The sequence below is a fragment of the Oscillatoria sp. CS-180 genome (genome assembly GCF_028330965.1).
Classification (GTDB): domain Bacteria; phylum Cyanobacteriota; class Cyanobacteriia; order Phormidesmidales; family Phormidesmidaceae; genus Halomicronema.
The window spans coordinates 57,672-115,342 of sequence record NZ_JAQMUB010000045.1 but is presented as its reverse complement, the minus strand read 5'-3'; the positions used below and the strand labels follow the sequence as shown (position 1 = coordinate 115,342).

Sequence of the window (57,671 nt, the reverse complement as noted above, 5' to 3'; positions counted from 1 at the left end):
AGTCTTGAGCGTTAGAGGCTTCATCCAAAGTGTCTGCTCCTTGTAGTCGTTGCCAAGCCATCTTGGCACCTAGCAGCAGTAATCCGACGGCTGCCATGCCAAACACACCAGTACCCAAGGCAACGATTCCTAGGACAAGAGTTCGGACAGCGGCGGAAAGATTGATGACTGTGATGTTGTCCGATGTGACCGGTTTATTCGCAAACGAAGTGGCGATCGCGCTCAGCATTTTAGCGAAGAGAATAGCGATCGTACCGGCAATCAATGATCCTGTGAATGCTCTCAAAATTCGCTGAGTTGAAAGCGGCTCTGCCTCAGCTTTAGTATCCGGTGACGACGAAGGTGTGCTCATGGCAATTCTGATTTGAGATGGTCCCTATCCTGCCACAAAATACGGGTGGGCCTCTAGAGTATGTCCTCAATTCGATACAGAAGGCCGACAGGGTTTTGCTGCTGTAAATTTAGGGCTTAATCGTATTTCTGACGCGCTGTTCTAGCATTTGGATGACGATAGCGTCTAGTAAGCGCAACCTGTAGGCTGAGGATCGGCTGTTGCCAGATCGCTAGCAAATTCCTCCGGCAGCATAACTTCGCTAAATCCGTCGTTTGCACTGCCCTGCATGGCTTGAGTTCCATAGCCGTGAGGGTCCATGTGAGCGCGAACAATCACAACTTGATCCGGTTGAACATTAACAGGGCCACCAGTGCGCCGAAACGGCTGCTCGTCGACATGGCTGTGGACGAGGATACGGCGATAAACTAATTCGCCGTCTTGGGTCACTACTTCCCACCAGTTAGCATATTGGTCACAACCTGTATCTGGGCTTTCAATGGTGACTGCGAAGGTGTAACCATTCACATTTTGACTAGCAATCTCTACAGCCGTTACGTCTGCAAATAGATCTGTAACCGCTGAAGCAGCGTCAGCCACCTCTGGATCAGAAGTGGCTGTATCGTCAGACAGTACGTCATTCTGAGAAGATGGGGCTTGAGCTGTGCATCCCGCTAAAGCAAGCCCCAATATCACAAGAAGAATGCGACAGCTGGCAAGTGTTTTTATTCTATGGTTGAAAATCACGCCTCATGCCGTCCGGAAAACTTCGGAAGCTAGCACCATCCTAGCTTTAGATTTCCGTGTCATACCTGGTTTCGCTGACCTATAGACCGCTTATTTTCTTAGAGTATGTCGTGAATACACCCAACCAAGACATTCCAAACAGAAAGAATTTGTTACATTTGTTCACATTGCTAGAATGTTAAGTCGCGGAAGTGAGTTGCTGTGAAAGTATTTGCCGCCTTTAGTCCAACACTGCGTTGGAATTTAGCCATTTTGTTTGCTGCCGGGTTGTGCTTCTGGGCCGGGTTGGCGGGGTTGCTGCCGACATTGCCGCTGTTTATCGAGACTTTGGGAGCAACTGGTTCGCAAATTGGAGTCGTGATGGCCTCGTTTGCTTTTGGTCTACTCATTGCTCGTCCATCCTTAGCAAGGTTAGCCGATGAGCAGGGGCGCAAGCGGGTGCTGCTCATCGGCATCATTGCTGTCGCGATCGCCCCCTTCCTGTATCTCACAGCCATTATTCTGCCACCCATAACTTGGCAACTCAGCCTAGGTGAACGAACCCTTACCATTAACGGCATCTTGGCACTACTCATGGCGTTTCGTGCTTTTCACGGTCTCAGCATCGCTGCCTTTGTAGTGGCCTACAGCGCTCTTGTCATTGATATTTCTCCGCCAGCCAACCGAGGGGAACTCATTGGCTACATGAGTTTGGTGAATCCCATCGGCATGGCGATGGGTCCTGCTTTGGGTGGTTTTTTGCTGGAGTGGAAGGGCTTTTCTGTGGCTTTTCTAGCAATGGGCATTCTGGGACTTCTAGGTATCATCTGCGTCACCCAAGTCAAAGAGACTTACGCACCTGCCGCTAAGAAAACGCTTACAAATGCCCCTCGTCCGCTTTTTTGGAGTCTATTGTGGACGCCGCGAGTGCGGACACCTGCCATCATTCTGCTGCTGGTTGGGCTCGCTTTTGGTACCCTCAGCACCTTTGTACCGCTGTTCATCAAAGAGACAGGGTTGGCGTTGAATGTTGGCCTGATTTATACGGCTTCTGCAACTGCTAGCTTCGCTAGTCGCCTGCTGGTTGGGCGTGCCTCTGATCGATATGGTAGAGGTCGCTTCATCACGGTCAGTCTGCTGCTCTATACCCTAGCAATGCTGGCTTTTTGGCAGGCAAAAACGCCGACGATGTTCCTCTTGTCGGGTCTGATTCAAGGTGGGGCTGCGGGCACTTTAATTCCCATGATTGCGGCTTTGATGGGCGATCGCGCAGCCCCTGACGAGCGCGGCAAAATCTTTGGTTTGGTCATGGTGGGCTTCGATGTCGGCATTGCCCTAGCAGGCCCACTATTCGGCACCTTCGCCGACTGGGCTAGCTATCGCGACTGCTTTGGTTTAGCAGGGTTGATGACGTTCATAGGCTTCTTGGTCTTTATCACGGCATCTAGCAAAGACCTTGTGAATTCGTTGCAGTTCTCATTAGGGCAAGGTCGAGATGCCTACGCCACTAATCTGCCGCCAGCAAAATGAAGTTCGCGTTTTAGACAGTACCGCAAGTTCTCTGAAGCCAGGCCTCAGACACTAGAACAGAGTGCCTAACTGGGTCACCAGTAATCAGCCTCAATCAAAGCGTTGGTCAAGAATCAAACGGGCGAGGAGGGATTCGAACCCCCGACACCGTGGTCCGTAGCCACGTGCTCTAGTCCACTGAGCTACACGCCCTTACAGGAGTTAAATAGTAACACAGTCTTTGCCGCAAAAGTAGAGTTTGCTATGACATCGCCAGAAATTTCTGAGTCCCGCCTGAGCCATTTAGATGCTGCAGGCCAAGCCAACATGGTGGACGTTTCCCATAAGGCTGTAACGACACGGGAGGCGATCGCGGAAGGAAGCCTCAAAATGGCCGCATCAACGCTGGAGCAAATTGAGCAGGGCAATAGTCCCAAGGGTGATGTCTTAGGGACAGCACGAATTGCGGGGATTATGGCTGCCAAGCAAACCTCAGCGCTGATTCCCCTGTGTCATCCTCTGCCTTTGAGCAAGGTCAAAGTGTCCATAGAACCTGACAGGGCACTGCCAGGATATCGGATTCAAGCCACGGTGAAGACGAAAGCTGAGACCGGCGTAGAGATGGAGGCGCTGACGGCTGTGTCAGTTGCGGCTCTAACACTTTATGACATGGCAAAAGCGCTAGAAAAGTCAATGGAAATTCAGTCCATCCGACTTTTACAAAAGACGGGAGGAAAATCGGGAGACTATCAGGCTTCCCCTTAGAATGAAGGTGTGAACTGTTTGGATATGTTTTTATGCCACCGCGTTGGCCCCGCAAGCCTGATCGCCGCGACCCCGCTTTTCGTAAACTGGATGACCGCATGACCTTCGCCGTCCATGTTGCACTCTTTGCAGCAGTGAATTCGGGCTTATGGTTTGCTCACCAAATCAACGTTGAATGGGTACCTTGGGTCAGCAAGGTTACGCTGGTTTGGCTAGTGGGGCTGGTGGCTCATGCGGCTTACATTTTTGCGATCGCTGACTATTCCAACTCTTACGTTATCGAGCCAGACGATGCCCCTGAAGGTGGAGGTTAAAGCACCCAGGTCGGCATATGATGGCGACGTTTGTTGTTAGGGCACTTGCAGGAGAAAACCCGATGTCTTATTCTGCTTCCGCTGAAACCATCGAAACTTTGGCTGCCAACATCGGCGAGGTCGTCTATATGGACGTCGCCAAATGGCACTTGTATCTCAATGACGCCAAGTTACACACGTTGGTTGCTCAGCGGCTGTATCCGATGGTGGAAGACGATCGCATCTCAGAATCTGAAATCGCTAAGGTTTTGCAAGATATTCCCATTCCCTTAGGGGCAGGCCGCAAACAGTTGCCTTTAATGGATCTTATCCCTGCGTCTTGCATGGGTGACTTGGTGCGGGTGCTAGAAGATTTTAAGGATAAAATTTAGGCGATCGCTTAAAAGCGGCGCAGTCCTTCCTGCGTAGATAACTCCAACCTTACTCAGGTTGATTAAGTACAGTTCAAAGGGAGAGGGAGTCGGTAACAGTGAACGGAGTGTACTTGCTTCACTGGCACACCGCTATAGTTCTGTCTCTATCCTTCTAGATTTACTCAATGTACGCCATTGTCTCTCGCCAAAAGACTCACCTGCCCGCTGGCACCGTCATGAGAATGCCGGGAACATGGGCTGACTACTGTGCTCTACGAGAGAGTCGAGGCGATGATTCCATTCCTCGTCTCAAATATCGTAACGGCGAGATTCTGCTGATGAGTCCTTTGCCACGTCACGGACGTGAAGCTAGCGTCATATCAGATATTGTCAAAATTCTCCTCGACAAAGACGCTCGCAACCATGAATCATTCACACCAATCACAATTGACATTCCTGAAGAAGGAGGAATTGAGCCGGATTACTGCTTCTATATTGACAACTGGCAATCTGCTGTCGGTAAAAGCCGTATTGACTGGCAAGTCGATCCACCGCCAGACTTAGCGATAGAAATAGACGTTGCGACTTACACTTCAGCCGAAGACTATAGTCCCTATCGAGTTCCTGAGGTCTGGTTGTTCAAGAGGGACGTCCTTAAGATTTATCGTCTGGAAGATAGCGGATATTCTCAACAGTCCAACAGCTTGTTCTTCCCAGACGTTGATTTACCAACGCTTGTGAAACGAGTCATGCAGCAGGCGCTGGAGCAAGGCACTGGAGCTGCTTTGCGATCGCTACGGCAAAACATCGAGGCGAAAGGGTGAAGGCAGACGGCAAAGATTGACTGTTTGCACAACACGTTTTCTTGTCTGAATCTTTGCTGTAGCCCTTGGGTTATCTCATCCTCACTTTCAGCGATCGCAGTCGGTTAATTGCAGCGGCTAATTCTAGGGGACGAAAAACGACGAGATCGCCGCTAAGACGATCATTTAGACAATCTAGTCCCTTTGCTGCAATATCCTCAGCGATCGCGACCAGAACATCTGCCAGCGATTGGGTGCCATCAAAATACACCTGCTGAGCATAAACGATCGCTTCAGCAATCGCGTTCACTTGTCCAGATTCCACAAGTTGCTCCACGGCAGACAGATCAATTACGTCATTCCCAAAACGAATTTCATCGGTTGCCCTCACCTTTAGGCTCACATCTCGCTTGCCCCTACGAGGATTAATGCTCTCTGGTAGGACAATTCGAGGAGAGATACTGCCGAACGTTTCTCCTCCTTCTGCCTGGCGGTCAGTGCGATCAGCTTCAGCAATCTGTTTGGCTTGGGTTGTCACATCTACAGGGCAATAGCTGTCTAACGCAATGACGGTATCAGCAACATCGAAGTAGTCACCGCTGCCGCCCATGACGAGAATAGTGGAGATATCGTAGTCATCGTAAAGCTGCCGGACTTTGTCCACAAAGGGTGTGATGGGTTCTCGGTCTTTGGCAATCAAGGCTTGCATGCGGTGATCACGAATCATGAAGTTGGTCGCCGAGGTATCTTCGTCGATGAGTAACGCTGTGGCTCCGGCTGCGATCGCTTCAATGATGCTAGCCGCTTGAGAGGTGCTGCCGCTGGCGTCGCCAGTTGAGAAATGCTGAGTCGTTTTGCCCTGAGGGAGATGATTGATGAAAGGAGAAATATCCACGCCCGCAACACTGCGTCCGTCCTCTGCCCGAACTTTAACCGCTGCGGTGTGGGTAACAACCTGCTCACGACCGTCCCCTGGAATATGGGTGTAGACTCCAGTCTCAATCGCCTTCAGCAGCGTAGACTTTCCGTGATAACCGCCACCCACGATCAGCGTGATGCCTCTGGGGATACCCATTCCTGTCACAACGTTTCCATTCGGCAAGGTAAAGCTGACTCGAAGGGAGTCGGGCGATTTGAAGGGGATAGTTCCATCTTTCAGCGGACGCTCATCAACACCACTTTTTCGCGGTAAGACAGACCCATCAGCTACAAAAGCAACGAGATTGCGGGCATTCAACTGCTGCCTCAGCCAGTTAGCATTTTCAGCACAGTTACAGTGCGCGTCGATGTCATTGGGATCAAGATGCTGATAAAGCAAAGTATCCGTTACCAGAGCTGGGATATCATCACACAGCAGAGCGGCGGCTTGTAAGCCAGCAATACGACGACCGAAGGCAGGTAGGCCAACTACAAAACGAATTTCAACTGCGCTTTCAGACACAGAAGCAGCGGTTCGCGACAAAATGGCTTGCGAAGGTCGAGTGATAGCGATCAGACCGCTTTTTCCCGATCCACGGTGAGTCGAGACAGCCTGAGTCCATCGATCAACCTGACGTATTAGATAGTCTTCTAATGCAATCCGACAATTTGACGTGTCATACAAATTCAAGGGAAATTGAGCCACCGACTGAGGAACAACCACCCGGAGGCGGCTCGGTGCAGCAAACGGATCCCCCTGAACGTAATCGATGTGAAGGGTGAATTGGGAAAATGCATACTGGCCTTTTAAAGATTTGTAGGCTTTGTATCCTTGGCCGTCTAGAGACTTAATGCGATCGCGAAACGCTTCCTGTGGCATGGCTTCAAATAGCTTTCCCGACAATACTCCAATAGGCTGATCTGAATCACACCTGTGCTAGATGACTATCACCAGGGGATCAGACGAAGATCATCCTACAAATATTGAGCCATCACTGGAATTTGATCGCTTCTCATTGATAGTAATAGTGCCCCTAAAAACGTTGAATGATGATCCACGCATTGCCAATTTCCTCCAGCACTTGTCCTTCCTCTTTCTGGTCTACCCTCAAGCGGATTGTTCATCGAAATGCAGAAATTGGACTTTTGAGTATTGGCCTTTTAGTGGGAATACTTCCCTTTGCTTCTGCAACTGCCACTGCTTCTACCCACAATGTTAGTGATTTCAACCTTGCTGATGGGGTTTATGTCTTCGGGGAGAGTGCAGAGCCTGAACAAATTGGGACAACCTATATGGTCATGGAAGTTCAGAATGGGGATGTTGTTGGCGGATTTTACCAACCTTTTTCTTCGTTCGATTGTTTTCAGGGGGCTGTTGCTGGTAATGAACTAGCGCTAACGGTAGCCGACAGCTACGACCAAGCAACTCATCCTTACTCTCTTGCTTTGGAGAGCCGCAGTCAAGTTGCAGCTCAAGGGGGCGCTGTGGATGCCCTTGCACCAGCTGGATTCCAGCTGCTGTCAGAGCTAACTGATACAGATAGAGAGGTCTTAAACACTTGTCAGACTGTGTTTTAACGTCTCACCATCAACTCTGATTAAGGTGTTTTCTAAGTGCGTGTAAAGCGATCGCTGCCGGCGATCGCTTTTCTTTTTGTAGCGAAGTTCTAAAACCCGCTCATCATAGCCGTCGTTCGTTTCGTGAGGACAAGACAGCGATCTATCTGCATATGCGCACCTCGACAATCATCCCCTTCTTGAACAAAGTTCAAAAGCTGAAGAAACCGTTTCACCCCATTTTGCTTCTGTAGATATCAGGGTTGTTTTGTCTTGCAGCCAGACAGCATAGAAACTTTACGAGATCTTAACATTGGTCAATGAGTCGGTTAGAACGTGCTTAATCTCGTCGCTAAACGTAATTTGCTACTACAAAAGGAAATGCAGCGTCCTTTTTTATGTAAAAAAAGTGCCTATACCGTATCAAACCTTGTTAAATTATGTAAAGCAGGTTCTCAGGTTAGGCTCTGTCCAGAGAGTATTCGCTGAAGTTTTATTCTCGTTATGCTCTTTGTCCTACCTGAATTGTGGGTGGCTTCCGAAATTTTATTCGGCTCTCCCTACTGCCAGTTGGTAAAGATTCTTTGTACAGTTTCTTTACAGAGTTGAAATAGCCTGAGCCAAGGTCTATTCATCAATCTCTTCTTACTCAGGGCGACTTTACAGGGAGTTTGCTCCCTTGCACACAAAACCAACAATGGGGCTATGTTTGAGCACTTCACCAACACTGCAATTGCCGTCATTATGAAGGCCCAAGAAGAGGCCCGTCGTTTACAACACAATTTCGTCGGCACTGAGCAACTGCTCCTTGGCCTCCTTCGAGAAAATTCCAGCTTGGCTTCTTCTGTGCTGACAGAATTTGGGGTCAACCTTACAGATGCTCGTAGCGAAGTGGAGGCCATTATTGGTCGCGGCAGCGGCAACCCACCTTCAGAGGTTCCCTTCACTCCAAAAGTTAAGCAAGTTTTCGAGAGTGCTTTTCAAGAAGCTCGAAAGCTTGATGCGTCCTACATTGAGCCTGAACACCTTCTGCTGAGTCTGACTCAGAGTCGAGAGAGCGTGGCTTATCGGGTGATGGAGAATCTTGGGGTTTCTCCAAGTAAGGTGCGGACTCGCTTGATTAAAGAGTTGGGTGAAGCGGCTGCAATTCCTGTTGGAGGACGACCCGAGAGACGCGGGAGCGATCGCCGCCGTAAGAGCAGCGTACTCAGCGAGTTCAGCACCGATCTCACGGCAAAAGCCGCTGAGGGTCTTCTCGATCCAATTATTGGCCGCAGCCTGGAAATTGAGCGGGTGGTTCAAATTCTGGGACGCCGCACCAAGAACAATCCAGTGCTCGTAGGTGAGCCGGGTGTTGGTAAAACGGCGATCGCTGAGGGGCTGGCACAGCGAATTGTTAACCAGGACGTCCCACCAACGCTGATGGACAAGAAAGTTTATGCCATCGATATGGGACTGCTAGTATCGGGTACCCGTTTCCGAGGTGACTTTGAAGAGCGTTTGACTCAGCTCTTAGATGAAGTCCGCAACGATAAAAACATTGTGCTTGTTATCGACGAGATTCATACGCTGGTTGGCGCAGGATCTCTAGAGGGCGGCATGGATGCTGCCAACATGCTGAAGCCAGCTCTTGCAAGAGGCGAACTGCAATGCATCGGCGCGACAACACTAGACGAATATCGGAAATATATTGAGCGCGATGCGGCTCTGGAACGTCGCTTCCAGCCAGTCACCGTGAGTCCGCCTTCGGTTGAAGACACTATCGAAATTTTGCAAGGCATTCGGAGCCGCTATGAGCAGTTTCACCAGGTCTTGCTGTCGGATGATGCTCTGAAAGCTGCTGCTGAGTTGTCTGATCGTTACATCAACGATCGCTTCTTGCCAGATAAGGCGATCGACCTAATCGACGAAGCTGGCTCTCGTATTAAGCTACGGTTTCAAACCAATTATCCTTCCCAAGAAATTAAGCAAGAGCTGAGGCAGATCAATCGAGACCTAGAGACTTCTGTCAAATCTCAAGAGTTTACTCAGGCGCTGGAATTGAGAAACCGTAAGCGAGAGCTGCTTCGAGAAATTCAGGGGCCTCAGCCAGAGGCAGCTGAGTTGCCACCAATGGTCCAGCCTGTGGTTAGCGAAGACGACATTGCCGAAATCGTAGCGTCTTGGACCGGCGTTCCTGTTACCCGCATGACTGAGTCGGAAGCAGTTCAGCTCATGCATCTTGAGGACTCTCTGCACGAGCGAGTGATTGGTCAGCATGAAGCTGTTTCCGCCGTTGCTAGGGCTATTCGCCGTTCCCGTGTCAAGTTGGCTAGCCCAGACCGCCCCATTGCCAGCCTCATCTTCTCGGGTCCAACAGGGGTCGGGAAGACTGAGTTGACGAAGGCGCTTGCCGGTGCCCTATTCGGCTCTGAAGAATCGATGATTCGGCTTGATATGTCTGAATTCATGGAGAGCTATACCGTCTCCAAACTGATTGGTTCTCCTCCTGGATTCGTGGGCTACGACGAAGGAGGACAGCTAACGGAGGCTGTTCGCCGTAATCCTTACTCTGTTATCCTGCTGGACGAAATTGAGAAGGCACACCCCGATGTCTTCAACATGCTGCTCCAAATTCTGGATGATGGCCGTTTAACGGACTCCAAAGGTCGAGTTGTGAGTTTCAAGAACACGCTCATTGTCATGACTTCAAATATTGGCTCTCGCGTCATTGAGAAGGGCGGCAGTGGTATGGGCTTTGATACTGCGAATACTGATGAAGCTACAACTCGGTACAACAACATTCGTGCTCTTGTTCAGGAAGAAATGAAGCAATACTTCCGTCCTGAACTGCTCAACCGTTTAGATGAAATCATTGTCTTCCGTCAGTTGACCAAGGGTGAAGTTCAGGAGATCGCCGAGCTGATGATGCGTGGGGTCAATAATCGCTTGACCGAACGGCAAATTCAGGTCTCCCTCTCTGATGACTTCAAAGATAAGCTCATTGAAGAAGGGTACGACCAACGTTACGGTGCTCGTCCTATGCGACGGGCGATCGCTCGCCTTGTTGAAGACAACCTAGCGGAAGCGATTCTAGTAGGGGCTTTACAAGATGGTGAAACCGCTGAGCTGGATATTGACGAAAACGGTGAAGTTCAGGTGCATCGCCAACAAGAACCTGCACTGGCTGGCGTTAACCGATAGCTGACTCGAAGGCAAGACAGCCTGTTCTAAATCGCATATAACCTGGTAAACCCATTTGATGTTCTTGGATGACATCAAATGGGTTTTGCTATTGCTATTACTCTCTTCTGCCCTTGTCTGTCTTACTTCTTCCGACCAAGCTTGTTACAGAACGTAATTCAGCTATGAAGATTTACTGTCCCTTTCGGCTTAGACTTGATACATTCTGACGCAATCACATTCTTCGACCCAACTCCGTAGATCTTGAATCTATAGAACCAAAGGGTAGTCAAAACTGTCGCGTGCGGCAGAACAGCCCATCAATCCGCCCAGTGCATTTGTCGAGCTATGTTTCCGATTCATCGTCCTCGCCGTCTGCGTAGCCATCCTCAACTTCGACGGATGGTTCGAGAAACCGTTGTTTCTACCAATGACCTGATCTATCCCCTGTTTGCAGTACCTGGAGAAGGTGTTGCTCAGGAAGTGACGTCAATGCCAGGGGTCTATCAGCTTTCAGTAGACAAAATTGTCGAAGAAGCCAAAGAGGTTTACGACCTTGGCATTCCTGCCATCATTCTGTTCGGTATTCCCGACACCAAGGACGTGGAAGCAACTGGAGCTTGGCACGATTGCGGCATTGTCCAAAAAGCTACGACCGCTGTTAAGGAAGCGATACCCGATCTCGTCGTTGTGGTCGATACTTGCCTGTGTGAGTATACGAGCCATGGACACTGCGGCTATTTGGAAGTTGGAGATTTGACCGGACGGGTCTTGAACGATCCGACTCTGGAATTACTCAAGAAAACGGCGGTTTCTCAAGCGCAGGCTGGAGCTGATGTGATTGCTCCTTCGGGCATGATGGACGGTTTTGTCACGGCGATTCGTGAAGGACTGGACGCCGCTGACTTTACTGACATTCCGATTCTTTCCTACGCGGCAAAATATGCGTCTGCATACTATGGGCCTTTTCGAGATGCAGCTGATTCTGCACCGCAGTTTGGCGATCGCCGGACGTATCAAATGGATCCCTCCAACAGTCGCGAAGCCCTGAAAGAAATTGATTTGGACATTGCTGAAGGGGCCGACATGTTGATGGTCAAACCTGCTTTGGCCTACATGGATATTATTTGTCGAGTCAAAGAAGCGACGAATTTACCCGTGGCGGCCTACAACGTCTCTGGCGAGTATTCTATGGTGAAAGCTGCTGCGCTAAACGGTTGGATTGATGAGCAGCGAGTTGTCTTAGAAACAATGACCAGCTTTAAACGATCAGGGGCTGATCTGATTTTGACCTATCACGCTAAGGATGTTGCCCGCTGGCTTGAAAAGGTCAATGCTATTTTCTAGATCCCTACGTTTTGCGATAGAACGCCTGTAAACGTTCGTCATATCGCTCGGCGAACTTAGGTGAGGGCATGAACCAGTGGGCAGAAGTCTAAAGCTGGGAACCAGAATCCAGGCTAATGGTGGCTTTGGGTTCATCTAAGAATCGTGCGAGGGGCCAAATTTAGCGATCGCCATGTTTCAACAAGCCTTAGAGTATTTCCTGGCAAATATCGATAAGTTCGTAGCTGCTTTGCAACAGCATCTACTATTGGTTGTTGTGCCGCTGCTGATTGGTGTTTTTGTGGGGCTGCCCTTAGGATTATGGAGCGCTCGGTCAAAGGCAGTCTCTACGGTCGTTATCAACGGATTCAATGCGTTGAGAGTGATTCCCAGCCTAGCGGTCCTATTTTTGGCAATTCCCGTTTTAGGACTGAGCTTTGCTTCAGCCGCGATCGCCCTAACACTTTTGGCCATGCCACCTATCCTTATCAGTACTGATGTCGCTTTCCGCAATATCAATCCGGCTATTCGAGAAGCGGCAATTGGGATGGGAATGTCTGCTCAACAGGTCCTACGTCAGGTAGAAATCCCCTTGGCACTCCCCGTCATCGTTGCGGGCATTAAAACGGCTACTGTCGAAGTCATTGCCAGCGCAACGCTAGCGGCATTTGTGGGTGCCGGGGGATTAGGCGATTTCATTGTGTTAGGGTTTGCGGCCTACGACACGGCTATCTTGCTGGTTGGTGCCGTCCCCGTTGCACTGCTGGCGTTGTTGGCAGAAATTGGTCTGAGCTGGCTTCAGCGATCGCTACAACCTCCTGCTCTGGTCAAATAAGTAGGATAGGCACGTACCTAATCCTTGCTCTGCCCTCTCTATATGATGGATATAGTGCAGCTCAGCGACGGCGCTTTTTCTCATGGTCCAAGCCCAGCCTTACCTTAAAACCTTCGAAGACTTTCTGGCCTATACCGAGGCAGCAGATGCTTACTATGAATTGACGAATGGGGATCTCATTGAAATGCCTCCAGAATCCTATGAGAATATTCGTCGAGCGCTGAACCTATACGAGATTTTCAAAGTTTTAATAGATGCACAACAGATTTGTCCACAAGGGTTAGCGCTTGCAATGCCGGGCCAACCTAAAAACCGTTATCCTGGCTTAACCGTGCTTCGGCCTGAACATCCTGAGCAAATGCAAGTTTTAGGCCAGGCTGCTATCACATTAGACATGGAACCACCCCTGTTAGTTGTGGAGGTTGTGAGTCCAGGACCTGAAAATCGCCGCCGCGATTACGTTGACAAGCGCAACCAGTACGAGTGGCGAGGCGTCCCAGAATATTGGATTTTGGACCCGGTTGTAGAACAGGTCACGGTGCTAGTGCTGACAGAGGATGGCTACGCTGAAACGGTTTTCTCTGGAGAAGAAATGGTTAAATCTCCAACTTTTGTAAGCTGGTCATTGACTGCTGCGGCAATGCTAGCGACCTGATCGCCTGAGCTACGCGATCGCATCCTGACGACTACCTTATCTCTCTCCTGTCACTTTCAGCAGAGGAAAAATGGCCCCCTCATTGACTCGGGCTACATTGGCTACAGCATAGGTATTTCGAGAACGTAATTCAAAGTTTCAAAGTTATAGCGGCATACATTGGAGTCAAGCACACCCCATTCCGTACTCCCTTTGAATTGCACTTAAACAACATAAATAGGGTTGGAAATTTACTGCTCTTGAAGATGGACGAACCGCTCTAGATCTGAAAAAGTGGTGGCGTGAGTAACAATGGGGGTTTCGTATCCCTTCATGTTGACCGTATAGCGGTGAAACAGAGAATCTGTTTCTTGCATCTTTGTCAAGTATTCGTAGGTTGTCTCGCCCACTGCAACATCAAGCCCTAGCTGCTTCGTTGAGGATTCGAATCGAAACGCAGAATTGACAGTATCACCGATCGCAGTGTAGTCGGGGCGATCGCCCGTTCCCGTATTGCCGACCATAGCATATCCCGTGTTGAGACCCGCCCCAATGCGTAACGGGAACGGTAAGGGGAATTGTTTGTGGAGCTGAGCAGTCATTTTGGCTAGGGCATCGATCGCCTGCATAATGTTCAGCATTTCACCAGGAGCGACCTCATCAGCGCCGTGAATCCAAACGGCCATGACCGCATCGCCGATGTATTTATCAACCCAGCTGCCATAGCGATCGATGATTTCTCCTGCACAGCGAAACCAGGTCCCAATGGATTCTGATAGTACTTTCTCGTCAATCTGACGGGTCATCACTGTAAAGTCGCGAATATCAACCACCATGACAGAGATTAGACGACGCAGGTGGAGGGTCGCTGTTGCCGTCAGTTCCGTCCTCGGTTTTTGATGTTCAGAGCCTGATGCGCGAGATTTGGTTGGACAATAGAACTGCAGCTCAGTTTGACCGAAGGTGAGTTGATCGCTATCTCTCAGAATGACGGGGACACTGACGCGGCGACCATTAACAAAAGAACCATTGCGGCTACCCAAATCAATCAGATAAAACTCCCCTGTTTCCATCACCTGAATCATGGCATGGTTGCGAGAAATCCACCGATCAGGCAGTACTAAATTATTGTCATCGCTGCGTCCAACAGTCCAACAGTTGCTGCCGACAAGAGACAACTGACGATTGCCAGATTCTGTATTTAAGACGACGTAAGGTCCCGACTGCTGAATCACGGAATCTTGAACTGTAAAAATCAAAACGGTAGCCGCCCTTATAGAAGCTATTTATAGAGCTTATAGGAAATCCAGAAGAACAGCGTGTAGATAAGAACAAAAAACAAGTTGATATGTGAGCGATCGCGCGTTTAAATCACAATCCCTGAGGCCATTATGGCAGACTAATGGCTGCTCAGCTAACCCTAAGCCTTGAACAGAATCTTAGTTACAGCTTTAGCCATCCAAGCTTGTGTATCCACTAGCATCCGAGTGCTTAGCCCATAGCTAGAGCAGTATGCGCTTGCATCAAGCACACTCCATTCCTTATTCCCTGCTCCCTTAAGATACTGAGATGTACTTTATCAAGCTGCATAGGACTATCAATGGCTCACTGTCTTGTCCCAACGGAACACGACGGCTACATATCATTGGTAGGTCTACGCACACAGAGCGCTTGTGAGAAACAGCAAATCCACGACGAGTGTGCTCAGAACCGCTCCGCTGAATGCCCACCAGCAAAGCTGTTTGGATCGTAACGGCACAATTCCAATAATTAGCAATATTGTACAGATGAGTAGTCCCCGACCGAAGTCGGTCGGGTTTTGCAGAGTTTTAGCCGCTCGTTTCAACACAGTAGGGACCCATTCAGGATCAACGTTCATGACCTGTCGCCACATAGGCAACAAATCAGTCCAATAGACGTAGAGATCCGTGATGGCCGTACCCAGAAGGGAACCCAGGAAGAAGTAGCTACCAATACGTCCTTTTCCTTGGCAAAGCAATATCAGTGCAATCGGCAACCCCAAAGCTTCAATCGGCAGATGGAGAAAAGGCTCTGAGCGCAACCAGCCCCAGTATAGAGAACCTGCCAGCCATGTCCATGTAAAACCGATCAGCAGATCGCCCCAAAGTTGGGTTGAAGCGCGGGAAGAGAGGCTAATTCCAGCTAGTAGCCAAGTTCCTGTCAAAGTCAGGCTTAGCCACGGCAGCGATCGCACTAAGGGAGCTTGAAAAAACACGGGTACAACTACCAAAAAAACCGCAGCCCAAAACATCTGCGTCTTCTGAGTCAAGACAGGGGAAGACGGAGAGAAAACCGCCAAGATATCGATACGCCTGCGCGATAATTCCGATGGTGGGCTAAACGAAGACAACTTGTAATCTCATATTTTTAATTGTTCTTAACATACCACAGCTATTCGGAGCGGTGCATCTATCAAAGCGAGGCCGCGAGGTGGGCATGATATTTAGAGACAAACTACTCAACTCAGGACTTACACGGTTGAATCCCGGCTTTGATCCCTTAATTTTCAAGTATGGGCAGGAAGACGAAAGGACTGATGAAGGCTTTATAAAAGGGTGCTTTTGCAGATTGAGTATTTAGTCAAGCTGCTGCCTAAAATGTCTATGTTTAACCCAAAGTATTATGGACTGGTTTATGTCGCCACTATTTTTAACTGTTGAGGCTACTCAGCCGCTGTCGCTAATACAGGCAATCGTTATTGGTATTGTTCAAGGATTAACCGAGTTTCTTCCCATCAGTAGCACTGCTCACGTCAAAATTGTTCCGGTTATTCTGAATTGGGGTGATCCCGGAGTTACGTTCACGGCGATCGTGCAATTAGGCAGTATTGTGGCGATTGTCGGTTACTTTTGGGCTGATATTCGACAGTTATTAGTCGGGGTAGGGCGGGCGATCGCCAAGAAAGACTACGATGACCCCGACTTCCGCATGGCCTTAGGAATTGTAATCGGCACGATTCCCATTGTGGTCCTGGGATTGATCGTCAAGTTTGGCTTACGGGAAGGGTATGAAAGTTTTGCCCGAAGTTCTCTCGTAATTGGGATTACGTCAATTGGCTTAGCTATTTTTCTGGGCATTGCCGAGGTCACTGGAACCCGCAAGCGGGGATATAACGCTGTGGGGCAATGGGATGGCATTGGTATGGGCTTGGCCCAAGCGCTGGCACTCATTCCTGGTGTTTCCCGTTCAGGATCAACCATGACAGCCGGATTATTCATGGGTCTTAATCGTGAAACAGCAGCACGATTCTCTTTGCTGATGGGCATTCCAGCTATCTTGATTTCAGGTTTAGCCGAACTCAACGAACTGTTTGAGCCACAATCAACTGTGGGCTTTACCGCCGCGATCGCGGGTGTCATTGCCTCAGCGATCTCGTCCTATATTGCAATTTATTGGCTGATTCGATTTTTGAAAGATCATACGACTTGGGTCTTTGTGTTCTATCGAATTGGCTTTGGTTTGGCAATCTTATGGGCGATCGCCTCTGGACGTATGCTCAACGTTTGATTCTTGAGGCATGATGAGGAATGGTGTTGGGTTTGATAAGAGATCTTATTCACTTAGATCTTGTTATTGAGTTTATGCTGACTGCTTTGCCCCTACTACCCCTCAAATCTGAAGGGTTCTAAGTTCGAAGACCCTCAACATTGGGGGGTTAAGGGAGCGAATGCAGAATATCAGGCTTGATGCAAGAGTCAGATCCAGCTACAGCAGGCTGCAATATCTAATCAATATAGTTTTCCGGCCTGCACGCTCATCGATCCGTTTGTCCCCATGAGTCAGTCATCTACTCGTCCTGCTGTCGTTTCCCGCGTCTTACCCGACTCCATTGCTCAAGAGCTGGGGTTTGAGGTGGGCGATCGCCTAGTGCGAATCAACGGTCAAGCTCCCCGTGATCTGATCGATTATCAGTTTCTCTGTGCCGACGAAGAAATCACCTTGGAAGTCCAAGATGACCAAGGGGCGACCCACGTTGTGGAGCTAGAGAAAGACTATGATGAGGACCTCGGTCTAGAGTTTGAAACAGCTCTGTTCGACGGGCTGATGCAGTGTAACAATCGCTGTCCATTTTGTTTTATTGATCAGCAACCTCCGGGTAAACGCGAGACGCTTTACCTCAAGGACGACGATTATCGACTGAGCTTTCTGTACGGCAGCTACCTAACGCTGACAAACTTGACTGCCCGTGAATGGGAGAGAATTGCTCAGTTTCGCCTGTCACCGTTGTTTGTTTCTGTTCATGCAACAGAGCCTGAGATTCGCTCTCGATTGCTCAAAAATCCTCGGGCAGGTGAACTCCTTGAGCAGTTGCAGTGGTTTCAGGAAAATCGCTTGCAGATTCATGCTCAGGTCGTGGTGTGTCCTGGCATCAACGACGACGACCATCTAGAACGCACCCTTTTAGACTTAGCTCAGTTTCATCAAGGGGATGTTCCGGCTGTTATTTCCGCAGCAGTTGTGCCTGTGGGACTGACCCGATTTCGTCCCTCTGAAGACGAGTTACAGCCTGTATCGCCCGCCAAGGCTGGGGCAGTCATTGATCAGGTACAAACTCTACAGGCCAAATTTCGTGACCAGTTGGGCACAACTTTTGCCTGGCTGGCCGATGAGTGGTTTCTGATTGCCGGGCGATCGCTGCCCATCGAAGCAGAATACGAAGACTATCCTCAGATCGGCAACGGTGTTGGCTCGATTCGCCAATTCCTTAAAGCCTTTGAAGCAGCAGCGATTGCCCTACCGCCAGCGTTGCCCTCACCCCGGCGCTACACCTGGATAGTCGGCAATGCTGTTGAAAAAGCCTTTCAACCTATCCTGAAGCGGCTCAATCAGGTTGAAAAACTCACTGTTGATATGGCGGCTATAAATAGTGATTATTGGGGTCAAGACATTACCGTGACAGGGTTACTCACCGGGCACGATCTGCAACGTTGTCTGCGCGATCGCGATTTGGGTGACGGCATTTTGTTACCTACCATTATGCTGAAATCAACTGATCCCGGTAATCCTCAAAAATGGCTATTTTTAGACGACCAAAGCGTAGAATCAGTCAGTAACACTCTACAGGCTTCAATTATTCCGGTTGAAGGTGTTGAAGGTTTGGTTCAAAGCTGTTTACAGTTCTAACTCAGTTCTACAATTCAGGAATTACTTTCAAACTAAACCGGTTAGTAAAGTATCCTGGAGGACGGAGTTGTCCAAGTTATGACGTGTTCGTTGCTAAGCCGAAGGATCTTATGCAGAAAGGTATGCCCTACCCACGGTTGACGCGCTTCCACTTGAGTGCCGCGATCGCCCTTCCCTCTATTGCATTTTTATGGCTAGCAGTCCCTGCTGGCGCTTCGGAGAACACCTATGTGCAGGCTTCGGATGAAACCACACTCTCCTCTGAGGACAGCCAGACAGAAGGGGATCCAGGGTCTATTGCCCCTACAGCGCTCTCGTCGGAGGTTGAGCGATCATCTACTCAACCCTCGTTCGGCCCTGAGACAACCAGTATCAGTCCTCAACACGTTCATCATCAAGGCTATACGCTGACGTCTCCTGCTGCTAGGCAACCTGTTTTATCAGCAGCTTCTCCAGTGATCGATGGTGAAACAGCGACAGCACCAGCATCGTCCGTTGCGACAGAAGAGGTGCTGGCAATCACGGACAGAGTTTTACCAACTGTGGAACCCCCTCCTTTTGAAGTCCTTTTCAGTCAAGCCGAACCGGATTTGCCTCCTTCAGCAGTTGCTGAAAGCTCGGATATAGACGAATCAGAAGAAACAGTAGAGGCGATCGATATTGAAGTCGTCTATGAGGACTCCGACACCCTGGATACGGAGGCACCTGCTGCAACCACGACTGTTGAAACTGAGACTATCAGTACTGAGACTATTAGTGCAGAGGCCGGTGATACAGATACCCATTTGTCGGATTCTGCTGAGGCAGACAACAGCATTGAACAAGACGACGCTGATACAACTCCTACCCTTGAAGCTGATGACACAGAAGAAGAGGACGTCTTCAGTCCTCTGCCGGAATCGGAAGAGGATGCCGACGCCAATGAGGACACTGAGCTAGAAGACTTGAGCCAGCCAACGCCTGAGGCACCAGATCAATCGCTGAACGAAGCGGTTCCTATTCCCGCAGATCGGGTGCTAGACGAGCTGCCGTATCTAGATCCAGACCCTAATCCTTTGCTGATTCAGACTCAACCAGAGGAAGTCGAAATCATTGGTGTGCAACCGCTTTCTTTGGAAGAGGCCATTGAGCTTTCCTATCGCAATAATCCTGATCTACGAGTAGCCGTATTGGAATTGGAGCAAAGTCAAGCTTCTCTAAGAGAAGCCCAAGCAGATAACTTTCCCACCGTTTCTGTCAACGGCAATTTACAAGGGCAAAATGTTACAACTGGCGGTGGTGTGACTCAAACGCCTGGTGGTGGATTCAGCTTTGACCCGACCAGTGAAGAATTAGGAGTCACGACATCCGCACAGGTCGATGTGGTCTACAACGTTTATTCCTCAGGACTACGGCAGTCAAATATTCAAGCGGCAGTCGAGCAGGTCGAGCTGAGTGAATTGGAAGTGGAGCGCCGTCAAGAAGAATTGCGATTGGTAACGGCGAACGAGTACTACGATTTGCAGGCTGCGATCGAATCCATTCGGATTAGTCAGGCGTTTCTGGAAGAAGCACAGCGTAACTTAGCAGATACCGAGTTACGAGAAGAAGTCGGCATCGGAACTCGCTTTGATGTTTTACGAGCTAGAGTACAGGTCGCTAATGCTCAGCAAGACTTGGTGAACTCTGAACGAGCACGACAGGTCGCTCAAAGAACGTTAGCACGGCGGCTCAATGTCCCCCCTTCTATCAACATCACGACCACGCCTGTAGACATTGCAGGGGCATGGCCGTTGGACCTTGAAGAAAGTATTGTCCTGGCATTTCAAAACAGAGCGGAGCTGGAGCAGCAGCTTGTGCAACGGGAACTTAATGATGAACTACGGCAGGCCGAATTGGCAGCATTGGGGCCGCAGGTTGATCTGTTTGCCAACTACACTATCAGTGACACTCTGACCGAAGACGATAGCTTTGACGATAACTACAGCTTTGGTGCACGGGTTTCTTGGACGCTCTTTGATGGCGGAGCAGCCCGTGCTCGTGCGGCACAGCGCGAAATCGAATCTGAGATTGCCGAACGAAATTTTGAGGAATCTCGGAATACTGTCCGTCTGGGAGTCGAAAGCGCCTACTTTAATTTGCAATCTAACTTTGAGAACATCAGTACGGCTCGGCTTGCGGTAGAACAGGCTGAAGAAGCACGCGATTTGGCGATTCTTCGGTTTGATGCCGGGGTGGGCACTCAGCTAGAAATTTTGGAGGCTCAGTCTGAGCTGACGGATGCTGAAGTGAATTTGGTTCAGGCGATCGTCGGCTACAACCGATCGCTGGCTGAACTCGAAAGGGCTGTCAGCAACCTTGCTGAACCCTACTATGAGGAATTACCTTTCTGACGAGTGGGCAAACGAGGATGGGTTAATTCAGTTCGGTCGAGCTGGAATCGTTGCCAGGTTCCTGAGAACAAGACTATATCAGCGTTTAGATTAATGCTTTAGGGCCATTGTTTTCCCCCGTTGTCGTTTATTTATCTATGGCGGTCAGAAACACCTGTAATGGCGAGAATGCATCGTTCTATCCCCCTAAACCGTTATCCTAGTTAACGAATTAACAAACAACTGACAACCTGCGGGAGCGTCATGGATACCAAAGCCTTTAAGCGATCGCTGAACCAATCAGACAAGTACTTTCGCAAAAGTCTTGGTCATGGGGAAAAGGTCGCCGACCAGATGAAGACGGAGTACGAAAGCGGTCTGATTCAAAAAATCCGCGATAACAATTACGCTCTAACTGAGGGAGCCGTCACCATCAAGCTGGCAAAGGCATTTGGTTTCTGCTGGGGAGTGGAGCGAGCCGTAGCGATGGCCTACGAAACGCGCCAGCATTTCCCCACCGAGCGCATTTGGATCACCAATGAGATTATTCACAATCCTGGAGTCAATCAGCGTTTGCGTGACATGAATGTCTACTTCATTGAAGTCAGGGATGGCGAGAAAGACTTCTCGGTTGTCGAAGCGGGAGACGTAGTGATCTTGCCTGCCTTTGGGGCTAGCGTTCAGGAAATGCAGCTGCTGAATGACAAGGGTTGTACCATCGTTGATACCACTTGTCCCTGGGTGTCAAAGGTCTGGAATACTGTTGAAAAGCACAAGAAGAAAGACCACACGTCGATTATCCACGGCAAGTACAAGCACGAAGAGACTGTTGCTACCAGCTCCTTTGCGAATACTTATCTGGTGGTACTGAATTTGGATGAAGCGCAGTATGTCGCGGACTATATTTTGAAGGGTGGTAATCGTGACGAGTTTTTGACCAAGTTCCAGCACGCCTATTCTGAAGGATTTGACCCTGATCGCGACCTTGAGCACATTGGTGTGGCCAATCAAACCACGATGCTGAAGGGAGAAACGGAAGCGATTGGCAAACTGTTTGAACGTACAATGTTGCAAAAGTATGGACCGCAGGCGTTGAATGACCATTTCCTCGCTTTCAACACCATTTGTGATGCAACTCAAGAGCGGCAGGATGCCATGTTTGAGCTTGTGGATGAAACGGTCGATCTCATGTTAGTCATCGGTGGCTATAACTCTTCTAATACGACTCACTTGCAGGAGATTGCGATCGAGCGCAACATTCCCTCGTATCACATCGATGGCCCAGAACGCATTGGTCCTGATAACCGCATTGAGCATAAGCAACTGCACGGTGAGTTGACCATCACGGAAAACTGGCTGCCTGAAGGCGCCATCACAGTCGGTGTAACGTCGGGAGCTTCAACTCCAGATCGGGCCGTGGAGGCTGCAATTGAGCGTATTTTTCAACTTAAGGCGAATGCTGTACTAGCCTCTGCAGGGGCTTAGACGCTTATTGAATCATCTAACCCTGACAATTCTAGATTGGGTTTAGACCTTATGAAGATCCCCCTAATCCAAAGGTGATGGCATCCATTACCCGGGCCACGGGGACTACCTCCATCGGTGTGTCTACTCCCCCTTGTCCCTTGGGGACGATCGCCCGTTTGAAACCCAACTTAGTGGCTTCCTTGAGTCGCAGCTCCAGTTGGGAAACAGGGCGGACCTGTCCCCCTAAGCCAACCTCGCCCAATATCACCGTGTAGGGATCGACTACGCGATCGCGAAAGCTGGCGACGACTGCAATGGCAATGCCCAAATCAGCCGCCGGTTCTCCAACGTTCAATCCACCTGAGGAGGCAACGTAGGCATCCAGCTTTGAAAGGGGAACACCTACCCGTTTTTCTAGCACGGCCAAGATTTGTAAGAGACGGTTAAACTCGATTCCTGTGGTTGACCGTCGCGGTGAACTGTAGCTGGTTGGACTAACCAAAGATTGCAGCTCTACCACTAGCGGACGGGTGCCTTCGCAGGCGACGATGGTGGCAATGCCCGGCACCGCTTCATCGCGGTTACCCAAGAACAGCTCGGAAGGATTGCGGACTTCCTGCAGACCCCGATCAACCATCTCGAAGATGCCCAGCTCATGGGTTGCACCGAAACGATTTTTCACAGAGCGCAGCAGGCGATGACTGGCAAAGCGATCGCCTTCAAAATACAGCACGGTATCAACCAAATGTTCCAGCACCTTGGGTCCGGCGATCGCACCTTCTTTAGTCACGTGTCCAACAATGAAAAGGGTGATATCGTCCCGTTTGGCAACCTGCATTAGGCCCGACGTACATTCCCGCACTTGCGACACCGAGCCTGGTGCTGATGTCAGCGCTCCGTAATACAGTGCTTGAATACTATCAATGACAGCAACAGTCGGTTTGAGAGATTCCAACTCCATCAGAATTGTCTCCAGATCTACCTCCGGCAGTAGGTAGAGGCCCTGATTAACACTGCTGTCCGAGACACTTTCTTCAACCTGAGCGGACTGAGCAGATTTGCCGTTAGTGACCTCTGCGGTGCCGATACCCAGGCGCTGCGATCGCAGCTTCACTTGCTGTCCTGATTCTTCTGCACAAACATAAAGAACCCGTGTTCGATCCGCTAAATAGTTAGCAACTTGTAGCAGAAGAGTGGATTTACCAATGCCCGGATCGCCCCCTACCAGAACCAATGAGCCGGGAACAATGCCACCCCCCAAAACACGGTCCAACTCCTGATAGCCAGATACTTGACGAGGCTGCGGTCGATCTTCAATCTGATTCAGCGTCAGAGCAAGACGAGGAGCTTGTTTTTGAGCTGATTTTTTTGTGGATGTGGACCGCGATCGCCCACGAATGGAACTGCCCTTGACTGGTTCAGCTGCTTGGGTCACCTGCTCAACCATGGTGTTCCAACTGCCGCAGACAGAGCAGCGCCCAAAATATTGAGATGATTCCGCGCCACAACTGTTACACACATATATAGAGCGTGATTTAGCCATAGCTGCTCTCTTCTGCTGGTGTCATGTTCGCTTTGCCAATGGATTCTGTTGTTTAATGCATTTGTACCAAGTTCGTATAGCATAACCTGACTATCAACATTCACTCCAAGGAAAGAGCCTTCTTCATAAAGGGCCTGTGACAATAGAGAGCACTATTAGACGAGTTTGACATGGTGGATAGCGCTAATCCGTCTCTGCAAGCCGCGGAACAGATTGCTCAACAGGTATTTGGCTACGAGCAGTTACGGTCAGGTCAGCGAAAGGTATTAGAAGCTGTCTTGGCTAAGCAAGATGCCTTGGGTGTTATGCCAACGGGGTCAGGTAAGTCAGCTATCTACCAAATTGCGGCATTGCGATTACCAGGGGCTACGCTGGTTGTCTCGCCACTGATTGCTTTGCAACAGGATCAAGTTGACGCGATCACTGAGCAGGGCACCGTTGAAGCAGCAGTTTTGAACTCGACACTGACATCGAAAGAGCGTGAGCAGGTCTTCAAACGCTTGCAAAAAGGGGATTTGGAGTTTCTTTTTCTGGCTCCAGAGCAGTTCAGCAATCTAGAAACGCTGGAGACGCTAAAAGCGTGTCAGCCATCACTGTTTGTGGTGGATGAAGCGCACTGCATCAGTGAGTGGGGACACGATTTTCGGACCGATTATCTACAACTTGGTGATGCCATTGAAACACTAGGTCGTCCTACCGTGTTGGCGCTGACAGCCACAGCCTCACCACTGGTTCGTCAAGAAATCACGGAGCGACTCAGACTCAAGGACCCAGTAGAAATTGTCCAAGGGTTTGATCGGCCCAATCTGTTTTTAGAAGCACACCGTTTTTATGATGCAGAGGAAAAACTGACGGCACTCATGCAAGCATTGAAAGAAGCGGATTTGCCGGGCATTGTCTATGTCGCTACCCGCAAAACTGCTGGCGCGATCGCCCAAAAGTTACAGGAGAACAACCTGCGGGCGGCAGCTTATCACGCAGGCATGAGCGCAACTGATAGAGAGGCAACGCAATCCCAGTTTATGGACGATGACCTTGATATTGTTGTTGCAACAACCGCGTTTGGTATGGGTATTGATAAGCCGAACGTTCGATTTGTCTTTCACCACGACATTCCTGGCTCAATCGATGCTTACTATCAGGAAATTGGCCGCGCCGGACGGGATGGAGAATCTGCTAGGGCTAAGCTGTTTTATCATCCAGACGACTTAAAGCTACAGCGTTTTTTTGCAGCAGGTGGCACGGTTGAGCAAGAAACTCTGGAAACCGTTTTAGACATCATCACAGAATCAACCGACGCATTATCCAAGGAGTCATTGCAAACAAAAGCAGAGCTATCTCAGGCAAAGCTGACGACAGCCTTAGAACGCCTAGAAGCAGCGGGAGTTGTAGAGCAAACGGTTGATGGAAACGTGACGGCTGCCGCTAATGCAGACGACTCTGAGCAAGCCATTGATCGCGCTCTTACTGATCAGGAGCGGCGCAAAACATTTGAGCGATCGCGACTAGATATGATGCGCAGCTATGCAGAAACGGAAACCTGTCGCCGCGAGTCTATTCTGAGCTATTTTGGGGAGCCTTTTGCAGGCCCCTGTAATCATTGCGATAACTGCAAGAAGAATGACCAGGACGAGGACTCCAGCTCCTTCCAGCCTTTTCCTATTTCAAGCACCATTATTCATACCCATTTTGGCAAGGGGCAAGTTCTGCGGTATGAGGACGAAAAAGTTGTAGTGCTATTCGATACCGTGGGCTACAAGACATTTGTGACTGAGATGATTGTTAACTCAGTTCGCTGCCTAGAGACCGAACAATGAGTTGAAGCCGAAGGATGACGTGGACCATGGCTCCGACTCACAACTTTCCAATTTTCACCCTTCATCCCTCATCCCTTAAACCGGAAAATGCCTCGATGAAAGTCCTAGCAACTCAGGTTAAAGTAGGGATAATCTGTAAAAAACTGTAAACACTCTTCAAGAGGCGTAACTGCCGTGGATGCCGAAGCTTCCTTCAAAATTCATCGTTCTGCCAATAACAACTTCCTCAAAGCGCTATTCGACGATAGTTTGACCATATTTTGGGGAGACTGGCTTGATCTTCGAGTTCGCATTCCACAAGTTGCAGCATCAGGTTTGGTTTCCCCGCTAATCTATATTCTTGCGTTTGGACTAGGGCTTGGAAGTTCTCTAGACCAGGTGAGTCAGCCGACTGTGGGCAATAGCTACTTGGAGTTCATTTTGCCAGGAATGGTTGCACTCTCCTCTATGGTAATTAGCTTTGGAGGCACAACTTTTTCAATTTGCGGCGATCGCCTCTTCACCAAAACCTTTGAAGAAATGCTGCTCTACCCTGTGCATCCCTTAGCGCTGCACCTGGGTAAGATGCTGGCCGGAATTGTTCGAGGCATGATGACGGCTGCTTCGGTTATCTTGGTTGCGGTTCTTTTTACAGGCAAGATCTGGAGTTTTTTGAATCCGCTCTTTCTGGGTCTGCTCGTTCTCAATTGCGCCGTATTTGCTGGGCTAGGTGTTATTGTTGGCCTCAACGTCAAATCGCTTGAAAGTGTTAGCCTATTCAACAATTTCCTAATTGTGCCGATGTCGTTTTTAGGAGCAACTTTCTTCGACCCTAGTATGCTCCCTGTTGCTCTCAAAGGCATTGTCTATTTACTACCGTTGACCTACACCACTGTTGGCCTTCGAGCTGCTGCCTACCAACCGCTATCAGAATTTCCCTGGTACAGTTTTCCTATTTTGTTAGTTGTGGCGATCGTCCTTGCCTACGTAGGTGCATATCAGTTTTCACATCAACAAGACTGAGCCAATTTACGTAGTGATTACTTCTGAGACCTCATCAAGGCTCCAACTCAAAAGGTACCTATGAGATGTACTCATTTCAATAAAGTAAGACCTCGCACGGGTAACACTGTCACAAAACGATAACGACAGCTTTCAGATCCCACAAACCTGCTAGGAGAAAGGATTAGTCTTGCTGGCATTCCTCAATTTTGCTTTTCTCTCTCTACAATTCTGTCGCCGGCTATTTGAAACTTGACAGAGGAGAGCCGTAAACTAACTTGCCAAATACTCACGCACATCGCCGCGCCGCTTACGGAGAGCTGTCAGTGCTTCGCGTTCAATTTGACGAACTCGCTCACGGGACACGCTCAAGATTTCGCCAATCTTAGCTAGAGTCATTGTTTTACCGTCAGTTAGGCCAAATCGCAGCGTGAGAACCTGCTGCTGCTGAGGGGTCAATTCAATCATCAATCTTTCCAGATCGCTTCGCAAAGAAGACTGAGTGGCAAACTCTTCTGGAGACATACCATCATCTTCCAGCAACTCGCTCAGCTCAGTGTCTTGGTTGTCACCCACTTTCAGATCAAGAGATAGTGGCTGACGCGACTTCTCTAGATAATCTCGAACCTGTTGAGTTGACAGATCCAACGTCTCAGCAATCTCTGAAACCGATGCAGCTCGACCATGTTGCTGAGAGAGCTGCCGCTGAACTTTCTTAATTTTGTTGAGCTTCTCCGTGATGTGGATCGGTAAACGAATTGTGCGGCTTTTCTCGGCGATCGCCCGCGTAATCGCCTGCCGAATCCACCAATAGGCATAAGTCGAAAATCGATACCCTTTAGTAGGATCAAACTTCTCGACACCACGTTGCATACCAATGGTTCCTTCTTGAATCAAGTCCAGCAGATCGACGTTTCGCTTGATATATTTCTTCGCCACCGATACCACTAGGCGCAGATTGGCCTCCACCATCTTCCGCTTAGCTGCCTTACCTAATCGGACAGTCTCTACTAACTCAGCTACAGAAAGATTAGAGGCTCCGGCCCACTCTTCCCCAGTCGGCTCACGATCCAGCTCATCGACTAGATCTTGTCGCTTTTTCTCTAGCAGCGTAAGCTGCTGAACTTGCTTTCCCAAAAGAATTTCTTCTTCGTGAGTTAGCAATGGAACACGACCAATTTCCTTCAGATAGGTCCTTACGAGATCAGTACTTTGAGTTGTTTTCATAGGAACAGAGCTATCAGTAACGCTGATATGGAGGATGCAAAGATAAAGCTGTTGCTAGCGCTGCTCTCCCCTAGCAGAGACAAGAAGAGGGATGAATGCCAGTCACTTATGTAAACTATCGTAACATTTATGAGAAACTTTAGACAGTCTTATCGTTTATTTTTTGAGGAAAAATATTGAGGAAATATCGCTGAAGACAAGGAAATAATACTGTTTCCCTCATCCTGAAAACTGCATCCTGGTTAACAGAATCTATGATAAGCCTATCTACAATCGTGAGAATCTGTTAAGAAGATTAACTTTATGAGCGATTTTAAGGCTTTTATAACGCCGTTGTTACGTTTGCAGCCTATCGACTACCGCGATCGCTGTCATCACAATCTTTTCCTCAGCCTGTTTATAGTACACGTGAATTACTCTCTTCGCTATTAAACCTGTTACAGAAGTTATAGCCATCGCCAATTCCATTAAGGCAAAACAACTGCCATGTGGCTATCGGCTAAGCACTGAGATGCTATTGGGTGCACTACCTTAATAACTAAAGCTATATTAACGAAACGAAAAAAGCGTCTGAAGACTTACTACGTTGACTCCAGACGCTTTTCAGGCTCAAAGATCCCATCATCAATGTGCGGGTCGAAGAAAGCACAGAGATGCATTCAACTCATAATTGAGGTTTTGAGGATACCAATCTCCAAGGCATTCAGCATCACATCCATAACACCCCTAGCATCCCTTGGGCGGAAACCAAATCAGAGATTGCTGTTCTGAATTGCGCCATCTCATCCAACCTTCCTGAGTAACAGCGCCTGGTAGCTGTTGACATGCACTGGTGGGCTGAGTGACTCTAACCTGCATCCAATCCCCATCAAAAGCAAGGGTTTCAATAAAGCTGTCAGGGCCGACTAAGCCAAGAATCGTGGCCGAGTCGTCTGGTACCGCTTTTAGGGACTGGGATAAGCCATGATTTCGAAATTCGACCCAGCCCATGTCGAGGAAGCGGTTTTCCCATGTTTCGACAGCTAGATCAATGCGCCCCAGATTGAGGTGATCAACGTGTGCCCAAGCTTTTCCGGCGGGAGTGTATTGAAATTCAAACCAGCCATCGTCTTGAATTTGGGTGACTGGGAAGGAGAAGAGGCTGTAGTAAGTATGCAGCATGGAGAAGCTAGCATCACGACCAAGCGCTAACGGTTCCTGACCATTGGGTACGAGCCAACCACTAATAATCCAGCCCCAGTGTGATCCATCAGGCTCGGTATAAATTGGAATTGCGGCTGCTTGCAACCAGTTAGCGCCTAAATAAGGGCTATCAGTCCAATTCTCAGTCTCTAAAAACGATAAATCTCGTGGCCTGAGATGACCGACGCCAATATCGTCCGTAGGTTCAGGCGAGAGGCCAACAATACCTGACTCCGTTGGTGGAGTTGCTGTGGGAAGCGGACTAGGCAAGGGAGGAACGGGAGGGCTAACGCGACTTTGAGCAAGAATGACATCCGCTACTTCAAAGGAAGGTTCATAAAACTGAAGCGTTTGAACTCTTGTTTTTGGAGACGATGCCAGGCTGACAGCGCCCCAACTAGAAATCGTGCCAATCAAAATGGCAGTACTGATCGGTACTAATTTTCTGCTCATGACAGCGACGATAGCAAAATCAACAAAGACTTAATGGATACCTCTACTCTATGCATTTACTACACAAATTCTATGTTTCGGTGTACACTTCGCGGCTCCGTACTCCTCAAGGAGTCTCCAGATGGAGTCGTTTGAACTTTGGGACCACCCCCGCTCGTAATCAGAATTATGCATGAGCAGCTGAGAAAGCATTTTCTAAGTCATCCATTCATTATTTTCCTATGCTTTGAATAGCAGTCCGGAGACTCTATACAGTTAAACCATGCGTTACCACACCATAGCGACCGATTACGACGGTACTTTAGCTGCAGATGGCCAGGTTGATGACAACACGTGGGCCGCGATCTCATCTTTTCGGGACCGGGGTGGCAAAGTCCTGTTAGTCACCGGACGAGAATTTGAAGATCTACAGCAAGTATGCCCAGAGTTGAGGCGATTTGATGCGGTAATTGCGGAGAATGGTGGCGTTGTTTACTGGCCTGATTCGGATAGTGTCATGCCTCAAGGGGAACGGCCACCTGAAGCATTCCAGCAGCGGCTTCGTGAGAGAGGAGTCGATCCCATTCGGTGTGGTCGAGTCATTATGGCGACTTGGCAGCCTCACGGTCATCAAGTCGAAACGGTGATCTTAGACATGCAGCTGCCTTATCACGTCATTCTCAATAAAAGAGCCGTGATGATCCTGCCTGTTGGCGTCGATAAAGCGTCTACCTTGAAGCGGGTTCTCGGTGATTTGAACATTGCTCCAGACGATACGATCGCGATTGGTGACGCTGAGAATGACATCTCACTGCTAGAGGTATGCGGTCTCGGGGTTGCTGTTGATAATGCCTTGCCAGCAGTCAAGGCGATCGCTGATTACGTTACGACCGGCTCACGAGGCGATGGAGTGCAAGACTTGATTCACAAACTCTTAGAGGACAAATTAGACCTATAACACTGCTTCAGTGCAGCACAATATCGCTTTTTATGGCTGCAAATAGTTGCAAGGGTGATCCCAGTTTTGCAATTTTGCCCTCATCCCCCAGCCCCTTCTCCCAAAATTGGGAGAAGGGGAGCCGGAGAAAGTCTTTCTCCCAGGATTGGGAGGAGATTTAGGGTGAGGGCTACAAAGGTAAGATGCACCCTAGTTGCAATGACTGACACTAACCACTGCTACATCGGTCTTGACTAACAAGCGGTGTAAACACTCAGGTGTTTCCGTAGTTTCTAGGAGAAAGTGAGTCAGGGTGGCGAGGAGTATCGCATCCCTTTTACGTTAGTTTTTCCTAAATTCCCAAAGAAATGCCAACCTTTTGGTTTATCACCTGTCAGTGAGGGTTATACCTATTGAAGGTTGGTTTTCTAGATAAGGGTTTCTAATTTAGTCACTAAAGCTTAGCCGCACTCTCTTGTGAACGGAGGTGACTAGGCGCATTCACTTCTTATGGGGTCTAGAGCAGATATGTTTACTTTGACTAAAGTGCTGTCGACTGCCTGTTTGTTCTCCGCAGTCGTCTTAAGTATGCCTGTTCATGCTGATTCAGTGGATAATGCTGACAAACTGCTGCCGCTAGAAACTCGGAGCGTTGTTCTCGAAGCTGATCCAAACCTATATGCAACGGTCGCAGAAGATATCAATGCCCATAGTCGAGAGCAAGCTGATCCTGCGGATGATGCTGAAGTTCTGGGCGCAGACCTTTTAAACCAGTTTGTTGATGAGGACGGAGACGTCAATTTGCCGCTAGGTCTAACGGTTTTTGAAGCAATGGGAACTACTTCCGTAGGTTTTGGTGGAGATTTCTAATCTGCTGAAAGGTACTTCAGCGCAGCCCTGGAGCTGTTGCTTAGACGTATGGACTCAAAATTTCATAACCGACGTCAGGCAGGACAACTCCTTTCACAACGACTGGAGCAACAGTCATGGAACCAAACAGGTTGGGTTCTTGCTTTGCCTCGTGGAGGAGTCCCTATTGGGTATGAAATTGCATGCAGTCTGAACTGGCCGCTCGATGTCTGGTTGGTTCGTAAGCTGGGTGTCCCTAATCAGCCAGAACTCGCCATGGGAGCGATCGCCGCTCCCAATACTCAGGTGATCAACCAAGACTTGATCAAACGACTCAACGTGTCAGAAGAACAACTCTTAGCCACGACTCAAGCTGAAACGAAAGAACTGGCCCGTCGCGATCGCAGCTACCGCCAGGGATCACCATTGCCCAATATCGTCAATAGACCAGTCATCGTTGTCGATGACGGTCTTGCTACGGGGGCTACTTTGCAAGCCGCCATCTTAGCAATTCAGAATTTTCATCCTGATAGTATTACTGTTGCAGTCCCCGTGGCTGCCCCCGGTAGCTTACAAAAAATTCAGCGCCTTGTAGATAAGGTCGTGTGTTTAGCGATGCCAGAACTAATGGGCGCTATTAGCCAGTGGTATGTTCGCTTCAACGCAGTCTCAGATCAGGAAGTTGTTGAACTCTTGAAGGACGCGAATCAAAGCAGAAGAACGCTAACAGATGAGTAAACAAATGCTCTTTACTGGATTCTGTGTCAGCGTCACTCTGAGTCAAACATAAGGCTCATAACTCTTTGAGCTGTTGCTGGAGCTAGCAGCACACCGTTACGGTAGTGGCCTGTCGCCAAAACAGCGTTGACGTAGCCTTCTAAGTATTGAATAACTGGGGCAGCTTGTCCCTGAGGTCGAGGTCGTAATCCATACCACGTTTCTAAAACCTCGGCTGCTTCTAAGGCTGGACAGTAAGCCATTGCCCCATTCCAGACTGCCGCCAAAGCTGCTTCTTGGGGGAGTGGCGTAGTTTCTCCAGCTGTAGGAAATTCCACCGTTGCTGCTATGCCATACTCTCCGTTTGTCAATGGGACTAAATGAATGTCGTTGCCATTGATAACCGGCTGAAAATCCGTGTTGCCAAGCGGTGACTCCACTTTAACTCGAATGCCCTGACCCAATACTGGGACAAGGGGCAGTCTTACACCCAACTGCTGCGTCAACAACTCACTCCCTAGCCCTGCTGTCAGGATGACCCAATCGACAGGGTAGCGACCCTCTTGAGTCTGGACAGCGCTGATGCGATCGCCCTCATGCTCAAATCCTGTCACCAGTGCGTTTGTCTGCACCTGGACGCCTCGACGTTGAGCCGCTTCCAGCAGAATATAGGTCAGCGATTTTGGTGCGATCTGCAAATCTTGAGGGGAATAGATGCCTGCGACAGCCTGGTCAGCGGCAATATGAGGACAAGCGTCAGATATGTGCTGTGGCGACCAGATTTCCAAAGGCCAGCCTTGGCGCTGTCGAATCTCTTGTAGCGATCGCCAGCGAGGCAGCTCTGCTTCATCAAAACACAGACTCAAGATACCCTGCTTGTTGTGAATCACAGGCCGTCCTACGGCGGCTTCTAATTCCGGTAAAAGAGTAGTATATCGGCGAAGGCTGGCCTCTCGTAGTCGCCAGTTGCGACCTTTAACCTTGTGGCTAATGACTCCCATCGCAATCCCCAGAGCTGCCCCTGTTGCACCCTGAGCGGGAGACTGTTTGTCTAAAATAGTGATGGACAGGTTGTCATGCTGGCTCAATTCATAGGCAAGGGTTGCTCCCACGACCCCACATCCAACCAGAACAACTTGTGTCATCACTCTGCTGCCGTCTCTATGCTTTCGGAATTAGAGAGATAAAAGCGTCAAAATCGTCCAAAGCTTGTCGGTACTGGCTAGCTGCTTCAATTTGGTTGTATTTCTCAGCAGCAGCATCAAGCCGCTCTAGATGATTGCCAATATCATCAGCTAGCACCTTCGCTTTTTCAGCGTCTTGGAGTAACAATCGAGACGTTACTCGACCCAGACGAGCCCGTAGTTCGCCCAATGGCCCGTGGATAAATGAGTTGATATCAACCCAGTCCTTGTTTTGAATGTAGTCTTCTAGCTCTGGAAAGCGATCTCGTAATTCAACAACACGGGGAGCGTAGATCTCAATCTGAGCCAACTGCTCATTGGAGTAGGTCGTAGGTTGAGACACATCGGCCCCACCACAACCAACAATACAAACCGCGATCGCGGCGAGTGCCCATCCTAATAGTGAACGAAAGCGAAAACGTCCCATCGTACTGATGCTCCTAAATCCTGTGTCTTCAGTAAGTGTGTTAAGGGCCTTACTATCAATGGAGCTTACAATGCCCGTATAACAGTCTATCGTCCTGCTCCTGCATCAGCGCCACCAACCTGAGAGGGATATAGTTTAGCGATTAGGCCTGTACATCCTAGATTTATCCATACCCTATTCACCTTTTGTCATGTTGCCTAAGGAAAATTTGTTGAAAGCTGTTGAGAACCGCGAGGCATTGACTCGCGTGTTGGATCAGGCAGAACAAGCGATTCGCACCTGGGAGGTCGTTCTGACGGATTTTCTATCGCCGCCAGAGCTGACAGAAGCCCAGGAGATTTTTGGACGGCTGACAGAAGTTCATTTTGTTGCCCGAGGCGGGTATCCACAAGCGGAACGTCAACGAGGGGCGATCGCCCGAGTCGAACTGCCTTTAGAACCCGATGATATTGCTCTGGCTCTGTTAGATATTGCGGGGAACTTCCTTTTTGACACAGCCACGCATCGAGATTTTTTAGGCTCTTTGTTGGGCACAGGGATTGTGCGAGAGAAGGTGGGTGATCTGATTGTGCTGGGAGAACGTGGGGCGCAGGCGATCGTTGTGCCGGAGCTAGTTGACTTTTTGGAAATGAGTTTGACTCAGGTCCGGTCTGTCCCTGTAAAAACTTGCCAAATTGACTGGAGTGAACTGCGAGTTCGCCAGCCCAAGACAAAAGAGATGACTACAGTAGAAGCCTCGTTGCGACTGGATGCAGTCGCTTCGGCTGGATTCGGGATGTCCCGTAGCAAAATGGTTGACCTCATCAATACTGGGGATGTGAGAGTTAACTGGAAATCAGTTAAGCAAGCCAGCCATGCTTTGAATGCTGGGGATTTAGTGGCGATTCGAGGCAAAGGACGCTTGGAGATTGGAGATATTTCCGTCACGAAAAAAGAGCGGTACCGCATCAGCCTGACGCGATACGTATAGCCTCGCTAGTTCCGTTGGGACATGACGGCAAGCCATCCGGCAGGGGCTTAAGTGCCTGATGCGGTTAGGTATACAAGCCGAGTACACTGCGGCAGGAATAGGGTCACCATTCAAAACACTAGGAAAGCTCATCTGCTTTAGTTTTGAATTTTGAATTTTGAATTCCGCTCAGCGATATAAATGGCTAGAGCTATACAACTGACATCTTTAAGTCTGCCTGACCAATGCCTTGAGCAGTTAGATGGAGAGCAAATTTAAGACAAACTCCATTCAGCAGCCCTTAATCTTGAAGGGAAATAATCAACATGCCTTTATGAATCAAGCAGGAGTCAGAAATGGAATTTGTTGAGCTTTTGGAGAGGGGGCTGAGTCATATTGTTTCAGTTTCGCAGCTAGTACTGGAATCAATTTCTGTTTTCTGCGTGGTAATGGGGCTATTTAAAACAATTCATTTTGTTGTTCGGCTAAGGCTAAAGTTGCGGCGCGGTGAAGAATTCCCATTTAACCAAGTACGGATCGAATTTGGCACGTGGCTTGCCCTAGCGCTGGAGTTTCAGTTAGGCGCAGACATTTTGGCCACGACGGTAGCACCTTCCTTGCAGGAACTCGGTAAGCTAGCGATCGTGGCGGTTGTCCGCACGTTTCTCAATTATTTTCTAGGCAAAGAACTGGAAGCTGAAATGGAGATGGAACATCGAGAACGGGAGCACCGATTGAAGATGGCCCAAGAGCGAGGTGAAATTCCTGGGTAGCGATCGCATTTATTTGTACTATTAGGATCAGTTCCAATTAGCGTCTTCTATATGGGAAGATGCAGTGCGCCAGGATTTTGGTGGTATGACGTTCAACTGGAACTACTAATATTTCTTTAGTCTTCGCAGCAAGCCTTTCATGATTCAACGCCGTCAGTTTCTTAAGTTTCTAGCTAGGGGGCGTCGGCGCATCCGCAAAATTTGGCTAAGTAATAGTGGTGACTGGCACTGGCTAGCTTCCAAACCAGCCCCAGTTGCTAGCCTCAATCGATTATTGTGGCGGGAATCGGTTCCGTCTCTAAGCTTCTTTATCATGCTGACGCTGTCTGGCGTTATCTCAACGTTGGGATTACTGGCGGGTAGCACAGCAACTGTGATTGGGGCCATGATTATCGCCCCTTTGATGGGACCCATCATTGGAATTGCTTTTGCCATTTCAGTGGCAAATCGGCGGTTAGTCAAGAGGGCATTTCTGACGGTTTTGTTTGGAACATTGGCGACAGTTCTCAGTGCCACCTTGATTTCCTATTTGACTGGATTGCGATCGCTGACAGAAGAAATTGTACTGCGCACAGAACCCACGTTAATTGACTTGGTTGTAGCGATGGCGGCTGGTGCTGCCGGAGCATTCTCCAAATCCCGAAAGCATATTGCTGATGCGTTTCCTGGGGTGGCGATTTCAGTTGCTCTCGTTCCCCCCTTAAGCGCGATCGGTATTGGTATCGCTCTATGGAATCAAACGGTCTGGCTAGGAGCCTTGCTGTTGTTCATAACCAATTTGGGCGGCATTATTTTTAGCGGAATTTTAATATTCATCTGGCAAGATTATGGCTCTGCCAAACGGGCAAAGGGAGGCCTTTTAATCTCCATACTTTTTCTGGCAACAATCGGTATTCCCTTAGCTATATCGCTGAACAACTTGCTGTTTCAATCCAATACACGTCAGCAAGTCCGGCAAATTGTGATTCAGGAGCTAAATTTGGCTCAAATAGGGGAAATCCAAGCGATGAGTCTGGAGTATCAGCAACAAAAAATTTACGTCGATGTTGAAATTCTTGCTTCAACTGCATCAATTCCTGAAGAAGACATAAGAAGTTTACAGAAATCACTTCAAAGAGACTTAGAGCGACCTGTAGAGCTTACAGTACAGATTATCCCGATTAAGGAGTTTGTCTTTCCAGCTTCGCCTTAGGGGGATCTCCAGGAAAGAATTTATCGCTGGTAGAGTGTTATTAGCGCAGCGCAGTGCACCACAGCCGAGTAGTTTTATTTTCAGAATCTCCTTAGGATATTAGTTAGTCTTTGAGATAGCTGTGACGAAGTCCATTGGTAGACGGCTACTGGCCTCCCTCATAACCGTATCGATAACTATTCTTCTTTTGAAGTCTATCTTGAGGCAGTTGGCAGCCTGAACGATCGCACCCAGTATCGTCAGACATAGAGCATTTTTCTTGAAGTACGGCAAATTCACACGCAAGGTAGAAAGTCTGATCTATCATGTTGAGGAATTGCCTAAACCGTTCAGTTCAATTCATGCGTACAGGCTATGACCTCGCCTAATCTTTCGTCTTCTGATTCGTTTTCTGATACTCTACAGCCCACTATTGAGAGCGATCGTTCTTCTGGCCCTAAGAACTGGTTGATTGCTGGCAGTATAGGCATTCTGCTTTTGGGTGGAGGATTTCTGCTCTGGCGCTTTGTCGGCGCACGGGGACAAGGGGGGATGCAGATGCCTCCTGGCGTTGCCGTTGGCCTAGACACTGCGGATTTGGGGCCTGTGCAAGACAGTTCTGCATTTATCGGCAGTTTAGAGGCTCAAACTGGAGTTGCTTTACAGCCTGAAGTTTCTGGACGGGTGGCGCAGGTTTTTGTATCCGCAGGCGATCAGGTTGAGTCGGGTGATGCCATTCTGTTGATCAGTCCCGACCAAACTCAAGCCCAACTGGATGCTGCTGCTGCCAATGTTACGGCTGCCCGAGCCGCCAGAAATTCTGCTGAATCAACTTTGCAATCTCTACGGGCTCGGCAGGGCGAGCTAGAAGCAGAACTCACTTTAGAGGAGGCTGAATTTAGCCGTACTGAATCCTTAGTTACGCAGGGGGCACAGTCTCGACAACAGTTAGACGTTGCTAGACGAGATTTAGAAGTTGCACGGGCAGCGGTAGAGTCTGCTAGAAACGAAATTGCTGCTGCGGAGTCTCGTCTAGCAGAATCAGCAGCGGCCTTAGCTCAGACTCAAGCTAACCAAGCAGCCATTCAGGAAGATTTACAGGATCGCACTGTTACTGCTCCTATTGTGGGTATTGTGGGTGATCTAGATGCGAAGTTAGGCGATTATGTGACCCCCAGTACCGTGGTCACCAAAATCACGGACAACGCGGAACTAGAGCTTGATTTGAGTGTCCCTGTTGAACAACGCGATCGCCTCCGGTTGGGGTTACCTGTCGAGCTAGTCTCTGTTGACGGCACTGATGTGATTGAAACGGGTAGCATCAGCTTCATCTCTCCAACAATCAATGCTGATACCCAAACTGTTCTGGTGAAGGTACGTTTTGACAACGATCAAAATCGCCTGCAAGACGAACAGCAGGTCGAAGCTCGCATTATCTGGTCTGAGGATCAAGGCGTACTCGTGCCGACTAGCGCTATTACCCGCTTGGGAGGCCAAACCTTTGTCTTTGTGGCAGAAGACGCAGATCCAGAGGAGCTACCACCGCCAGAGGCCATGCCACCTGGAATGCCTGCCCCTGAGCAGGTGGCCCGTTTGCGCCCGGTTCAATTGGGCACCATTCAAGGCAACGACTATGAAATTTTGAGCGGTTTGGAGCCTGGGGAAACCATTGTTGTATCAGGCATTTTGAATTTGCAGGATGGTATCCCCATCCTGCCTCAATCGGAAGCACCATCTGGTGAAGAAGCGCCCGCAAATCAGGCCCCTTAGCATCGGCCCCTTAGCATCGGTTGGAAGTTTGTCTTTTGCGCGATCGCACCCTGCTGTTAGGAACACTCCATGTTTGTCAATTTCTTCATCAAGCGTCCAGTATTTGCGACGGTCTGTGCATTAATTTTGCTGCTGGTAGGGGCCATCAGTATCCCCACTTTGCCAATTGCTCAATTCCCAGACATTAGCCCGACTCAGGTGACGGTGCAGGCCAACTATATTGGTGCGGACGCTGAAACTGTCGAGAAAGCAGTCACCAGTATCATCGAGCGAGAGATTAATGGCGTGGAGGGCATGCGCTACATGACCTCTAGCAGCAGCAACAGCGGCACCGCCTCAATTACGGCAACCTTCGACTCTAGTCGTGACAAGGATATCGCTGCGGTTGACGTGCAGAATCGAGTCTCTTTAGCTGAGCCGCAGCTTCCAGAACCTGTACTCCAAACTGGGGTCACCGTCAGCAAAGAAAGCAGTAATATCTTGCTAGCCATGAGCTTGTATACCGAAGACGATAGCTATGACGATATTTTTCTAAGTAACTACGCTGATTTGTACATCGTCGATGCCCTACGGCGAGTGGAAGGTGTGGGTAACGTCGTAATCTTTGGTGAGCGGACCTATGCCATTCGTATGTGGCTCAACCCTCAGCAGTTAGCCAGTCGCGACCTGACAGCACAGGATGTGGTAAGTGCGTTGCAGGAGCAAAACGTTCAGATTGGTGCAGGTCAGCTGGGGCAGCCGCCTTCAGATTCTAATCAGCAATATCAAATTGACCTAAGAGCGATTAGCCGTCTGCAAAGCGTTGAAGAGTTCGAAGATTTAATTATTAAAACGGGAGATGATGGCGAACTCGTCAAGTTCAGGGATGTTGGACGAGTCGAACTGGGAGCAGAAAACTACAATACTTTCCTCCGTTTTAGAAAGCAGGAAGCTATTGGCCTGGGTATTTATCAGCTTCCCGGCAGTAACGCTTTGCAAGTTGCTCAAGGGGTTAAGTCTGAGATGGAGAACTTGTCGCAGCAGTTCCCGCCGGGTATGGAGTATGGCATTGGCTTCGACACGACTGAATACGTGGAGCAGTCGCTGAGAGGTGTTGCATGGACGCTAGTTCAAGCTGTGGGACTGGTTGTTCTAGTCATCTTTATCTTTCTTCAGGATTGGCGCACCACGATCATTCCAGCCGTCACGATTCCAGTGGCGTTGATTGGGACCTTCGCTATTATCAAAATATTCGGTTTCTCGATCAATAGTCTGACGTTGTTTGGTCTGACTCTCGCTACGGGGATGGTCGTAGATGACGCGATCGTGGTTGTAGAAGATATTGCTCGAAAAATTCAAGACCTGGGTATGTCACCCGCCAGGGCTGCCATTGAAGCCATGCGAGAACTAACCGGAGCGGTCATCGCAACTTCATTGGTGCTAATGGCGGTGTTTATTCCTGTGGCCTTCTTTCCAGGCACAACCGGGGCACTGTATCGACAGTTTGCGTTGACGATCGCCTTTGCGATCGCGCTTTCTACTTTCAATGCCCTTACCCTAACGCCAACGCTATCGGGTTTGCTATTGCGAGACAAGCCGCCGATGGGAGGCTGGCTAGGGGCTATTTTCGACCGCTTCAACCGTGTTTTAGATAGCTTACGCAATGCTTACCGAGGCACTTTGGAGCGTCTGAGCGCCTTTAAAGCGGTTGTGCTAGCAGCATTTGTTGCCCTGTTGGTAATGACGGCGTGGCTCTATCGCTCTGTCCCCTCTGCCTTCTTGCCCGATGAAGATCAGGGCTATTTCATCACGCTAATTCAAGCACCCGAAGGCGTTTCGCTGAACTACACCAGTGACGTAATGACCCAGGTGGAAGATGCCATCCTAGAACTTGATGGTGTGCGGGCAACATTTGCGGTAGGTGGATTCAGCTTCTCGGGTAGTACCTCTAACAATGGTGTTGTCTTCACTACGCTTAATCCATGGGCGGATAGAGGCCCAGGACAGTCAGTCCAAGCGCTGATTGGACAGTTATTTGGTCAGTTCTCTCAAATCACAGAAGCCCGTGTTTTTCCAGTTAATCCCCCTGCCATTCAAGGCTTAGGTCAGTTTGGCGGTTTTCAGTATCAGCTACAGGACCGCCGAGGCAACTTGAGCTTGGATGCACTGGTTGCCAAGATGGGCGAGATGATAGGAGCGGCAAACCAGAATCCTGAACTGCAGAATGTGTTTAGCACTTATTCGGCAGCAACTCCTCAGTTCCTGATCGAGGTGAATCGCGATCGCGCCAAAGCGCTAGACGTCGATGTAGACGACATCTTCAGCACCCTTCAGACTTACATTGGCTCCCGCTATGTCAATGACTTCACTCAAGGACAGCGAACTTATCGCGTTTACGTGCAGGCAGATGAACAGTTCCGCTCTGATCCAGGTGATATTTCTAAGCTTTACGTACGGTCTGGGCGCGATGAAATGATCTCGCTGGGCAATCTGGTCACCATTACATCTAGCGTAGGTGCACAGACTATCAATCACTACAACCTGTATCGGGCGATTGAGATCAATGGTGCTGCTGCCCCAGGCGTTAGTTCCGGAGCGGCACTCGACACGATGGAAGAGCTGTCGGCTCAAATCTTGCCACCCAGTATGGGATATGAGTGGTCTGGGTCTTCCTTGGAAGAAATTGAATCCGGTAACCAAGCACCCATTATCTTTGGTTTGGGTCTCATTTTTGTGTTCTTAGTATTGGCGGCCCAATACGAAAGCTACATCGATCCTGTGGTTATTCTCTTTGCAGTGCCACTAGCGGTCTTGGGAGCGCTACTGGCTCAGACGGCACGGGGACTTCCCAATGATGTGTACTGTCAAATTGGTCTGGTCATGCTTATTGGTCTAGCCAGTAAGAACTCCATTCTGATCGTCGAGTTTGCCAATCAGCTCCATGAGGATGGATTACCGATTGCCAAAGCAGCCTTCGAAGCCGCAGAACAGCGGATGCGTCCCATTCTTATGACGGCTATTTCGACGTTGAGCAGTATCTTCCCGTTGGTAATTGCGACGGGAGCGGGGGCAGGTAGTCGTCAGTCTTTGGGAACAGCGGTGTTTGGCGGCATGTTTGTGGCGACGTTTTTGAGTCTGTTTGTTGTGCCTATTCTCTATATCGTGGTAAAGCGACTCAGCGATCAAGTCAAAGGCGATCCCCCCTCGAAACGTTATGCCAAAGACAAAGACGATCATCAGCTAGCCGTCTCATCGCCCCAACCACGATAGCTTTTCACATCGTGGATGCTTACAACTGCGTTGATTCCAAATTTGATTCGCTCTCGATCAAGTTGGCATTGATGATGAGCCGAGGCCAAATTACGACGAAAAACACCATCCAGGTAGTGATGGGTAGCGCAACTAGTCCTGTAAGCCAATAACGATGAAACAATAACCAGCTGCCCGCGATCGCACTGATGCCCGTCAGCAGAATTGACCAGGGCTGACACCACCAGGGTTTGTAATCCCAAACAGAAGCAGATTTCGAAGAGTCCATGAGTTTATCATTCTCCTTTTTAATAGCTACAGAGGCTGAAGCTGAAAACAAGGCACAAAACACACCCCGCTCATTCAGCCATTGAGCACGTTTTGGGCTGTGGAATTCGGATCGCTCAGCACCAGAACAGGCACATCTTTGAAAAGCGAAAGCGCTACTCTCAACAAGCGTTTTTGCAGCTTTAGATCACCGTTTCTTGCTTGCTTCAACAGGGTTCAATAGAGGGGCATGGCATGGGTGCCCCACACCAAAGTAATCATAAAGATATTCTGGCCTTTCCACTGCGTGCGGTCGATGGCAATCAACCAGTCGCCATACTTTCGATATCGTCTTCTTTTAAGATGACGATGCTGTTCTCGATGTCGAACAGCACGGTTGCTCTGGGGGATCAAATGAATTATCATCAGCAACCATAGCTGCATCCGTGCAGCTTGCTTCCCCGAAAATTGAGTCGGCGGCACTGGCAAGTGGTACCAACACAAACCAGCGCCTAACCCATAGACAGACCACAGCTGTCGTACAGGCTTTGCCTATTTTAGGCTGCCCTACCGAAGCGCTTCGTCTAAGGGCGGCTGAATCTTCGGGGATTCCAACCCAAAATGATTCTTTGGAGGAATCCTCGTGATTACCATTCAATACTTCTTGCCGTCTCATCACACTGAGGCGGTACCCCCGTCGCTGCCCAGCAATCCTGCTCATCCCCAGCGACGGCACAAGCGGCTACGCCTCTATCTCGTTGGCACCGAAGCCGATACCCAAAGCGAGATCGACCTGTTTCACCTGCGGAACTGCATCGAGCGCATCGAGTGGAGTCCCAAGATTGACGTGCCCGAAAACGGCGTGCTGATCCGCCAAGACCCTGGTGACGTGTTGCGGTACTTGCAGCGCGACAGACTGTTCGAGTAGCGATTGATTGAGAGGGTGTCAAGGGGCGATCGCGGCTCTATTTTGGAGGAGGCGATCGCTCCGGCCCGGTAGACATTTCACCCTCACCCATCCAGCGAACTTCGCACCGCTCGCCCGTCCTGATTCAAAACATGGGTATAAACCATCGAGACCGTAAATTTGCCATATAACGCCCGAGAAATTGGGTGTTATCCGGCAAGCTGCGATATAACTGCGGGCATGTGGGGGATTAGTGAGCAACTCTGACATTAAAGATATAGTTAGGCGCACATGGCACAGCATCTAATCCGACAGGCGGTCCCCGACGACATCTCGACCTTGAGCGACCTTGATCAAATCGCACACGATAGTTCCGACCGAAGGGATTTCATCCAAGGCGCTGTGAAAAGCAGTCGCGCTTGGGTCGTGGAAATTTCCGATGGCATTATCGGCTACGGAGTCATCTCCCATGGGTTCTTTGGCCGCTCGTTCATTGATCTCATCTACATTGCAGAAACGCTGCGCTCATCCGGGTACGGGCCCAAATTGTTAGCCTTCCTAGAAGGCCAATCGCATTCGAACGATCTATTCACCTCGACCAACAAATCCAACTCGCACATGCAGCATATCCTTGAGAAACTAGGCTACGAACGGTCAGGAATCATCCACAATCTTGATCCAGGCGACCCAGAGATCGTGTATGTCAAACGGTCAGTGCGCGCCTAACAAATTGTTGAGTGGACCGGTAAATACGTCACGCCTTTTGCTCTCGAAAAAGCCATGCCTCATCCCCAGGCCGCTTAACTCCACCGTCATGCTGCTCAATCCTGGGTGAGCAGGGTATTTGTAATTTTCTAGCCTTCAGAGCCAAGCTAGTTGAAGTTATTAAATAACTCCAATTTCCATGAAATTACCTGCATTTAAACTTGAGCGATTCTTCGCTAAATACGAATTCAAAGCGCCCTATCTGCTTTCCTCCTCTGACTGTGAGGCAATGACAATTGAAGAGTTGTTGAGTCTTGAGCCGGATGCTACCCAGAGATTTCATCAGACTTGGCTAGGCTATACAGAAACGCAGGGAAATCCGGAACTACGGCAGGTGATCGCACAAACTTATCAAACAATTGGAATCGAAAACACTCTAGTTCATGCAGGTGCAGAAGAAGCAGTTTTCATTTTTATGAATGTTGCTCTTCAGCCTGGTGATCACTTGATTGTTCACTTTCCTTGCTATCAGTCTCATAGCTCCATCGCACAGTCTATTGGCTGTGAAGTGAGCTGGTGGATGAGCCGTGAAGCGGACAGCTGGGAATTGGATTTAGATTGGTTAAGAGGAGCAATTCAACCTAATACAAAGGCGATCGTTATTAATTGTCCGCATAATCCAACAGGCTATGTTATGAGCCGAGCCAAGCTAGAAGAATTGATTGTGATCTGTAGAAAGCACAAGCTTCTTCTATTCTCTGATGAGGTTTACCGATTTCTGGAATATCGCGATGAAGACACTCTGCCAGCAGCTTGCGATCTATACGAAAATGCAGTTTCCCTAGGAGTAATGTCAAAAGCTTATGGATTAGCTGGATTGCGCATTGGTTGGATTGCAACTCACAATCAAGAGATTTATCAAGCGATGGCAGAGTTTAAGGACTTTACCTCAATTTGTAGCAGCGCTCCCAGTGAGTTTTTGTCAACTTTGGCGCTTCGCAATCGAGATAAAATTATCCAGCGTAATCGAGCGATCATTGCAGCAAACATTGAGATATGCAATGGATTCTTCTCGCGTTATGCTGATTTCTTCAATTGGACAGCACCCAAGGGAGGATCAACAGCATTTCCAAGTCTTAGGCAAGCTGAGAATGTGGAGGAGTTTTGCATTAATTTAGTTAATCAGCAAGGCGTTTTACTGCTACCAAGTACCTATTTTGACTACGGGGAGAAGAATTTTCGGATCGGATTAGGGCGTAGAAATTTGCCAGAGTGTGTTGATAAGTTGGATAACTACTTAAAAGCGAGCGCGGCATCACAACGTCCATACATCCGACTCTGAAAGTGGATTGGTATGATGCAGAGGCTATCTACGGTGGGTGATGGAGAATAATATCTTGTCTCGTTCTGGGAATCACTTCGTCGTTTTCATCGAATTGACTGCTGAGTCCGGTGACTTGAATGGCTTGTCCTGGTTGTAGAAATGATAGGTTGTGCGGGTCGATGTGGGTGGATTTGGGAATGTAGATTTGCATTGCGGCAGTGTCGTCGGCAATCCAGAGACGATCGCCATATGGAGCATCGTCCTGGAGGGGACGAGTGATGGTGCCCTTTACGGTAACGAGTTTGCCATCAAGTTTGTGGCCAGCTGTTTCCAAGGTGACTTTTGGAGGAGTAATGGCAGGAAAAGCACGATCGCTGGGCTGACAGTCTTTCATCACAACCATTCTCTGATTGTGTCCATCGTCCTGAAGCGTGCCACGAACTTGAACGCGATCGCCTACTTGCAACTCGTTGAGTTTGTAGTCGGAGCTGACGTAAATACCACCCGTGGGATCTTGAATAGCAAATCCCTGATCTAGGTTGGCTGATTCGAACAGGCCACTGGGTACCGTGACTACTCCGTTGATGATGACTTCAGCACCGTCGGGCTGGTGACGGGCTTGGTCGATAAAGAGCGTCAGGGGAAAGGCGATCGCACTCCTGGATATCAACAGTGACAACAATAGGGTTGGAATCAGAAACAGCAGCAAGAAACGCGATCGCCTCGGTGTGATGCGACGCATGACGCTGCCTGCTAAGGTAGCTAGGGTGAAGACCATACTTCAAACACGATGGAACCCGATACTCAAGATTCTCCCAAAAGCATGTCCCCTGAAGCAGTTAATAATCCTAAAGCAGTGAGTGACGAAGCTGACAGCGCCAGCGAACAGACAGGATCAGGAGATGGAACACCTTCTCTTGGCTGGAACGCCTACGCAGAAAGAATCAATGGTCGTTTTGCCATGGTTGGGTTCGCTGCCTTGTTAATTCTGGAATGGGTGACTCGCCAAGATTTTTGGACGTGGATAGGGCTTTAAAAGGAGCAAACCCCAGTCTTTTGAGGACTAGGGTCTGGAAAAAGCGACTATTGACTCTGGCTAACGCACTATGAGGGTGTAGCTACCTTGGTCAGCGACTGAAAAGCCATTTACAATCACTAGATAGCGACCTGTGTTAGGTAGCGTGAAGGAGGCCTCAGAGTTAGTGTTGCTGGCGCTGATGTCATCATTCTCGGCGACCAAGTTACCGTTGCTATCGACGATCGCTAAATAAGTGTCGAATTCTTGACTTTCAATCGTCACTGTAACTGATTGGCCCGCTTGTCCATCAAACGTGTATTGGTCATAAAGGGTGCCATCTGGAGCAATTTCATCTCCCGGTGATAGAACACCGCTTTCACGTAGAATTAGCCTCTCACTGTTCCCAGCCGGCGGAGCCTGTACGGAACCTGCGCCAACTTCGCTCAATCTCAGGTCGTAGCTTCCTTGTTCGCCCTGAGCGAATGAGTTAGCAATGATGATGTAGGAACCGTCTTGAGGCAAGGTGATTTCCAGACGAGCGTTCAAATCGCCAGCACTGTCGTCATCTTCCAAATACAGACTGTCGTTATTCTCACTCAGCAGAATGAGGTACGAATCGACGTCTTGACTGGTCATCTCAACGGCTACTCGCTGTCCCTGCTGTCCCTCAAACACATAGGCATTAAAGAAACTGCCGTCGGGGAGAATGTCACTGTCGCTCCCCAGACGTCCAGTCACAAAATCATTGAGGGTGATTCGCTCAGGCAAGCGATCGCGATCGCCAATACCGCCCGTGCTTGTAGCCGCCGTACCGTTGTTCACCTCAGCGATGAATGCTTGCACCTCTTGCACGGGAATAGCGAAGCCAATGCCAATACTACCGCCGCCGCCACCTCTGGTCGTAAAAATGGAGGTGTTGACGCCGATCAACCGAGCATCACTGCCCAGCAAGGGGCCACCCGAGTTGCCTGGGTTAATCGCCGCATCGGTTTGAATCAGACCGCGATCCGGATCAATACGGCTGACAATGCCGACTGTCAATGTACCTTCAAAGCCAAATGGATTACCAATCGCAAAGGCTCTCTGGCCTACTTGGACTGAGCCTGGCGGTGCAATATCGACAGTGGGAAGTCCAGAAGGATTACCCCGTAGCTGAACAGCTGCCAAATCAACGCGACTGCTGGCATAGCCAACGACATCCCCTGTGAACTCTCGACCATCTGCCAGTCGCACTTGGACAGTATCGCTGCCGTTAACCACATGGGCGTTAGTCAGAATCAATCCAGTCGAGGTAATAATGCTGCCGCTACCGGACCCTTCACCAGCGTTGATGGCAACAACAGCAGGACTGACCGTCTGATAAACATCAATATTGGTTTGCTCATCGACGTTCTGAGCGATCGCGGCTTTGGGTGCACCTGGAAATCCAGCTAGAGTCAGTGTGTTTGGTAATAACGAGCCTGATAGCGTGAGTCCAACCGCAGTTCCCAAAACATAAGCGCCGAAGCGAATACGGCAAGGCCACAGATTTTCCATCGTCCTAGGTAATCTCTCTATAAAACGTGGGGGTCTTCCTATCAACATACTGAACCACAGCAACCCGATCCGGTCAGTGAAAACCAAATGAATCTCTGCTGAGAATTGACCCAGGGAATTGATAAATTAAGAATTCCCTGCCCCGGAACGGTTTCCAACAGCAGGGAATTTTCTAACATTCAGTTAATACTTAAGGGCTGCGATGCTTCATCAGTTCATTACATGAAGCGACTACTGAGGTAACTTCGGAGCCTCTAGCTGCGGTAGAAGCGCCAGAGGTTGGACCTCTTCAGTGGACGCAAAGGCCCGAGTACGAAGATTATCGGTCAATCGCAGGGTCGTGACGTCATAGATTTGCGTCAGCATCTTGGGATAGAGACCAAAACCGATGATAGGAATCAGTAGGCAGGCAATGATGAACACTTCACGAGGTTCAGCATCAACCAGCACTTCATGCTCAATGAGTTCCTTATTTTCAGGCCCGTAGAAAATCTCTCGCAGCATAGTCAAGAGATAAATGGGGGTCAGAATCACGCCGACTGCCATGAGAATGACAGCGATGAGCTTAAAGGTGAAGGAGTAAGCGTCACTAGTAGCAAAGCCAACGAAAACCATCAGTTCAGCAACAAAACCACTCATGCCAGGCAGCGCCAAAGAGGCCAAAGAGCAGGTTGTGAACATAGCAAAAATCTTCGGCATCTTTTTGCCAACGCCGCCCATTTCGTTGAGGATAAGCGTGTGAGTGCGATCGTAGGTAGCACCGACAAGGAAAAAGAGACTAGCACCAATTAGCCCGTGAGAGACCATCTGCAGAACGGCACCACTCAAACCCAAATTGGTAAACGAAGCGATCCCGATAATCACAAATCCCATGTGGGAGATAGAAGAGTAGGCAATCTTACGCTTCAGGTTGCGTTGGGCAAATGATGTTAGCGCAGCATAGATGATATTGATAATGCCGAAAATTACCAAAATTGGTGCAAAGACAGCATGAGCATCGGGCAACATCCCTAAGTTCATGCGAATGATGGCGTAGCCGCCCATCTTCAACAAGATCCCGGCCAGCAGCATATGAACAGGTGCTGTGGCCTCACCGTGAGCATCCGGCAGCCAAGTATGAAGCGGGAAAATCGGTAGCTTCACTGCATAAGCAATGAGGAACGCCGCATACATAAAGAGCTGGAATCTAACGGTATAATCTTTAGCCGCCAAAGTTGTCATGTCAAAACTGACAACGTCGCCATAGAAGGCCATTGCTAAGGCCGCTACCAAGATAAACAACGATCCGATCGCGGTATACAAAATAAACTTGGTTGCTGCATACAGCCGCTTTTTGCCGCCCCAAATAGACAGCAGCAGGTAAACAGGGATCAGCTCCAGTTCCCACATCAGGAAGAACAGCAGCATGTCCTGAACGGCAAACACACCCAGCTGACCGCTATACATCGCCAGCATCAGGAAATAAAACAGCTTTGGCTTCAGCGTGACAGGCCAGGATGCCAGGATGGCCAAAGTTGTGATGAACCCTGTCAAAAGAATCAGCGGCATGGAGAGACCGTCAGCACCAACGGACCACCTGAGATCGAGCTGTGGAACCCAGGTATAGCTTTCGACAAGCTGTAGACCGGAGTCGCTGAAGTCATATCCTAGATAGAACGCTGTTACTAGCAGGACAAAGTCAATTAGCCCCACAATTAGGGCATACCAGCGAAGGGTTTTACCGTCTTTGTCAGGTATGAAGGGAATGAATAAAGCTGCGGCGAGGGGAAGGAAAATGGTTACCGTCAGCCAGGGAAATTGAGCAAGTTCCATGGGAGAAATTTAAAGTTGCTTAGAAAGAGCGTCTTCAATGCAAGCGGCGAACATAGATCTCACTGAGCGTTGGGGACGTATCTTCTACTGATGACTTTAGGCGGTGATTTAGGAAAACTCTGGAAATTGCAATAAGTTTTTAATCTATAGAAGGAATTTTTAACCTGCGGTGAAGCAGCAGACAGAACTGTGTCCGCTACTTCACAACTTGATTCAAGAAGTTAGGGGTTAGGTCACACCCGAAAGGAGAACCAATCCAAGCACAGCTCCAAACACGATTAAGGCATAGAACTGAGCTCGACCATTTTCAAGGTATTTCAGACCTTCCCCGGTAATCAGGGTGACAAAGCCTGCCAGATTGACAATGCCATCGACAATGCGAATATCAATGGTCAACACTTGCTTAGCTAAGTTGCGGCACCCCTGGACAAAAACCGTGTTGTAAATCTCGTCAATATACCACTTGTTTTTAGAAAGCTGGTACAAAGGCTTGATTTGGTTTGCGATCGCTGCCGGATCAATAGTCTTACGGGCATACATCAGCACCGCTAGGGTGATGCCAATGAGACCAATACCAACAGAAGAGCCTCCCATAATCAGAAACTCAGACCATTCAAAGTCAGCGAAGGCCTCAGACCAAGGTAGCAATGGCTCGATGACTTCCTCAGGGGGATGGATGAATGCCTCAAAGTAATTCACGAAGGGCGTCCCAACCAAACCAATCAGCACGGAAGGTACAGCCAGTGCCATCAGCGGAAAGGTCATCGCGAACGGCGACTCATGGGGCATCTCAGCATGATGGTGATCTCCGTGATCATCCTCCTTTTCAGGATCAAGGGTCAACTCTTGGGGATTCATCGCGCCGGGGCCTAAGGAAGCGCCCATTGCCATCAGCTGCTCTCGCTTGAGCTGAGTTTGAATCTCTTTGTTGGTGCCGCGAAACTGTCCTTCAAAGGTGGAGAAATACATGCGGAACATATAGAAGGCTGTGATGCCTGCTGTGAGCCAACCCACAGCCCAAAGGATCGGACTCACTTCAAAGGTTGATCCCAAAATCTCGTCTTTTGACCAGAATCCAGCAAAGGGAGGAATTCCACAAATTGCCAGCGTGCCGATCAGGAAGGTAAAGGAAGTGATGGGCATGTATTTGCGAAGGCCACCCATGAGGCGCATGTCTTGAGCCAGCACCGGGTCGTGACCGACCACTTCTTCCATGCCATGAATAACAGAACCAGAGCAGAGGAACAACATGGCCTTGAAGTAGGCATGTGTCATCAGGTGGAACAAGCCTGCACCATAGGCACCAACGCCCATTGCCATCATCATGTATCCCAACTGGGACATGGTTGAGTAGGCCAGTCCCTTCTTAATGTCGTTTTGAGTAATAGCGATGCTAGCTCCCATGAAAGCTGTGAAACAGCCCGTCCAGGCAACTACGGTCATCACCGTCGGCAGGTCCTCGAACACGGGGAACATTCGAGCCACAAGGAAGATGCCTGCTGCCACCATCGTTGCTGCGTGAATCAAGGCCGAAATCGGTGTCGGACCTTCCATAGCATCGGGCAGCCAAACATGGAGCGGAAATTGAGCTGACTTGGCGACAGGGCCTAAGAAGACCAAAATGGCAAAGATTGAGGCCATGCCCGCCGTTAAAGCACCGCTTTCGACTAGCGCTGTGAGGCGATCGCCCATCACATCAAACTCGAAGCTGCCCGTCGCCCAAAATAGCGCCAGCATCCCCAACAGCAAACCAAAGTCGCCAATCCGGTTGGTAATGAAAGCTTTCTGACAGGCGTCCGCTGCTCCATCACGGCCATACCAAAAGCCAATGAGTAGGTAGGAGCACATGCCCACTAGCTCCCAAAACACATAAATCTGTAGCAAGTTGGGGCTGATAACTAGTCCCAACATTGAAGAGCTGAACAGACTTAGATAAGAATAGAAGCGAACATAACCAGGGTCATGGGCCATGTAGCCGTCGGTGTAGATCATCACCAAGAAGGCGACGGTCGTCACAATGACTAGCATTAGGGACGCTAGGTGATCGATGGTGTAACCCATCGTGAGGTGAAAATCCCCAGCGGAAGCCCAGTCTATGGTACGAGTGTAGGCTTCGTGCCCGTTTAGCTGGCTGAAGAAGATAAGAAAAGACAGCACCATTGCCGCCCCTGTGAGGGAGACAATGAAAACGGCTGAAGGCCGCCGCAGCGTGCTGGTAGTCTGGCTGTAGCTAATCAGACCTGTTCCGACGATCGCTGCGCCGACTAACGGTAATACTGGTACTAGCCAGGCGTATTGATATATTGGCTCGATTGATTCCATGCTTTTTGTGCCTACTCCACTGTTCTTAGCGACAGGCTGGCAAACCGACTACATTCTTACACAACCCTGCACACTGGTTTTCGCCCGCAGGATATAATTCCCTGATTTTTTATGTCAGCCGCGTTATCTATTGGGTTATATATGGATGCCTTTTAATGAGTAGCGAGAAGATTTTCCAACGTCTATAGCGATCGCTACGGTTTTGCAGGAATCTACGGTTTTGAGCACTCAATTACAGTGAAGACCATGAAGAGTCTGAGATTTTCACCTTCTCAATTTTGAATTGCAAACTCACTCCAAATCACTGTTCCCGCGATCGCGGACACGCAAAAAAATCCCACAGCCGAGGCCGTGGGATTTTGGAATCAGGGTGCATCTACCACTTCAATAACCAATTGGTGACAGCTAGTACCCGGAAAAGCCTATAAGGTTCATTAATGCTTCACTTTTTTCCAAACTCTTTGAACCTCTTATGAGGAACCTGTCCCATTGGCAACAGATCTACGGAATGTCAAAGTCGGGATGACAAAGTCTGTCACTCGACGACCCGAATCATGCCCGCCTGAATCGCATCAAACAGGCGATTGATTTGCTGTAGCTCTTGCTCATCAATGTTGCCATCAGCCAAAACCAGTTTGGATAAAACTCGATATTGCTGATGGGTAATGTTTCTGGAAGCGATGAACTGGTCAACCAGTGCTACTAAACTTTGGGTGTTTTCAGATAGCCCTGACACATGCCCCTCCTGATCTTAATAGCAACAGACAGCTGTCTTCGTATTCTACGGGTGGATCTACACCTTGTCACAAAACGTTAACGGATTGCCGTTGTCTGCCCCTGATAGCAGCCATCTAGGCTTGTGCGCCCATAGCATCCGGGCGCCGTCTTGTCCTACCAAAACGGGCGACGGCTATATCTGCTGGAGGTCTGTTTGGGCTAAATTCCCTTAGTTTGCAAATCCCATTTGAGGGGAGTAAGCTCATAGCCACGTTGCAAGCAGGTGGATGGGGGCGAGGCGATGGCACTTTTGGAGCAGCAGATTCAGATAGGTCAGTTGGACTGGTTTTATCGAGAGGCCAAACCTTTACGAGAAAGCGCAGACCGTTTGCCTGTCGTGTTTTTGCATGGTTTGGTGTCTCAAAGCTATAGCTGGCGGGATGTGATGCCCAAAGTTGCCGAACAGGGTTTTCGCGCGATCGCCCCCGATTGGATCAGTCATGGATTTTCTAGCTTCCCTGAAAAGCGCGATTTTGCTTACACTGCAGACGCTTTCGTAACGGCACTGGGAGACTTTCTGGCAGCTCTTGAGATTGAGCGGATGCATCTAGTCGTGCAGGGATTTTTAGGCGTCTATGGTCTGCTGTATGCTCTACGTCATCCTGAGCAAATTGAACGGTTGGTCATTATCAATGTGCCCCTAGCACCCGTGGTCAAACTGCCGTGGTCCATTCGCCGGATGACGCTGCCGCTGGCGGGAGAAATGATGACTCAGGATCCGCTATTGGTGGACCGAACGTTGGAAGGGGGGGGTCCTTATCAAGTCAGTGATACCGATCTGGACGTTTATCGAAAGCCCTTTTTGACCACCTCATCAGCGGGGCGATCGCTCCTCTTTACCCTGAGAAGCTTCCGGCTAGATGCTGTAACCCAGGAGATTGAGTCAAGTTTAAAGCAATGGCAAGGCTTGACCCGCTTGATTTGGGGCACCTCTGATCCTTGGATTCCGACAGAGCTAGCAGAAACTTGGGTAAACGCTTTGCCGAATGGAGAGCTGTCGAAGCTAGATGAAGTAGGCCATTATGCTCAGGAAGATTGGGCCGATAAGGTTTCTGAGGTGCTGGTCCCTTTTTTGAAGCAGACCAACATTTCATAACCTTTTCTCTATGACACGGCGCAATCTCATATAATCCACAAAATCTTACGCTCGGTTCTGTTCAGTGCTTGAGTGGCCTTATACCATGAAAACATTGTGAACAAAGGCTTCTGGACACCCTACATATGAGCGGCTGGCTACAAACTCCTCCAGAGGGGGGATGGCATACTCTGGATGCGGAAAAGGCGCTGGCCTTACTTCAGAGCGATCGCACCCAAGGACTATCGGCACAGGAAGTCATTGATCGTCGTGAGCAAGTTGGCGCCAATATTCTAGAAGAAGCCCAAGGACGCAGTAGTTGGCGGATTCTCCTCGATCAGTTCACCAACATCATGCTGGTCATGCTGATCGCAGTCGCGATTATTTCAGGCATTATTTCTGTCCGAGCTAACGAAGTACCCAAGGATGCAATCGCTATTTTTGCCATCGTTATCTTGAATGGTGTCTTGGGTTATTTCCAAGAAAGTCGAGCTGAGAAAGCGCTAGCCGCCTTAAAGCAGATGGCCTCTCCCAATGTTCGCGTCATCAGAGATGACAAAACAGTCGAGGTGCCGTCTCAAGATTTGGTTCCTGGAGATATTCTGCTGCTGGAAGCAGGAATGCAGGTGGCCGCAGACGGGCGTTTGCTAGAAGCCTCCAATCTCCAAATTCGGGAATCAGCCTTAACGGGGGAAGCTCAGGCCGTCACTAAGCAAGCCGAAGAGGATTTAGAGGCAGATGCAAGTCTGGGCGATCGCACTAATTTAGTTTTTCAGGGCACCGAGGTCGTTCATGGTCGAGGCAAAGTTGTTGTCGCCCAAACCGGAATGCAGACGGAACTGGGCCGCATTGCCACCATGTTGCAGTCTGTGGAAAACGAGCCCACACCGTTGCAGCAGCGCATGGATCAGCTGGGCAAGACGTTGGTCACTGGCTCTTTGATTTTGGTGGCGATCGTTGTTGTAGGGGGCGTGGTTCAGGCAGGCTGGGAGGCCTTTGAAACGCTCTTAGAAGTGTCTCTCAGTATGGCCGTTGCTGTGGTCCCCGAAGGTTTGCCTGCGGTCATTACAGTGACATTAGCGATCGGGACTCAGCGTATGGTGCGCCGCAACGCCCTGATTCGTCGCTTGCCAGCTGTTGAAACACTGGGTTCCGTCACAACGATCTGTTCTGACAAAACCGGGACGCTCACCCAGAACAAGATGATTGTCCAAAAAGCTCAATCCTGCTCTCAAACCGTTCAGGTTTCTGGAGAGGGCTATTCGCCTGAAGGAACATTCACGATTGATCAACAAACGGTGAGTCCTCTAGACGATCCTGAACTCACTCAGTTACTGCTCTGTGGGGTGGCGTGTAACGATGCTGTTTTGCAGAAGGAGAATGGAGACTGGGCTATTATCGGCGATCCAACCGAGGGTGCCTTAGTTGTTCTAGCTGCTAAGGGCGGGATTAACCAGCAAGAACTATTGCAGCAGTTAACAAGAACCTCAGAATTTGCCTTCTCGTCTGAACGAAAGCGCATGAGCGTTGTGGTTGAACCCTCTCAATCCGCTGAGAAGCTGGTGCCGGGACTCTCTCAGAGTCCCTATTGGCTATTCTCAAAAGGCTCACCGGAATTACTGCTGGACCGCTGCCAATTCATCCAGCGAGGAACTCAGAGGGAGACCTTGAACGACTCCACCCGAGAGCAAATTTTAGAGAAAAATGCTCATATGGCTTCTCAGGGATTGCGGGTGTTAGGACTGGCAAATCAGAAGTTAGCGTCGCCTCCTGCCAAAACCGCAGTGGAAGATGACGTTGAGCAAGGTTTAGTGTGGCTGGGGCTAGTTGGCATGATGGATGCCCCCCGCCCTGAAGCTAAGAAGGCGGTAGGTCTGTGTCAGCAAGCAGGGATTCGCCCCATGATGATTACGGGCGACCATCAATTGACGGCGCAGGCGATCGCGGCTGACATTGGCATTGCCCCCCAAGATGCGAAAACGTTGACAGGGCAAACGTTGGAAACGATGGATAAGGCCGAATTAGAGCAGGCTGTTAAAGATGTTCCGGTGTATGCTCGCGTCTCTCCAGAACATAAGCTGAGAATTGTGCAAGCGTTACAGGCACAAAACCAAATCGTTGCCATGACGGGAGATGGCGTCAATGATGCCCCAGCCCTCAAGCAGGCTGATATCGGAATTGCCATGGGCATTACGGGAACCGACGTGAGCAAAGAGGCCAGCGATATGGTGTTGCTAGACGACAACTTTGCCACCATCGTCGCAGCTACGGAAGAGGGGCGGGTGGTCTACACCAATATCCGCCGCTTTGTGAAATATATTCTCGGCTCGAATATTGGCGAGGTGCTGACGATCGCCGCGTCTCCTATCTTGCTGCCTATTCTAGACGTGCCGCTGACGCCACTACAGATTTTGTGGATGAACCTGGTGACCGATGGTTTTCCGGCCTTGGCTTTGGCTGTGGAACCTGCGGAGCCGAATGTGATGAAACGTCCCCCTCACGATCCGCAGGAAAGCATCTTTGCACGAGGACTGGGAGTTTACATGCTCCGCATCGGCGTGGTCTTTAGCATCATCTCGATTACACTCATGCATTGGGCCTATTTTTATACCCAAGAGTCAGCGGTCCCTGGCAATCCTGAGCGCTGGAAAACAATGGTCTTCACGACGCTTTGCTTGACTCAAATGGGACATGCGATCGCCGTTCGCTCCAGCAATCGCATGACTTATCAACTCTCGTTGTTTTCGAATCCCTTCGTTTTGGGAGCTGTCATCATCACGACCATATTGCAGCTGATGCTGATTTATGTGGGGCCACTGCGGAACTTCTTCGGCACTCACCTGCTGAGTCCCACCGAGTTGGCGATTTGCTTTGGCTTCAGCACTCTTCTGTTCGTCTGGGTAGAACTTGAGAAACTATTCCGACGTTTTACCAAAACAGACGCTGACTGAAGCCTCTTATATCCGCGCCTGATTCTTAGAGCGTTCTCAGCAAACGCTTAATTCCTCTCAGTAAGGTTATGAAGAATTGGATGAGACAATTCTGAACAGATCGGAAATCGTCAGCATTCAACACTCAAAGCCAACAGGAATTTGTTATGGGAAGTCAGCTCAGAGGTTTTCAGCCTTCGGGTCGCCTCTATTTAATGATCGCTATTCTAATTTTTGGGGCGGCTAATGCCGTCACTCGCAAGCTCACAGATATTGGTGCTCAAAATTTAATTGATGGGCGAAACCCTATTTCGTTTTGCAATGTGCTGTTTGTTGGAAATCTCTGCGCTCTAGGTCTGCTGCTGCTGATTTACCATAAGCAGTTACGTCCTTCGATTCTTAAACAAATCACATTCAAACAGTGGCTAACGTTGACTCTCATTGCGATTTTGAGCGCGGTGGTGGTGCCGATGCTGGTGTTCACAGCCCTTTCGCTGACAGCCGTCAACAACGTTATTCTGATCGGTCAGGTGGACGCACCACTAGTATTGGCACTCTCAGTACTGCTGCTGGGCGATCGCGTCAACGGTTGGGTGATTGCTGGGGCGATCGTCTCTTTCATCGGTGTCAGTTTGACCGTACTCCTACAACCGCCAGCACCCGATATGGTCAATATGGGAATGGGATTGGAGATTGGTCAGGGTGAGTTTCTAACGTTGCTGGCAGCAGTCTTCAAAGCCGTCTCGAATCTGGTTAGTAAGATCAGCCTGCGCGAGATTCCACTTGGGGTCTTCAACATTTATCGAATGTTGGTTGGGACAGTTATCTTCTTCGGGGCTACCCTGGTTCTTTTCAATCCAGAACATCTTATGGATGTGACCTCGCCATTCCTATGGCAGTGGATGCTGCTATACAGCGCCGTTATCGTCGTAGGTGGACAGTTAGCTTGGTTCAACGGCTTGAAGCGGAGTTCTGCTAGCGAAGTTTCGTTCGCAACAGCATTCAACCCAATTGCTGGAGTACTCGCGGCTTATGCACTACTAGGCGAAGTTCCCACTCGGGCTCAATACATCGGTGGCGTCGTCATCTTGGGGGGCATAGTGCTGAATCAGATTGGTGTTCAACGGCTCAATAAAGATCTAATTAGACCGAAGCCAGCTCCGGCAGAAATGAGTGACAAGGTTCTGTATAAGGGAGTGTGATATCCCTTCGCAATCGCGGCTTTCGATGATGGATTTGAGAATGATATAGCCGTTACTCGTTCCATTAAGACAGGGCTGATCTATTGCAACAAAGACTTGATAGCTCTGGTTATAGTCCTTCAGACTCACTCGGATACTTATGTCATTGGTGGCGAGTTGCCAAAGTTTCATCTCTGAGATAGTGCCTTACAGGTACATTCATCGCAGGTGTATCGGGGCTACTTGCGAGACTTGACGACTTTTGCAGGAACTCCGATCGCAACGCTGTATTCAGGTAAGTCCTTAGTCACCAGTGCACCTGCTCCAATGACGCTGCCACGACCGATGCGGACGCCATCTAAAACGGTTGCGCCTGCACCGAGCCAAACGTCATCTTCAATCACAACCGGACCTTTGCTGTAAACTCCTTGCTC

The 57,671-nt window shown here is 49.4% G+C and carries 51 protein-coding genes and 1 tRNA gene (2 of these 52 cut by a window edge); 32 read left to right on the top strand and 20 right to left on the bottom strand.

The window, feature by feature from the left end:
* Together PN498_RS11620 and PN498_RS11615 are read right to left on the bottom strand one after the other, a co-directional pair.
* Window positions 1-352 carry the 5' portion of a DUF3082 domain-containing protein gene (locus PN498_RS11620; protein ID WP_272062933.1) on the bottom strand. Its footprint begins 2 nt before the window's first position, so only the first 352 of its 354 coding nucleotides appear in the window; the start codon lies at window positions 350-352; its stop codon straddles the left edge of the window (only 1 of its three bases is visible, at window position 1).
* 165 nt (window positions 353-517) lie between these two features.
* On the bottom strand, window positions 518-1,021 hold the full coding sequence (locus PN498_RS11615; protein WP_272062932.1) for a hypothetical protein: 504 nt from the start codon (window positions 1,019-1,021) through the stop codon (window positions 518-520).
* A 258-nt stretch (window positions 1,022-1,279) separates the two neighbouring features.
* Here PN498_RS11615 and PN498_RS11610 point away from each other — a divergent pair, with 258 nt between their 5' ends.
* Window positions 1,280-2,587, top strand: coding sequence for an MFS transporter (locus PN498_RS11610; RefSeq protein ID WP_272062931.1), 1,308 nt, complete (start codon window positions 1,280-1,282; stop codon window positions 2,585-2,587).
* A 118-nt stretch (window positions 2,588-2,705) separates the two neighbouring features.
* Here the strand turns inward: PN498_RS11610 and PN498_RS11605 are convergent.
* Window positions 2,706-2,779 (bottom strand) — tRNA-Arg (locus PN498_RS11605).
* A gap of 51 nt (window positions 2,780-2,830) precedes the next feature.
* Here PN498_RS11605 and moaC point away from each other — a divergent pair.
* The 4 genes from moaC (at window position 2,831) to PN498_RS11585 (ending at window position 4,822) form a co-directional block, all read left to right on the top strand.
* A complete protein-coding gene (gene moaC / locus PN498_RS11600; protein ID WP_272062929.1) occupies window positions 2,831-3,331 on the top strand; it encodes a cyclic pyranopterin monophosphate synthase MoaC in 501 nt (166 codons plus the stop codon).
* Between the two features lie 32 nt (window positions 3,332-3,363).
* On the top strand, window positions 3,364-3,645 hold the full coding sequence (locus PN498_RS11595; protein ID WP_272062928.1) for a 2TM domain-containing protein: 282 nt from the start codon (window positions 3,364-3,366) through the stop codon (window positions 3,643-3,645).
* Window positions 3,646-3,707: 62 nt separating this feature from the next.
* Entirely contained in the window at window positions 3,708-4,016 is a 309-nt protein-coding gene (locus PN498_RS11590) for a DUF3181 family protein (RefSeq protein ID WP_272062926.1), read from the top strand.
* A 167-nt stretch (window positions 4,017-4,183) separates the two neighbouring features.
* Window positions 4,184-4,822 carry a Uma2 family endonuclease gene (locus PN498_RS11585; protein WP_272062925.1) on the top strand — a complete coding sequence of 213 codons (639 nt, stop codon included), beginning with the start codon at window positions 4,184-4,186 and terminating at the stop codon, window positions 4,820-4,822.
* A 70-nt stretch (window positions 4,823-4,892) separates the two neighbouring features.
* Here the strand turns inward: PN498_RS11585 and PN498_RS11580 are convergent, their stop codons facing one another.
* A complete protein-coding gene (locus tag PN498_RS11580; protein WP_272062924.1) occupies window positions 4,893-6,599 on the bottom strand; it encodes an ABC-ATPase domain-containing protein in 1,707 nt (568 codons plus the stop codon).
* A gap of 167 nt (window positions 6,600-6,766) precedes the next feature.
* On the opposite strand from PN498_RS11580, the gene PN498_RS11575 reads away from it, so the two are divergent.
* A complete protein-coding gene (locus PN498_RS11575) occupies window positions 6,767-7,297 on the top strand; it encodes a hypothetical protein (RefSeq protein WP_272062923.1) in 531 nt (176 codons plus the stop codon).
* Here PN498_RS11575 and PN498_RS11570 read toward each other — a convergent pair.
* Window positions 7,271-7,465: a hypothetical protein gene (locus PN498_RS11570; RefSeq protein ID WP_272062922.1), complete on the bottom strand. Its 195-nt coding sequence runs from the start codon at window positions 7,463-7,465 to the stop codon at window positions 7,271-7,273. The genes PN498_RS11575 and PN498_RS11570 overlap by 27 nt on opposite strands.
* Window positions 7,466-7,981: 516 nt before the next feature.
* On the opposite strand from PN498_RS11570, the gene PN498_RS11565 reads away from it, so the two are divergent.
* The 4 genes from PN498_RS11565 to PN498_RS11550 all read left to right on the top strand — a co-directional run bounded on the left by PN498_RS11565 (window position 7,982) and on the right by PN498_RS11550 (window position 13,254).
* Window positions 7,982-10,459 (top strand): ATP-dependent Clp protease ATP-binding subunit, encoded by a 2,478-nt coding sequence (locus tag PN498_RS11565; RefSeq protein WP_272062921.1) that lies wholly within the window; start codon window positions 7,982-7,984, stop codon window positions 10,457-10,459.
* Between the two features lie 327 nt (window positions 10,460-10,786).
* Window positions 10,787-11,785, top strand: a complete 999-nt coding sequence (gene hemB, locus PN498_RS11560; RefSeq protein WP_272062919.1) for a porphobilinogen synthase — start codon at window positions 10,787-10,789, stop codon at window positions 11,783-11,785.
* A gap of 172 nt (window positions 11,786-11,957) precedes the next feature.
* Window positions 11,958-12,599 carry an ABC transporter permease gene (locus tag PN498_RS11555; RefSeq protein WP_272062918.1) on the top strand — a complete coding sequence of 214 codons (642 nt, stop codon included), beginning with the start codon at window positions 11,958-11,960 and terminating at the stop codon, window positions 12,597-12,599.
* Window positions 12,600-12,681: 82 nt separating this feature from the next.
* The gene (locus tag PN498_RS11550; protein WP_272062917.1) at window positions 12,682-13,254 is read left to right on the top strand and encodes a Uma2 family endonuclease; all 573 of its coding nucleotides are present in this window, start codon (window positions 12,682-12,684) and stop codon (window positions 13,252-13,254) included.
* A gap of 230 nt (window positions 13,255-13,484) precedes the next feature.
* On the opposite strand, the gene PN498_RS11545 is transcribed toward PN498_RS11550, so the two are convergent.
* Window positions 13,485-14,492, bottom strand: a complete 1,008-nt coding sequence (locus tag PN498_RS11545; protein ID WP_272062915.1) for an adenylate/guanylate cyclase domain-containing protein — start codon at window positions 14,490-14,492, stop codon at window positions 13,485-13,487.
* Between the two features lie 395 nt (window positions 14,493-14,887).
* Complete coding sequence (locus PN498_RS11540) at window positions 14,888-15,505, bottom strand: DUF3120 domain-containing protein (protein ID WP_272062983.1); 618 nt, start codon at window positions 15,503-15,505, stop codon at window positions 14,888-14,890.
* 371 nt (window positions 15,506-15,876) lie between these two features.
* On the opposite strand from PN498_RS11540, the gene PN498_RS11535 reads away from it, so the two are divergent.
* From PN498_RS11535 to PN498_RS11520, 4 genes are all read left to right on the top strand, one after another.
* Window positions 15,877-16,761, top strand: coding sequence for an undecaprenyl-diphosphate phosphatase (locus PN498_RS11535; protein ID WP_272062914.1), 885 nt, complete (start codon window positions 15,877-15,879; stop codon window positions 16,759-16,761).
* 267 nt (window positions 16,762-17,028) lie between these two features.
* Window positions 17,029-18,378, top strand: coding sequence for a TIGR03279 family radical SAM protein (locus PN498_RS11530; protein WP_272062913.1), 1,350 nt, complete (start codon window positions 17,029-17,031; stop codon window positions 18,376-18,378).
* Between the two features lie 122 nt (window positions 18,379-18,500).
* Window positions 18,501-20,750, top strand: coding sequence for a TolC family protein (locus PN498_RS11525; RefSeq protein WP_272062912.1), 2,250 nt, complete (start codon window positions 18,501-18,503; stop codon window positions 20,748-20,750).
* A 243-nt stretch (window positions 20,751-20,993) separates the two neighbouring features.
* Window positions 20,994-22,214: a 4-hydroxy-3-methylbut-2-enyl diphosphate reductase gene (locus PN498_RS11520; protein WP_272062911.1), complete on the top strand. Its 1,221-nt coding sequence runs from the start codon at window positions 20,994-20,996 to the stop codon at window positions 22,212-22,214.
* Between the two features lie 49 nt (window positions 22,215-22,263).
* Here PN498_RS11520 and radA read toward each other — a convergent pair whose 3' ends face one another.
* The gene (gene radA, locus PN498_RS11515) at window positions 22,264-23,739 is read right to left on the bottom strand and encodes a DNA repair protein RadA (protein WP_272062910.1); all 1,476 of its coding nucleotides are present in this window, start codon (window positions 23,737-23,739) and stop codon (window positions 22,264-22,266) included.
* 170 nt (window positions 23,740-23,909) lie between these two features.
* Here radA and PN498_RS11510 point away from each other — a divergent pair, with 170 nt between their 5' ends.
* Together PN498_RS11510 and PN498_RS11505 are read left to right on the top strand one after the other, a co-directional pair.
* Window positions 23,910-25,556: a RecQ family ATP-dependent DNA helicase gene (locus PN498_RS11510; RefSeq protein ID WP_272062909.1), complete on the top strand. Its 1,647-nt coding sequence runs from the start codon at window positions 23,910-23,912 to the stop codon at window positions 25,554-25,556.
* 174 nt (window positions 25,557-25,730) lie between these two features.
* A complete protein-coding gene (locus tag PN498_RS11505; RefSeq protein ID WP_334312246.1) occupies window positions 25,731-26,558 on the top strand; it encodes an ABC transporter permease in 828 nt (275 codons plus the stop codon).
* 252 nt (window positions 26,559-26,810) lie between these two features.
* Here PN498_RS11505 and PN498_RS11500 read toward each other — a convergent pair whose 3' ends face one another.
* Window positions 26,811-27,764, bottom strand: coding sequence for an RNA polymerase sigma factor, RpoD/SigA family (locus PN498_RS11500; RefSeq protein WP_272062907.1), 954 nt, complete (start codon window positions 27,762-27,764; stop codon window positions 26,811-26,813).
* Between the two features lie 726 nt (window positions 27,765-28,490).
* Window positions 28,491-29,399 (bottom strand): hypothetical protein, encoded by a 909-nt coding sequence (locus tag PN498_RS11495; protein ID WP_272062906.1) that lies wholly within the window; start codon window positions 29,397-29,399, stop codon window positions 28,491-28,493.
* Window positions 29,400-29,661: 262 nt separating this feature from the next.
* Here PN498_RS11495 and PN498_RS11490 point away from each other — a divergent pair, with 262 nt between their 5' ends.
* The 3 genes from PN498_RS11490 to PN498_RS11480 all read left to right on the top strand — a co-directional run bounded on the left by PN498_RS11490 (window position 29,662) and on the right by PN498_RS11480 (window position 31,902).
* Complete coding sequence (locus PN498_RS11490; protein ID WP_272062905.1) at window positions 29,662-30,336, top strand: HAD family hydrolase; 675 nt, start codon at window positions 29,662-29,664, stop codon at window positions 30,334-30,336.
* A gap of 507 nt (window positions 30,337-30,843) precedes the next feature.
* On the top strand, window positions 30,844-31,185 hold the full coding sequence (locus PN498_RS11485) for a hypothetical protein (RefSeq protein WP_272062904.1): 342 nt from the start codon (window positions 30,844-30,846) through the stop codon (window positions 31,183-31,185).
* Between the two features lie 48 nt (window positions 31,186-31,233).
* On the top strand, window positions 31,234-31,902 hold the full coding sequence (locus PN498_RS11480; RefSeq protein ID WP_272062903.1) for a phosphoribosyltransferase: 669 nt from the start codon (window positions 31,234-31,236) through the stop codon (window positions 31,900-31,902).
* Between the two features lie 32 nt (window positions 31,903-31,934).
* Here the strand turns inward: PN498_RS11480 and PN498_RS11475 are convergent, their stop codons facing one another.
* Both PN498_RS11475 and psbQ read right to left on the bottom strand, forming a co-directional pair.
* The gene (locus PN498_RS11475) at window positions 31,935-33,026 is read right to left on the bottom strand and encodes an NAD(P)/FAD-dependent oxidoreductase (RefSeq protein WP_272062902.1); all 1,092 of its coding nucleotides are present in this window, start codon (window positions 33,024-33,026) and stop codon (window positions 31,935-31,937) included.
* Window positions 33,027-33,042: 16 nt separating this feature from the next.
* On the bottom strand, window positions 33,043-33,492 hold the full coding sequence (gene psbQ / locus PN498_RS11470; protein WP_272062901.1) for a photosystem II protein PsbQ: 450 nt from the start codon (window positions 33,490-33,492) through the stop codon (window positions 33,043-33,045).
* 190 nt (window positions 33,493-33,682) lie between these two features.
* On the opposite strand from psbQ, the gene PN498_RS11465 reads away from it, so the two are divergent.
* The 5 genes from PN498_RS11465 (at window position 33,683) to PN498_RS11445 (ending at window position 41,404) form a co-directional block, all read left to right on the top strand.
* Window positions 33,683-34,462 carry a photosystem II S4 domain protein gene (locus tag PN498_RS11465; RefSeq protein WP_272062900.1) on the top strand — a complete coding sequence of 260 codons (780 nt, stop codon included), beginning with the start codon at window positions 33,683-33,685 and terminating at the stop codon, window positions 34,460-34,462.
* Window positions 34,463-34,797: 335 nt separating this feature from the next.
* Window positions 34,798-35,214, top strand: a complete 417-nt coding sequence (locus tag PN498_RS11460; protein ID WP_272062899.1) for a DUF1622 domain-containing protein — start codon at window positions 34,798-34,800, stop codon at window positions 35,212-35,214.
* Window positions 35,215-35,353: 139 nt separating this feature from the next.
* Window positions 35,354-36,406 carry a TIGR00341 family protein gene (locus PN498_RS11455; protein ID WP_272062898.1) on the top strand — a complete coding sequence of 351 codons (1,053 nt, stop codon included), beginning with the start codon at window positions 35,354-35,356 and terminating at the stop codon, window positions 36,404-36,406.
* A 354-nt stretch (window positions 36,407-36,760) separates the two neighbouring features.
* Window positions 36,761-38,155 carry an efflux RND transporter periplasmic adaptor subunit gene (locus tag PN498_RS11450; protein WP_272062896.1) on the top strand — a complete coding sequence of 465 codons (1,395 nt, stop codon included), beginning with the start codon at window positions 36,761-36,763 and terminating at the stop codon, window positions 38,153-38,155.
* Between the two features lie 69 nt (window positions 38,156-38,224).
* Window positions 38,225-41,404: an efflux RND transporter permease subunit gene (locus PN498_RS11445; protein ID WP_272062895.1), complete on the top strand. Its 3,180-nt coding sequence runs from the start codon at window positions 38,225-38,227 to the stop codon at window positions 41,402-41,404.
* Between the two features lie 19 nt (window positions 41,405-41,423).
* On the opposite strand, the gene PN498_RS11440 is transcribed toward PN498_RS11445, so the two are convergent.
* Together PN498_RS11440 and PN498_RS11435 are read right to left on the bottom strand one after the other, a co-directional pair.
* A complete protein-coding gene (locus PN498_RS11440) occupies window positions 41,424-41,672 on the bottom strand; it encodes a DUF6737 family protein (protein ID WP_272062893.1) in 249 nt (82 codons plus the stop codon).
* Between the two features lie 215 nt (window positions 41,673-41,887).
* Window positions 41,888-42,076, bottom strand: a complete 189-nt coding sequence (locus tag PN498_RS11435) for a hypothetical protein (RefSeq protein ID WP_272062892.1) — start codon at window positions 42,074-42,076, stop codon at window positions 41,888-41,890.
* A 20-nt stretch (window positions 42,077-42,096) separates the two neighbouring features.
* Between PN498_RS11435 and PN498_RS11430 the strand changes: the two genes are divergently transcribed.
* From PN498_RS11430 to PN498_RS11415, 4 genes are all read left to right on the top strand, one after another.
* Window positions 42,097-42,297, top strand: a complete 201-nt coding sequence (locus PN498_RS11430) for a hypothetical protein (RefSeq protein WP_272062891.1) — start codon at window positions 42,097-42,099, stop codon at window positions 42,295-42,297.
* Window positions 42,294-42,578, top strand: coding sequence for a hypothetical protein (locus PN498_RS11425; protein WP_272062890.1), 285 nt, complete (start codon window positions 42,294-42,296; stop codon window positions 42,576-42,578). The genes PN498_RS11430 and PN498_RS11425 overlap by 4 nt, the downstream gene beginning before the upstream one ends.
* 270 nt (window positions 42,579-42,848) lie before the next feature.
* Window positions 42,849-43,283 (top strand): GNAT family N-acetyltransferase, encoded by a 435-nt coding sequence (locus tag PN498_RS11420; RefSeq protein WP_272062889.1) that lies wholly within the window; start codon window positions 42,849-42,851, stop codon window positions 43,281-43,283.
* Between the two features lie 178 nt (window positions 43,284-43,461).
* Window positions 43,462-44,604 (top strand): aminotransferase class I/II-fold pyridoxal phosphate-dependent enzyme, encoded by a 1,143-nt coding sequence (locus PN498_RS11415; protein ID WP_272062888.1) that lies wholly within the window; start codon window positions 43,462-43,464, stop codon window positions 44,602-44,604.
* Window positions 44,605-44,632: 28 nt separating this feature from the next.
* Here PN498_RS11415 and PN498_RS11410 read toward each other — a convergent pair whose 3' ends face one another.
* Window positions 44,633-45,364, bottom strand: coding sequence for a hypothetical protein (locus PN498_RS11410; RefSeq protein ID WP_272062887.1), 732 nt, complete (start codon window positions 45,362-45,364; stop codon window positions 44,633-44,635).
* 12 nt (window positions 45,365-45,376) lie between these two features.
* On the opposite strand from PN498_RS11410, the gene PN498_RS11405 reads away from it, so the two are divergent.
* Window positions 45,377-45,622, top strand: coding sequence for a chlorophyll a/b-binding protein (locus tag PN498_RS11405; protein WP_334312245.1), 246 nt, complete (start codon window positions 45,377-45,379; stop codon window positions 45,620-45,622).
* A gap of 60 nt (window positions 45,623-45,682) precedes the next feature.
* Here the strand turns inward: PN498_RS11405 and PN498_RS11400 are convergent, their stop codons facing one another.
* From PN498_RS11400 to PN498_RS11385, 4 genes are all read right to left on the bottom strand, one after another.
* On the bottom strand, window positions 45,683-47,140 hold the full coding sequence (locus tag PN498_RS11400) for a trypsin-like peptidase domain-containing protein (RefSeq protein ID WP_272062886.1): 1,458 nt from the start codon (window positions 47,138-47,140) through the stop codon (window positions 45,683-45,685).
* Window positions 47,141-47,371: 231 nt separating this feature from the next.
* A complete protein-coding gene (locus PN498_RS11395) occupies window positions 47,372-48,952 on the bottom strand; it encodes an NAD(P)H-quinone oxidoreductase subunit 4 (protein WP_272062885.1) in 1,581 nt (526 codons plus the stop codon).
* A gap of 228 nt (window positions 48,953-49,180) precedes the next feature.
* Complete coding sequence (locus PN498_RS11390; RefSeq protein WP_272062980.1) at window positions 49,181-51,265, bottom strand: NAD(P)H-quinone oxidoreductase subunit 5; 2,085 nt, start codon at window positions 51,263-51,265, stop codon at window positions 49,181-49,183.
* A 544-nt stretch (window positions 51,266-51,809) separates the two neighbouring features.
* Window positions 51,810-52,010, bottom strand: coding sequence for a hypothetical protein (locus tag PN498_RS11385; RefSeq protein WP_272062884.1), 201 nt, complete (start codon window positions 52,008-52,010; stop codon window positions 51,810-51,812).
* A gap of 282 nt (window positions 52,011-52,292) precedes the next feature.
* Here PN498_RS11385 and PN498_RS11380 point away from each other — a divergent pair, with 282 nt between their 5' ends.
* From PN498_RS11380 to PN498_RS11370, 3 genes are all read left to right on the top strand, one after another.
* Complete coding sequence (locus PN498_RS11380) at window positions 52,293-53,147, top strand: alpha/beta fold hydrolase (RefSeq protein ID WP_272062883.1); 855 nt, start codon at window positions 52,293-52,295, stop codon at window positions 53,145-53,147.
* A gap of 125 nt (window positions 53,148-53,272) precedes the next feature.
* Complete coding sequence (locus PN498_RS11375; protein ID WP_272062882.1) at window positions 53,273-56,077, top strand: cation-translocating P-type ATPase; 2,805 nt, start codon at window positions 53,273-53,275, stop codon at window positions 56,075-56,077.
* A gap of 146 nt (window positions 56,078-56,223) precedes the next feature.
* Window positions 56,224-57,258 (top strand): DMT family transporter, encoded by a 1,035-nt coding sequence (locus tag PN498_RS11370; RefSeq protein WP_272062881.1) that lies wholly within the window; start codon window positions 56,224-56,226, stop codon window positions 57,256-57,258.
* Window positions 57,259-57,476: 218 nt separating this feature from the next.
* On the opposite strand, the gene PN498_RS11365 is transcribed toward PN498_RS11370, so the two are convergent.
* Window positions 57,477-57,671, bottom strand: the end of a protein-coding gene (locus tag PN498_RS11365) for an acyltransferase (protein ID WP_272062880.1). Its footprint extends 561 nt past the window's final position; only the last 195 of its 756 coding nucleotides appear in the window; its start codon lies beyond the right edge, outside the window; its stop codon occupies window positions 57,477-57,479.

Excerpts from the sequence above, each read along its gene's own strand:
- moaC (WP_272062929.1), top strand. The coding sequence starts at position 2,831 with ATGACATCGCCAGAAATTTCTGAGTCCCGCCTGAGCCATTTAGATGCT.
- PN498_RS11595 (WP_272062928.1), top strand. The coding sequence starts at position 3,364 with ATGCCACCGCGTTGGCCCCGCAAGCCTGATCGCCGCGACCCCGCTTTT.
- PN498_RS11590 (WP_272062926.1), top strand. The coding sequence starts at position 3,708 with ATGTCTTATTCTGCTTCCGCTGAAACCATCGAAACTTTGGCTGCCAAC.
- PN498_RS11585 (WP_272062925.1), top strand. The coding sequence starts at position 4,184 with ATGTACGCCATTGTCTCTCGCCAAAAGACTCACCTGCCCGCTGGCACC.
- PN498_RS11580 (WP_272062924.1), bottom strand. The coding sequence starts at position 6,599 with ATGCCACAGGAAGCGTTTCGCGATCGCATTAAGTCTCTAGACGGCCAA.
- PN498_RS11575 (WP_272062923.1), top strand. The coding sequence starts at position 6,767 with ATGATGATCCACGCATTGCCAATTTCCTCCAGCACTTGTCCTTCCTCT.
- PN498_RS11565 (WP_272062921.1), top strand. The coding sequence starts at position 7,982 with ATGTTTGAGCACTTCACCAACACTGCAATTGCCGTCATTATGAAGGCC.
- hemB (WP_272062919.1), top strand. The coding sequence starts at position 10,787 with ATGTTTCCGATTCATCGTCCTCGCCGTCTGCGTAGCCATCCTCAACTT.
- PN498_RS11555 (WP_272062918.1), top strand. The coding sequence starts at position 11,958 with ATGTTTCAACAAGCCTTAGAGTATTTCCTGGCAAATATCGATAAGTTC.
- PN498_RS11550 (WP_272062917.1), top strand. The coding sequence starts at position 12,682 with ATGGTCCAAGCCCAGCCTTACCTTAAAACCTTCGAAGACTTTCTGGCC.
- PN498_RS11540 (WP_272062983.1), bottom strand. The coding sequence starts at position 15,505 with ATGTTTTGGGCTGCGGTTTTTTTGGTAGTTGTACCCGTGTTTTTTCAA.
- PN498_RS11535 (WP_272062914.1), top strand. The coding sequence starts at position 15,877 with ATGGACTGGTTTATGTCGCCACTATTTTTAACTGTTGAGGCTACTCAG.
- PN498_RS11530 (WP_272062913.1), top strand. The coding sequence starts at position 17,029 with ATGAGTCAGTCATCTACTCGTCCTGCTGTCGTTTCCCGCGTCTTACCC.
- PN498_RS11525 (WP_272062912.1), top strand. The coding sequence starts at position 18,501 with ATGCCCTACCCACGGTTGACGCGCTTCCACTTGAGTGCCGCGATCGCC.
- PN498_RS11520 (WP_272062911.1), top strand. The coding sequence starts at position 20,994 with ATGGATACCAAAGCCTTTAAGCGATCGCTGAACCAATCAGACAAGTAC.
- radA (WP_272062910.1), bottom strand. The coding sequence starts at position 23,739 with ATGGCTAAATCACGCTCTATATATGTGTGTAACAGTTGTGGCGCGGAA.
- PN498_RS11510 (WP_272062909.1), top strand. The coding sequence starts at position 23,910 with ATGGTGGATAGCGCTAATCCGTCTCTGCAAGCCGCGGAACAGATTGCT.
- PN498_RS11500 (WP_272062907.1), bottom strand. The coding sequence starts at position 27,764 with ATGAAAACAACTCAAAGTACTGATCTCGTAAGGACCTATCTGAAGGAA.
- PN498_RS11495 (WP_272062906.1), bottom strand. The coding sequence starts at position 29,399 with ATGAGCAGAAAATTAGTACCGATCAGTACTGCCATTTTGATTGGCACG.
- PN498_RS11490 (WP_272062905.1), top strand. The coding sequence starts at position 29,662 with ATGCGTTACCACACCATAGCGACCGATTACGACGGTACTTTAGCTGCA.
- PN498_RS11485 (WP_272062904.1), top strand. The coding sequence starts at position 30,844 with ATGTTTACTTTGACTAAAGTGCTGTCGACTGCCTGTTTGTTCTCCGCA.
- PN498_RS11480 (WP_272062903.1), top strand. The coding sequence starts at position 31,234 with ATGGACTCAAAATTTCATAACCGACGTCAGGCAGGACAACTCCTTTCA.
- PN498_RS11475 (WP_272062902.1), bottom strand. The coding sequence starts at position 33,026 with ATGACACAAGTTGTTCTGGTTGGATGTGGGGTCGTGGGAGCAACCCTT.
- psbQ (WP_272062901.1), bottom strand. The coding sequence starts at position 33,492 with ATGGGACGTTTTCGCTTTCGTTCACTATTAGGATGGGCACTCGCCGCG.
- PN498_RS11465 (WP_272062900.1), top strand. The coding sequence starts at position 33,683 with ATGTTGCCTAAGGAAAATTTGTTGAAAGCTGTTGAGAACCGCGAGGCA.
- PN498_RS11460 (WP_272062899.1), top strand. The coding sequence starts at position 34,798 with ATGGAATTTGTTGAGCTTTTGGAGAGGGGGCTGAGTCATATTGTTTCA.
- PN498_RS11455 (WP_272062898.1), top strand. The coding sequence starts at position 35,354 with ATGATTCAACGCCGTCAGTTTCTTAAGTTTCTAGCTAGGGGGCGTCGG.
- PN498_RS11450 (WP_272062896.1), top strand. The coding sequence starts at position 36,761 with ATGACCTCGCCTAATCTTTCGTCTTCTGATTCGTTTTCTGATACTCTA.
- PN498_RS11445 (WP_272062895.1), top strand. The coding sequence starts at position 38,225 with ATGTTTGTCAATTTCTTCATCAAGCGTCCAGTATTTGCGACGGTCTGT.
- PN498_RS11440 (WP_272062893.1), bottom strand. The coding sequence starts at position 41,672 with ATGGACTCTTCGAAATCTGCTTCTGTTTGGGATTACAAACCCTGGTGG.
- PN498_RS11435 (WP_272062892.1), bottom strand. The coding sequence starts at position 42,076 with ATGATAATTCATTTGATCCCCCAGAGCAACCGTGCTGTTCGACATCGA.
- PN498_RS11420 (WP_272062889.1), top strand. The coding sequence starts at position 42,849 with ATGGCACAGCATCTAATCCGACAGGCGGTCCCCGACGACATCTCGACC.
- PN498_RS11415 (WP_272062888.1), top strand. The coding sequence starts at position 43,462 with ATGAAATTACCTGCATTTAAACTTGAGCGATTCTTCGCTAAATACGAA.
- PN498_RS11410 (WP_272062887.1), bottom strand. The coding sequence starts at position 45,364 with ATGGTCTTCACCCTAGCTACCTTAGCAGGCAGCGTCATGCGTCGCATC.
- PN498_RS11405 (WP_334312245.1), top strand. The coding sequence starts at position 45,377 with ATGGAACCCGATACTCAAGATTCTCCCAAAAGCATGTCCCCTGAAGCA.
- PN498_RS11400 (WP_272062886.1), bottom strand. The coding sequence starts at position 47,140 with ATGGAAAATCTGTGGCCTTGCCGTATTCGCTTCGGCGCTTATGTTTTG.
- PN498_RS11395 (WP_272062885.1), bottom strand. The coding sequence starts at position 48,952 with ATGGAACTTGCTCAATTTCCCTGGCTGACGGTAACCATTTTCCTTCCC.
- PN498_RS11380 (WP_272062883.1), top strand. The coding sequence starts at position 52,293 with ATGGCACTTTTGGAGCAGCAGATTCAGATAGGTCAGTTGGACTGGTTT.
- PN498_RS11375 (WP_272062882.1), top strand. The coding sequence starts at position 53,273 with ATGAGCGGCTGGCTACAAACTCCTCCAGAGGGGGGATGGCATACTCTG.
- PN498_RS11370 (WP_272062881.1), top strand. The coding sequence starts at position 56,224 with ATGGGAAGTCAGCTCAGAGGTTTTCAGCCTTCGGGTCGCCTCTATTTA.